General features: G+C 47.2%; 44 protein-coding genes, 3 pseudogenes and 1 riboswitch (2 of these 48 cut by a window edge). Of the genes and pseudogenes, 10 read left to right on the top strand and 37 right to left on the bottom strand.

Features of this window, described 5'->3' with window-relative positions; genetic code table 11:
- Positions 1–219, bottom strand: partial view of a CobW family GTP-binding protein gene (locus tag FHS17_RS28525; RefSeq protein ID WP_167282576.1) — the start only. 759 nt of this gene lie to the left of the window's left edge; the window shows 219 of its 978 coding nt (coding positions 1–219); its start codon is at positions 217–219; its stop codon lies off the left edge, out of view.
- Between the two features lie 194 nt (positions 220–413).
- On the opposite strand from FHS17_RS28525, the gene FHS17_RS28520 reads away from it, so the two are divergent.
- Positions 414–1,403 (top strand): diaminopimelate dehydrogenase, encoded by a 990-nt coding sequence (locus FHS17_RS28520; RefSeq protein WP_167282574.1) that lies wholly within the window; start codon positions 414–416, stop codon positions 1,401–1,403.
- A gap of 89 nt (positions 1,404–1,492) precedes the next feature.
- On the opposite strand, the gene yjcZ is transcribed toward FHS17_RS28520, so the two are convergent.
- Entirely contained in the window at positions 1,493–1,627 is a 135-nt protein-coding gene (yjcZ, locus tag FHS17_RS28515; RefSeq protein ID WP_167282572.1) for a sporulation protein YjcZ, read from the bottom strand.
- Positions 1,628–1,777: 150 nt separating this feature from the next.
- Positions 1,778–2,257 carry a GAF domain-containing protein gene (locus tag FHS17_RS28510; protein ID WP_167282570.1) on the bottom strand — a complete coding sequence of 160 codons (480 nt, stop codon included), beginning with the start codon at positions 2,255–2,257 and terminating at the stop codon, positions 1,778–1,780.
- Between the two features lie 103 nt (positions 2,258–2,360).
- On the opposite strand from FHS17_RS28510, the gene FHS17_RS28505 reads away from it, so the two are divergent.
- Positions 2,361–2,846, top strand: coding sequence for a CAP domain-containing protein (locus FHS17_RS28505; protein ID WP_167282568.1), 486 nt, complete (start codon positions 2,361–2,363; stop codon positions 2,844–2,846).
- 144 nt (positions 2,847–2,990) lie between these two features.
- The gene (locus FHS17_RS28500) at positions 2,991–4,256 is read left to right on the top strand and encodes an alkaline phosphatase (protein WP_167282566.1); all 1,266 of its coding nucleotides are present in this window, start codon (positions 2,991–2,993) and stop codon (positions 4,254–4,256) included.
- A gap of 83 nt (positions 4,257–4,339) precedes the next feature.
- Here FHS17_RS28500 and FHS17_RS28495 read toward each other — a convergent pair whose 3' ends face one another.
- The 6 genes from FHS17_RS28495 to FHS17_RS28470 all read right to left on the bottom strand — a co-directional run bounded on the left by FHS17_RS28495 (position 4,340) and on the right by FHS17_RS28470 (position 10,012).
- A complete protein-coding gene (locus tag FHS17_RS28495; protein ID WP_167282564.1) occupies positions 4,340–5,062 on the bottom strand; it encodes an ATP-binding cassette domain-containing protein in 723 nt (240 codons plus the stop codon).
- Positions 5,055–5,726: an amino acid ABC transporter permease gene (locus FHS17_RS28490; protein WP_167282562.1), complete on the bottom strand. Its 672-nt coding sequence runs from the start codon at positions 5,724–5,726 to the stop codon at positions 5,055–5,057. Before FHS17_RS28490 ends, FHS17_RS28495 begins: the two co-directional genes overlap by 8 nt.
- Before the next feature lie 72 nt (positions 5,727–5,798).
- A complete protein-coding gene (locus FHS17_RS28485; protein WP_167282560.1) occupies positions 5,799–6,671 on the bottom strand; it encodes an ABC transporter substrate-binding protein in 873 nt (290 codons plus the stop codon).
- A gap of 199 nt (positions 6,672–6,870) precedes the next feature.
- Positions 6,871–8,142 carry a nucleobase:cation symporter-2 family protein gene (locus FHS17_RS28480; protein WP_167282558.1) on the bottom strand — a complete coding sequence of 424 codons (1,272 nt, stop codon included), beginning with the start codon at positions 8,140–8,142 and terminating at the stop codon, positions 6,871–6,873.
- Positions 8,143–8,144: 2 nt separating this feature from the next.
- A complete protein-coding gene (locus FHS17_RS28475) occupies positions 8,145–8,747 on the bottom strand; it encodes a xanthine phosphoribosyltransferase (RefSeq protein ID WP_167282556.1) in 603 nt (200 codons plus the stop codon).
- 124 nt (positions 8,748–8,871) lie between these two features.
- A riboswitch (purine riboswitch) is annotated at positions 8,872–8,975 on the bottom strand.
- Between the two features lie 113 nt (positions 8,976–9,088).
- Entirely contained in the window at positions 9,089–10,012 is a 924-nt protein-coding gene (locus FHS17_RS28470; protein WP_167282554.1) for an AraC family transcriptional regulator, read from the bottom strand.
- A gap of 130 nt (positions 10,013–10,142) precedes the next feature.
- Here FHS17_RS28470 and FHS17_RS28465 point away from each other — a divergent pair, with 130 nt between their 5' ends.
- Positions 10,143–12,866, top strand: a complete 2,724-nt coding sequence (locus FHS17_RS28465) for an MGH1-like glycoside hydrolase domain-containing protein (protein WP_341805933.1) — start codon at positions 10,143–10,145, stop codon at positions 12,864–12,866.
- Positions 12,867–12,937: 71 nt separating this feature from the next.
- On the opposite strand, the gene FHS17_RS28460 is transcribed toward FHS17_RS28465, so the two are convergent.
- From FHS17_RS28460 to FHS17_RS28395, 14 genes and pseudogenes are all read right to left on the bottom strand, one after another.
- Positions 12,938–14,599: a sensor histidine kinase gene (locus FHS17_RS28460; RefSeq protein ID WP_243865587.1), complete on the bottom strand. Its 1,662-nt coding sequence runs from the start codon at positions 14,597–14,599 to the stop codon at positions 12,938–12,940.
- Positions 14,600–14,766: 167 nt separating this feature from the next.
- Positions 14,767–16,209, bottom strand: coding sequence for a response regulator (locus tag FHS17_RS28455; RefSeq protein WP_167282550.1), 1,443 nt, complete (start codon positions 16,207–16,209; stop codon positions 14,767–14,769).
- 119 nt (positions 16,210–16,328) lie between these two features.
- Positions 16,329–17,933: an extracellular solute-binding protein gene (locus FHS17_RS28450; RefSeq protein ID WP_167282548.1), complete on the bottom strand. Its 1,605-nt coding sequence runs from the start codon at positions 17,931–17,933 to the stop codon at positions 16,329–16,331.
- A gap of 114 nt (positions 17,934–18,047) precedes the next feature.
- Positions 18,048–18,944 (bottom strand): carbohydrate ABC transporter permease, encoded by an 897-nt coding sequence (locus tag FHS17_RS28445; RefSeq protein ID WP_167282546.1) that lies wholly within the window; start codon positions 18,942–18,944, stop codon positions 18,048–18,050.
- A complete protein-coding gene (locus FHS17_RS28440; RefSeq protein WP_167282544.1) occupies positions 18,938–19,888 on the bottom strand; it encodes an ABC transporter permease in 951 nt (316 codons plus the stop codon). The genes FHS17_RS28445 and FHS17_RS28440 overlap by 7 nt, the downstream gene beginning before the upstream one ends.
- Before the next feature lie 204 nt (positions 19,889–20,092).
- Complete coding sequence (locus FHS17_RS28435; RefSeq protein ID WP_167282543.1) at positions 20,093–25,951, bottom strand: glycosyl hydrolase 115 family protein; 5,859 nt, start codon at positions 25,949–25,951, stop codon at positions 20,093–20,095.
- A 190-nt stretch (positions 25,952–26,141) separates the two neighbouring features.
- Positions 26,142–30,596, bottom strand: coding sequence for a family 43 glycosylhydrolase (locus FHS17_RS28430; protein ID WP_167282541.1), 4,455 nt, complete (start codon positions 30,594–30,596; stop codon positions 26,142–26,144).
- Between the two features lie 326 nt (positions 30,597–30,922).
- Positions 30,923–31,633 (bottom strand): glycerophosphodiester phosphodiesterase, encoded by a 711-nt coding sequence (locus tag FHS17_RS28425; RefSeq protein WP_243865586.1) that lies wholly within the window; start codon positions 31,631–31,633, stop codon positions 30,923–30,925.
- A gap of 293 nt (positions 31,634–31,926) precedes the next feature.
- Positions 31,927–32,064: pseudogene (locus FHS17_RS28420) on the bottom strand (acyl-CoA thioesterase); the annotation flags it as partial.
- Between the two features lie 170 nt (positions 32,065–32,234).
- A complete protein-coding gene (locus tag FHS17_RS28415; RefSeq protein WP_167282539.1) occupies positions 32,235–33,395 on the bottom strand; it encodes a trans-sulfuration enzyme family protein in 1,161 nt (386 codons plus the stop codon).
- Between the two features lie 39 nt (positions 33,396–33,434).
- On the bottom strand, positions 33,435–34,262 hold the full coding sequence (locus FHS17_RS28410; RefSeq protein ID WP_167282537.1) for a carbohydrate ABC transporter permease: 828 nt from the start codon (positions 34,260–34,262) through the stop codon (positions 33,435–33,437).
- Entirely contained in the window at positions 34,263–35,144 is an 882-nt protein-coding gene (locus tag FHS17_RS28405; RefSeq protein ID WP_167282535.1) for a carbohydrate ABC transporter permease, read from the bottom strand. It abuts the gene before it with no gap.
- A 69-nt stretch (positions 35,145–35,213) separates the two neighbouring features.
- Positions 35,214–36,539 (bottom strand): ABC transporter substrate-binding protein, encoded by a 1,326-nt coding sequence (locus FHS17_RS28400; protein ID WP_167282533.1) that lies wholly within the window; start codon positions 36,537–36,539, stop codon positions 35,214–35,216.
- 95 nt (positions 36,540–36,634) lie between these two features.
- Positions 36,635–37,315 carry a FadR/GntR family transcriptional regulator gene (locus FHS17_RS28395; protein WP_167282531.1) on the bottom strand — a complete coding sequence of 227 codons (681 nt, stop codon included), beginning with the start codon at positions 37,313–37,315 and terminating at the stop codon, positions 36,635–36,637.
- Between the two features lie 652 nt (positions 37,316–37,967).
- Between FHS17_RS28395 and FHS17_RS28390 the strand changes: the two are divergent.
- Positions 37,968–38,370: pseudogene (locus FHS17_RS28390) on the top strand (2-oxo acid dehydrogenase subunit E2); the annotation flags it as partial.
- Positions 38,371–38,416: 46 nt separating this feature from the next.
- Here the strand turns inward: FHS17_RS28390 and FHS17_RS28385 are convergent.
- From FHS17_RS28385 to FHS17_RS28355, 7 genes and pseudogenes are all read right to left on the bottom strand, one after another.
- A complete protein-coding gene (locus tag FHS17_RS28385; protein ID WP_167282529.1) occupies positions 38,417–39,151 on the bottom strand; it encodes a hypothetical protein in 735 nt (244 codons plus the stop codon).
- Positions 39,148–40,575, bottom strand: a complete 1,428-nt coding sequence (locus FHS17_RS28380) for a sensor histidine kinase (protein WP_167282527.1) — start codon at positions 40,573–40,575, stop codon at positions 39,148–39,150. The genes FHS17_RS28385 and FHS17_RS28380 overlap by 4 nt, the downstream gene beginning before the upstream one ends.
- A gap of 2 nt (positions 40,576–40,577) precedes the next feature.
- A complete protein-coding gene (locus tag FHS17_RS28375) occupies positions 40,578–41,234 on the bottom strand; it encodes a response regulator transcription factor (protein WP_167282525.1) in 657 nt (218 codons plus the stop codon).
- A gap of 124 nt (positions 41,235–41,358) precedes the next feature.
- The gene (locus tag FHS17_RS28370; RefSeq protein ID WP_167282523.1) at positions 41,359–43,146 is read right to left on the bottom strand and encodes an acyltransferase family protein; all 1,788 of its coding nucleotides are present in this window, start codon (positions 43,144–43,146) and stop codon (positions 41,359–41,361) included.
- Position 43,147: 1 nt separating this feature from the next.
- Positions 43,148–44,185 carry an LCP family protein gene (locus FHS17_RS28365; protein WP_341805932.1) on the bottom strand — a complete coding sequence of 346 codons (1,038 nt, stop codon included), beginning with the start codon at positions 44,183–44,185 and terminating at the stop codon, positions 43,148–43,150.
- Between the two features lie 187 nt (positions 44,186–44,372).
- Complete coding sequence (locus FHS17_RS30775; protein ID WP_243865594.1) at positions 44,373–44,489, bottom strand: hypothetical protein; 117 nt, start codon at positions 44,487–44,489, stop codon at positions 44,373–44,375.
- Between the two features lie 17 nt (positions 44,490–44,506).
- Positions 44,507–44,728 (bottom strand): annotated as a pseudogene (locus tag FHS17_RS28355) (transposase domain-containing protein); the annotation flags it as partial.
- 224 nt (positions 44,729–44,952) lie between these two features.
- On the opposite strand from FHS17_RS28355, the gene FHS17_RS30770 reads away from it, so the two are divergent.
- Both FHS17_RS30770 and FHS17_RS30765 read left to right on the top strand, forming a co-directional pair.
- The gene (locus FHS17_RS30770) at positions 44,953–45,399 is read left to right on the top strand and encodes a site-specific integrase (RefSeq protein WP_341805936.1); all 447 of its coding nucleotides are present in this window, start codon (positions 44,953–44,955) and stop codon (positions 45,397–45,399) included.
- A complete protein-coding gene (locus tag FHS17_RS30765; protein WP_243865585.1) occupies positions 45,282–45,611 on the top strand; it encodes a tyrosine-type recombinase/integrase in 330 nt (109 codons plus the stop codon). Before FHS17_RS30770 ends, FHS17_RS30765 begins: the two co-directional genes overlap by 118 nt.
- A gap of 84 nt (positions 45,612–45,695) precedes the next feature.
- Here the strand turns inward: FHS17_RS30765 and groL are convergent, their stop codons facing one another.
- From groL to FHS17_RS28330, 4 genes are all read right to left on the bottom strand, one after another.
- Positions 45,696–47,324 carry a chaperonin GroEL gene (groL, locus tag FHS17_RS28345; protein WP_167282521.1) on the bottom strand — a complete coding sequence of 543 codons (1,629 nt, stop codon included), beginning with the start codon at positions 47,322–47,324 and terminating at the stop codon, positions 45,696–45,698.
- 66 nt (positions 47,325–47,390) lie between these two features.
- The gene (groES, locus tag FHS17_RS28340; protein ID WP_167282519.1) at positions 47,391–47,672 is read right to left on the bottom strand and encodes a co-chaperone GroES; all 282 of its coding nucleotides are present in this window, start codon (positions 47,670–47,672) and stop codon (positions 47,391–47,393) included.
- A 219-nt stretch (positions 47,673–47,891) separates the two neighbouring features.
- Positions 47,892–48,482 carry a TetR family transcriptional regulator gene (locus FHS17_RS28335; protein WP_167282517.1) on the bottom strand — a complete coding sequence of 197 codons (591 nt, stop codon included), beginning with the start codon at positions 48,480–48,482 and terminating at the stop codon, positions 47,892–47,894.
- A 26-nt stretch (positions 48,483–48,508) separates the two neighbouring features.
- Positions 48,509–49,681 carry a YhgE/Pip domain-containing protein gene (locus FHS17_RS28330; protein ID WP_341805930.1) on the bottom strand — a complete coding sequence of 391 codons (1,173 nt, stop codon included), beginning with the start codon at positions 49,679–49,681 and terminating at the stop codon, positions 48,509–48,511.
- A gap of 152 nt (positions 49,682–49,833) precedes the next feature.
- On the opposite strand from FHS17_RS28330, the gene FHS17_RS28325 reads away from it, so the two are divergent.
- Both FHS17_RS28325 and FHS17_RS28320 read left to right on the top strand, forming a co-directional pair.
- Positions 49,834–50,637, top strand: a complete 804-nt coding sequence (locus FHS17_RS28325; RefSeq protein ID WP_167282513.1) for an SDR family oxidoreductase — start codon at positions 49,834–49,836, stop codon at positions 50,635–50,637.
- A gap of 46 nt (positions 50,638–50,683) precedes the next feature.
- A complete protein-coding gene (locus tag FHS17_RS28320; RefSeq protein ID WP_167282511.1) occupies positions 50,684–52,432 on the top strand; it encodes an alpha amylase N-terminal ig-like domain-containing protein in 1,749 nt (582 codons plus the stop codon).
- Positions 52,433–52,483: 51 nt separating this feature from the next.
- On the opposite strand, the gene glgA is transcribed toward FHS17_RS28320, so the two are convergent.
- Complete coding sequence (glgA, locus tag FHS17_RS28315) at positions 52,484–53,914, bottom strand: glycogen synthase GlgA (protein WP_167282509.1); 1,431 nt, start codon at positions 53,912–53,914, stop codon at positions 52,484–52,486.
- Entirely contained in the window at positions 53,911–55,947 is a 2,037-nt protein-coding gene (glgB, locus tag FHS17_RS28310; protein ID WP_167282507.1) for a 1,4-alpha-glucan branching protein GlgB, read from the bottom strand. Before glgB ends, glgA begins: the two co-directional genes overlap by 4 nt.
- Before the next feature lie 355 nt (positions 55,948–56,302).
- On the opposite strand from glgB, the gene FHS17_RS28305 reads away from it, so the two are divergent.
- A complete protein-coding gene (locus FHS17_RS28305; RefSeq protein WP_167282506.1) occupies positions 56,303–57,544 on the top strand; it encodes a glucose-1-phosphate adenylyltransferase in 1,242 nt (413 codons plus the stop codon).
- Between the two features lie 70 nt (positions 57,545–57,614).
- Here FHS17_RS28305 and tatC read toward each other — a convergent pair whose 3' ends face one another.
- A protein-coding gene (gene tatC, locus FHS17_RS28300; RefSeq protein WP_167282646.1) for a twin-arginine translocase subunit TatC crosses the window boundary here: on the bottom strand, positions 57,615–57,671 show its final stretch. The gene runs 684 nt beyond the window's last position; the window shows 57 of its 741 coding nt (coding positions 685–741); its start codon lies beyond the right edge, outside the window; its stop codon occupies positions 57,615–57,617.

Here is a 57,671-nt window from a genome sequence, read left to right as displayed (position 1 = left end):
TCGAATCGTGCAGCAGATGCAGCCGCTCAGCATTTCCGACATCGGAACATCATCGCCGACCATTTGTCCGTCCAAATTGATATCGCCTAATTCATTCATAATTACGGCTGTCTTAAGCCCTCGCGACTTCCAGTTATCCAACAGCCCGGTAAGCAATGTCGTTTTGCCGCTGCCAAGAAAGCCAGACAGCAAATAAATAGGTACTATAGAGTCATTCATATTTGTGTTCCCTTTCATCTTCCGTTATTCCCTTCATTATAGCGCTCTCGCAGTGTCTGCAACAATGTTTCTTGTAGGAGGATGTATCGTTCCAACGCTGTTTATAATAACGAAGAGCCATAGACATATCTTACATGACATGTTAGGATGTTAAGAGTTATCCGCTAATACAAATCCTAGAAGGGAGCTTCACAATGAGCAATCAAAAGATTCAAATTGGCATCGTAGGTTACGGAAATCTTGGAAAAGGTGTACATAAAGCCATTGCGCAAAACAGCGACATGGAGCTGGTTGCTATCTTCACTCGGAGGGAGCCTTCTGATCTGGCAGCAAGCACGGAAGGTGTTCGTTTTGAATCCATCTCCAATGCCGAGTCCTATAAAGGTAAAATCGACGTTATGATTTTGTGTGGAGGATCGGCAACCGACCTTCCTGAACAAACTCCATTCCTTGCGAGTATGTTCAATACCGTTGACAGCTTCGATACCCATGCGAAAATTCCAGAGTTCTTCGAGGCCGTTAATAAAGCAGCTTCAAGCAATGGCAACCTGAGCGTTATTTCCACTGGCTGGGATCCAGGCCTGTTCTCACTGAACCGTCTGCTTGCTGAAGCGATCCTGCCGGAAGGCAAAGATTATACGTTCTGGGGCAAAGGTGTCAGCCAAGGCCACTCGGATGCGATCCGCCGTGTACCAGGCGTAAAAGGCGGCGTGCAATATACGGTCCCTGTTCAAAACGTGATTGACCGTATCCGTTCGGGTGAAACACCTGAATTTACGACACGTGAGAAACATCTGCGTGAATGTTACGTCGTTGCGGAGGAAGGCGCTGACCAAGAGCAAATCCGCCAAACGATTGTAAATATGCCGAACTATTTCTCCGATTATGATACAACTGTTACTTTCATTACCGAAGAGCAATTGAAATCCGAGCATCAAGGCATGCCTCACGGCGGCTTCGTCATTCGCAGCGGCGTAACGGGTGAAGGTACAAAGCAGCTGATTGAATTCGGACTTAAGCTGGAGAGCAATCCTGAATTTACGGCAAGCGTACTTGTTGCTTACGCAAGAGCGGCACAACGCCTGAGCGCAAGCGGCCAATCCGGTGCCAAAACGGTCTTCGATATTCCGTTTGGCCTCCTGTCTCCCAAATCGGCTGAAGAGCTGCGTCGCGAGCTTCTGTAGGGACAAGCGACAATAAAAAAGGCTGCACGACGCCATTTGGCGAGGTGCAGCCTTTTTTCTATTACCAGCAAGTCTAGATTAGTGCTGGATTATAACCAAACGGATCTGATTATGATAACTAGCAGAATAAAGAGGACGAGAATGAATCCGAATGAAGATTGGCCTCCACCGTGCGGATAACCGCCGCCGTAGCCTCCTGCAACTGGACCTACTCCGTAGCTCATTTGTTCATCTCCTTTAAACTAATGTACAGTATCCTATGTTTAAAAACCCAAAGGGTATAGGCATATACCAAAATTGTGCGTTTGCTCAATTTTCGTATTACATGCACATAATCCAAGGAGCTGAGCTTGGACCTATTCTTTCCTTAACTTTTACAGATATTCGCCTAACCGCTCTGTAAAAATGGTCAAATACTGCAGGTCTGTTTCGTCGAACCGGCTAAACAGCGGGCTGTCGATATCAAGTAACCCAATAAGCTGGCCGCCGCTGTACAGCGGTATAACAATCTCCGAATTAGAGGCGCTGTCGCAGGCGATATGTCCTGGGAATTGATGAACATCATCAACCAGGATCGCTTCCTTACGCGCAATAGAAGTGCCGCATACTCCTCTTCCAACTGCAATCCGCGTACAAGCCGGTTTCCCCTGGAAAGGACCAAGCACCAGCTCGTCCCCTTCAAGCAAATAAAAACCTACCCAATTAATATCTTCAAGAAACTGCTGCAGCAGTGCTGATGCATTCGCCAGATTGGCAATTCTGCTGCGCTCGTCCTCCACTAGTGCCGCTAATTGCTTGATAAGCAGCGTATAATTCTCTTCTCTTGTACCTGTATACAAGCTTCCGTTAAACATTATGATCACTCCTACTCTATCAACCTGACCAACCATCCAAACAAGACTTGATTGTATGAATAGAATATCATATTCCAGCTTGATCGATTAGGGGGATAATTGGGTGACGAAGAAGAAAACGGTGACAAAGCGGAAATCAGCAACAAAAAAGACTTCTACTAATCATAAAACGGAGCTTTTGTTTCCTTTGCAGGAAACTACTTTTGCGGATGAAGTATTTGCTCTTGTAAATGAGGAACGCATACAAGCGGGTTTACTACCTCTTAGCAGACTTGAGATTCTATTTGAGGTAGCTGAAATAAAAGCATTAGATATGCGGGATAACAATTACTTTGATCATGTTTCCCCTACTTATGGAACTCCTGGACAAATGCTAACTCAATATGGCGTAGAGTGGACCGCTTATGGCGAGAATATTGCTGCCGGGCAGCGAACGCCAGCAGCCGTGATGGAAGCTTGGATGAACAGTCCCGGCCACCGCGCTAACATTTTATCACCAAAATTCACTCATCTAGGAGTCGGCTATGCACCAGGAACAGCGGATAGTCGATATCGGTCCTATTGGGTGCAGGAATTCGTAAGGCTCTAGGCCTGTTTTAACACTAAAACCACTACCTCACTCCTATTTATGTAAGCAATTTACAAAACCTACACTTGTCCCATACATTCTCTTAATAGAAGCTCGGTAAGATGCAGTTGTAACAGAGCGATCTAATAGGAGGAGATATTAGCAATGAAAGTCATCACAGGTTGGAAAACGGCATTAATCGGGACAGCGGCAGCCGCTCTTGTCATAACAAGCTACACAGGGATTCAAGGAAATTACAAGGCTGAGGCAGCTACAACTAAAGCAAAAAATGTTGTTCTCTTCGTCGGCGACGGCATGGGGACGGCTCAGCGTGATGCAATTCGTCTTGCAACAGTAGGTGAAACCGGACAACTGGCTATGGATTCGATGCCGTACGTTGGTCTGATCCATACAAGCTCCACAACAGCAATCACAGACTCTGCTGCCTCTGCAACCGCTTATGCAAGCGGTGTGAAAACTTATAATGGCGCAATAGGCGTGGATGCGAATAAGAAAAGCGTTAAAACAATTATGGAATATGCGAAGGATAAAGGCATGTCTACCGGTCTTGTTACAACAAGCCAAATTACAGATGCAACGCCAGCCGCTTTCGCTTCCCATGTTGAAGATCGTTCCAAGCAGAGCGATATCGCCCTGCAATATTTAACGAAATCAAAAGTTGACGTGCTGCTCGGCGGCGGCGAAGACTTCTGGTTCCCAGCTGGGAATACTGGTGCTTTCAAAGACGAGACACCAGCTGATCCTTCCGAGAAAAGTAAAGGGACACAAGGCGACCTTGTCAAAAAGGCGAAGTCGCTTGGATATACTTACGTGACGAACAAAACGGATATGTCGAAAGCCAAAGGCAAGCTGCTTGGCCTGTTCGCAAACGAAGAAATGTTCCAGCAAAAACCTGAAGGCCAAGGCGATGTGTACAATCCAATCGTATCTTTGCCTGACATGACGAAAAAGGCGCTTGATACCCTTTCTACCAACAAAAAAGGCTTCTTCCTTATGGTTGAAGAAGAAGCGACGGATGAAATGGCTCACAACAATAACGCGAAACTGACGATCAAAGCCGGTCAAGAGCTGGACAAATCCGTTAAAGTAGCCAAAGATTTCGCTAAGAAGCATCCAGATACGCTTGTCCTCGTCCTTGCTGACCATGAAACAGGCGGCTTCTCAGTAGAAGAAGTTGATGCTTCGGATGAGTCCACCGATGGTGCAACCATCTCTGGTGAAGACGGACCATTTGCCATTGCCAACTCCAAAATGAGCTTTGTAGTGGACTGGACAACATCCGGACATACAGGTGTAGATGTGCCGGTTACCGTAACAGGTGCAGGGGCTGAGATCTTCTCCGGTATTTATGAGAATACACAAATCTTCAGCAAGCTCGCTCAAGCGATGGGCATTACAGTTAAGAAATAATTCCCCCGACAATAAAATCCGCGCAAAACGAAAGAGACTTCCCATGAGCGTCTACGCTCAAGAGAAGTCTCTTTTTCCGTTACTTACAATACTTTGCTGAGAAACTCCTTCGTCCGCGGATGCTGCGGATTGCTAAACACTTCCCGAGGAGGTCCTTGCTCAACAATCAAACCACCGTCGATAAACAATAAACGGTCTCCTACTTCACGTGCGAAGCCCATCTCATGGGTTACGATGACCATCGTCATCCCCTCTTTCGCAAGGGACTTCATCACATCCAGAACCTCGCCGACCATCTCAGGATCAAGCGCTGATGTAGGCTCGTCAAACAGCATAACGTGAGGGTGCATCGCTAGCGCACGGGCGATGGCTACACGCTGCTTTTGCCCGCCGGACAAACGATTCGGATAGGCATCCTGCTTGCCCTCTAGCCCAACGCGGCGAAGCAGTTCAACACCAATCTTCTCCGCTTCAGCCTTCGACATGTTCTGTACCTTGATTGGGGCAAGAGTCACGTTCTCCAGAACCGTCTTATGCGGGAACAGGTTAAACTGCTGGAATACCATGCCCATGCTTTGACGCAGTTCATTGATATTCACTTTACGGTCCGTCAGCAGCTTGCCTTCATATTCAATCTCTCCGCCAGTAGGCGTCTCGAGCAAATTCAGACATCTGAGGAACGTACTTTTGCCTGAACCACTTGGTCCAATAACAACGACAACTTCGCCTTTGGCGATCTCTGCATCAATACCGTTTAGAATATTGGCTTTGCCAAATGACTTCTTCAGTCCACTAACTTTAATCACTTGTTTTCAACCTCCGCTCGCCAATGCCAAGCAGCTTGGACATCGTAAAGATCAAGACGAAATAGATAAGCGCCGATATAAGCATAGGCTCTATCGAAATAAATGTCGCTCCTCGAATCGCATTCGCCTGATAAGTCAATTCAGCGAAGCCGATAACGGATAGCACCGAGGATTCTTTTACTACAACAACAAACTCGTTGCCAAGCGCAGGAAGGACATTTTTGAAAGCTTGAGGAAGAATAATCTGGCGCATCGCAAGGCTTCTCGACATTCCTAGCGAACGGGCAGCCTCCATTTGACCTTTATCAACCGCTTGGATCCCTGCTCTCATAATCTCAGCGATGTACGCAGCGCTGTTAATGGTAAGAGCCAGGTATGCAGCCGTAAAGATTCCGATATCAAATCCTAGGAAAATCGGTAGTCCGTAGTTAAACAAGAACAGCTGGACGATAAGTGGTGTCCCGCGAATAATTTCAACATATACCGATCCGATCAAACGAAGCGGCCATAGTCCCGATAGACGCAAAAAGGATACCAGCGTCCCTAATATAAGTCCGCTAAGGACAGCAAGCAAGGAAACTTCCAAGGTCATCCTGATACCTGTCCAGTAATAAGAGCCATAGTCGTTTAGAAAAGAAAAATCCCAATTATACGCTAGTTCCATGATGTCAACCCTGCCTTTTGTATTTACGTAAAAAGGGAAATAGCGATTACTCCCCTATTTCCCTGATGGTTTCTATTCTTTCTCCGAAACAGCTGTCATTTCCGATACCCATTGATCAATCTTCTTGTCTGCAGTCAGATGATCAAGCGTTTTTTGAATCTCTGCCAAAAGATCAGCTTCCCCTTTATTAACAGCAACAGCAGATCCGCTGTTCTCGTACTCAGGTGAAATAGCCGATAAGAATAAATCCGAATTTACATTAGCGTAACCTTGAGCTACTGGAAGCTCGGCGATCAGAGCATCCACCTTTTGCGATTTCAGTTCAAGAACCAAATCCGTTGTTTTACCCAAAGATTTCAGCTTAGCGCCTTTGATGCCTTGAGCGATTTTCTCTTGAGTGGAGCCCATTTGAACACCAATGGCTTTGCCTTCAAGATTAGCCATCGTATTGAATTTATCTTTATCCGCAGCACGTACAAGGACACCTTGCTTCGCTTCGTAATAAATTTTCGAGAAGTCTACTGCTTTCGCACGCTCCTCATCTGGTGTCATACCAGCGATAACGAAGTCGATTTTGCCAAGCTTCAGCTCTGCAAGCAGGTTGCCGAAGTCCATATCTTTAATCTCCAGGTCAACACCCAGATCCTTTGCTACTTCTTTCGCGATCTCGATGTCAAAACCAACGATTTGATCTTTACCATCTACATTCTTATGAAACTCATACGGCGCATATTCCGCGCTTGTTCCGAGTACGATTTTGCCAGCCTTCTTAATGTCCGCCAACTTGCCTGTCGCTTCTGCAGCACCATTATCTGCGGAAGCAGCTGGGCTTTCAGATGCATTAGAAGAAGAGTTATTTCCGTTGTTTTTGTTACCGCCGCAAGCCGCCAGCGACAACACGACAACTAATGTTAAAATAAAAACTAAGCTTTTTTTTACTGTCATGTTATTCAACTCCTGATGTCTGTTCATTAAAAACTAGTTGATTATAATTCATAATCACGCATAAAGATACAGGTTTATTCTCCCATTATTTTCAGTTTTTTAAGGCATTAGGCCTAAAAACAATCTTCTAAGGAAGCTTTCCCATTTTCAAGACAATTCTTCCTGCAACTTATTTGTTAATAAATTCATCCTTCTATATTCAAGCCTCTGAGTTATTCTTATTGGATAAAAGCAAGTTCAGCAGAATGGCTGTAACGGATCCGGTTACGATTCCGTTCTGAAGCAGCATCTTAGCAAAATCCGGCAATTGGTCGAAAATTTGTGGGACTGCAGATGACCCGAGACCAACAGCAATGCTGCAGGCTGCGATGAGCAGGTTACGCTCCTTGCGTAAATCCACTTCGGACAAGATCGAGATACCGGATGCCGCAACGGAGCCGAACATAACTATCATCGCTCCGCCAAGCACAGCATTTGGGATAACGGTTGTAATAGCAGCAAGCTTCGGCAGCAGACCGAGTATAACCATAATGCCGCCAGCTGCAAAAATGACGTCACGGGTCTTCACGCGAGTGAGCGTGATCAAGCCAACATTTTGCGAAAAAGCTGTGTATGGAAATGCATTAAATAAGCCGCCTAGCATAATCGCTGCCCCTTCGGAACGCAGTCCGTTAATGATCTGCTTCTGCTCAACCTTCTGATCCGTTGCTCGGCCGACAGCTAAATAGACGCCTGTAGATTCCACCATACTTACAATATTGACGATAATCATGGTGAAAACAGCGGTTAGGTTAAACTGCGGTGTGCCAAAGTAGAATGGCTGAACGATGTTGAACCATGAAGCCTCCGATACAGGAGTAAAGCTAACGATACCCATCGAATAAGCCACAATTGTACCAACGGCAAGCCCGATCAGAACGGAAATCGATTGTAAGAAACCTTTCGCGAACCGATTCACAAGCAATATAACGACAAGTGTACATAGCGCCAAGAGTAAATTACGCGGCATGCCAAAATCGCTGCTTCCTTGACCACCCGCTACATTATTCATTGCTACGGGGATCAAGGAGAGTCCAATAATGGTAACAACCGAACCGGTGACGATAACAGGGAAGAACTTTAACAGCTTCCCGTATAACGGTGCTGCCAATACAACAAATAAGCCAGATAATATAATCGCTCCATAAGCGGTTGCCAAATTCGAGGTCGAAGCAATCGCAATAATGGGACCTACCGCGGTAAACGTACAACCGAGTATAACCGGTAGTCTGCTGCCAAAGTATTTGGTACCCAACACCTGCAAGAGCGTGGCAAGACCACATGTAAACAAATCTGCTGCAATCAAGTATGCCATCTGTGTGTTGTTCAAATGGAGTGCGGCGCCGACTATTAATGGTACAACAACCGCACCTGCGTACATAGCTAAGACATGCTGAAATCCTAATGTAATTGCTCTCTGTTTGCCCAGCATATCTATACGGTCTCCTTTACGAGCTCTTTGGCAGGCTCCTCAAAATAGATTTCCCCTGGAGCCATTCGAGATATAATGGCAAGCGACTCAACGCTCACATTCATCTGCTCCAGCAAGCCTCTTCCCTCTTGAAACCCTTTTTCAATCACACAACCTACGCCGGCCAGTTCAGCTCCAGCTTCATTAACGATTTGGACTAAACCAACAAGCGCTGCACCCGTTGCAAGAAAGTCGTCCACGATGAGCACTTTATCTTCCGGTCCCAAGTAATTTTTCGATATCGTCACCTGATAGGTTTCTTGCTTAGTAAAAGAATGAACAGACGCGGAGTAGACCTGCTCGGATTGGGTAATGGCCTTCTTCTTCTTGGCGTAAACAAAAGGAATATTAAGCGCGATGCCAACAGCCATCGCAAATTGTATGCCGCTTGCTTCAATCGTCAGCACCTTCGTAATAGTCTTGTCCTCAAACCGTCTGGCAAATTCCTTCCCAATCTCTAATGCAAGCGCCGTGTCCACTTGATGATTCAAGAAGGAGTCGACCTTAAGTACCGTATTGGACAATATCAATCCTTCTTTGCGTATTCGATCTTGTAGCAACTTCATTCTCTTCCGCTCCTCTAGTTGAATAAAAAAGGGACAAGCCACTTAAGCTAAAACTTAAGTGTGGCCTGTCCCTACAAAAACCATTTTCGTGTACGCTGAACTACATAGAACATTGAGGTAAAATGTAAAAAAGCGAATCACTCATAGTCGGATAGTTACAATGGTTATCCGGTAGAAACTTATGGGCCATATTCCCATGATTATATGAGATGAAAAAATGAGTATTTTAAAAAAAAGCATTTCTAATATTACTAGAGATATTTAATAGATAACAACAAGAAATTTTTCCCAAAAGAAATCACAGAGTTCGTTAGACCGTGAGAAGTACTGTCTAGTACTGTCTAGTCAGCATAGGAACCAGCGGTAGAGGTAAGTTGTTTATCCCGCCTGTAGCGGTTCACATATTGTCTCGGAGTGCAGCCGAAATATCTTCTGAATAAATGATAAAACTGAGCAGGACTTGTAAAGCCTACCTTACCGCTAATTTCGGTTACTGACCATCCTTCTGTCAGCAAGAGTTGCTCAGCCCGCTTCATTCTGCGCATCTGAACATAAGAATTAAAGGTTATTCCCATCCCTTTCTTAAACAGCTTGGCAAAATAACTGCTATTGTAATTCATCTGACTGCTAATATCCGCGATTTGGCATGCTGATTCCAATTGCTGCTCGATACAATTTAACGCTGGTCGCAATTTCAAGGCTATTTGCGGATCCATAGGTGTAATCACGTGTGCATCGTCTATTTGGATCAGCGTATACAAAATGTTTTTAAAGCATGCATTTACGGCAAGCTCGTAGCCCCTAGGCTTAAAGGTCATGTCATGATGCATCTGATTGAGGAGATTATACATCGCCTGTCTTTCGGACGGGGCTTTAATAATCGATTCATTTAATAAGGTTAAATGGGCTGATCTGCCTGTCCATGCAGCATGATAGGTTAGTAGTGACGGATCCATAAAAGCGGTCATATCGACATGGCAAACCATATAGACTAGATCAGATTGTCCATATTTATGAGCGCGGTGAAGCTCATTAGAGCCTAACATCACCACATCGCCGCCTTTCAGCTGATAATGATGAGCTGTTGTCTCTATTGTCATTGTCCCCTCTAGAACAGCAATCCACTCCACCTCTTCATGGTAGTGCCAAGGACCATACTGACTATTGATTTGACTCGGATGAGTGATTGTCCATATTTTCATCCGAAAATTTGGATCAACATAATCGACTTGTTCCTTATCATAAGCAGTCAAACTTACTGTCATAAGGCTGCATCTCCCCTCATCGCAACTTGCTCCTATCCTGACACGGATGTCCGTTTTCAAGATAAAGGAGACTGCTTTCAAGAAGCTTTATTTGAACCTGCTACTTTATAATAAAGAGAAATCTCTACAAGTGAAGGAGCAAAAAGATATGTATGACGACTTCGAGAGACTTCCTGCTAATCATGACCTTTCATTGCCCGCCTGGGGGCCATATACCAAAAAATATATTGGCCTCTCTCATATCAGTGACCAGTCGAAGGGAGTACGATTTGATCTAAGCTTATTTCCAGGATTCTATCGTAGAAAAATAGATATCCCTAATGTTCTGTGGGAATCTGGCTATCATCCGTGGGAAGCGGCCCCAGATTTCAGCTGCTATTCCCACCGTCACGAGCTGGAATGGAAGGATCGTGTCTATGCCGACATTTCATTCAGTCAGCTTAACGATCAGAGCCGACTCATCCGGGCGCATTTAGTCAATCAAACGGACAAGCCGCAAAATCTAGTGCTGCATTGGTTAGCTTCGCTCCAGCCGCCCCGGCTTCCAGGCCATGGGGAAATACAAATTATTACGGAAGTACAGCTTCCTGATGATGCGAAGTGGATAGATGCGCTGGACTATAAGGAACTGATCTTCGATAAGCCGCGGCCTTCAGATGGATTAGTCTATGATGGATTTATACGTGGAGAGGTCCGCGGGCAGTATTTTACCAACGGTTCAGCAATAGGATGCCAGTTCGGAGTCGATACCGAAGACACACTACTCTACGAGATCAACCTCGATCACTCCTATCAGGACGCCGTGTTTCTGCTTCGCTGTCAGGCTATGCAAGACGGGGAGCTGGAGCTCCGGCTTGGAGAACGGGAGTTTCGCTTTGATCTGGAATCGTCCGACACCTTAATCTTAGCTGAGCTGCCTATAGGGATACTGTCTGCCGGCAAACTCACTGTTCGCCTCCATACTTTGAGTTCAAATGGTTTAATCATTGATGGATTTACCATTACTGAGCAATGTACTGCTAAAGAAGTCATGTTTGTAGATCGTCCATGGTCTATTGAGCCTGAATTGCTGGCTGGTCCTGTTCCAGGCACTCTAATCCTTCATTATCCGGAAGGTCCCTATTATTACGGCCTGATGTGGAATTACTCCGATGTTGAGATTAGACAATTCAGAAGTGATGAACTGGATCAATTTGCCCGCCACACTGTACATAATCATGTTGATGCCATACTGCATGGGAATGGAAGAGGACACTATACTAATGTGTTTATGCGTCCTATTCCTATCTCTCCGGAATCATCCACCCTGCTTCACGGCATGGTATGCTCTGGAACCTTTGAAGAGGTGTATTCCTATCTCTCAAATTTTACACTGGACTATGAAAAATGTGAGTCTAGCTATCAAGCTGAACGCACGAAGCTTGAAACGCCTCCTTATTATCCTACTGGGGATCGCTATGGATTTAGCCAACAGCTCATGCAGGCTACCTTGCTGACGAATACCGTATTCCCTGTCTATACGAAACGTACATTTATTCGGCACAATACACCAGGGCGATGGTGGGATTCCCTCTATACGTGGGACTCCGGTTTTATCGGACTCGGCTTCGCCCACCTCGATGAGAGACGGGCGATTGACTGCCTGAACGCCTATATGACGGAACCTGGAGATTCTGGGGCTGCTTTTATTCACCACGGAAGCCCTGTGCCTGTGCAGCATTATCTGTTTCATGAGCTGTGGAATGGCGGACAATCGCCTGCTTTTCTGAACCACTTCTACCCGCGGCTGCGGCAATACTACTTATTCTTAGCAGGTAAAATCAACGGATCGACGACAAACACGTTGCGTACAGGCCTGCTTAAAACATGGGATTACTTCTATAACTCAGGGGGCTGGGATGATTATCCACCGCAGAAATATGTGCATGAGCAGAGATTGGAAGCAACAGCTGCCCCCATTATTACAACCAGTCAGGTTATTCGGATTGCCAAGATTCTTCGAATGGCAGCGGCAATGAACGAAGACTGGCACATGGATATCCAAGAATACGATTGCGATATTAAGCTGTGGAGCAAAGCATTGGAAACATACGCATGGGATGAACAAGCTGGCTATTACGGTTATGTAATCCATGATGAGAAAGGAGAAGCCATAGATCTTCTTCGACATGACTCTGGTGCTAATTACAATATGGGGATGGACGGTCTGTATCCACTAGTTGCAGGCATCTGCACGAAAGATCGTGCAGAACGGCTGATCGCCGCATTGTTTGATAAAAAACGCTTATGGACACCAATTGGCCTATCAACGGTTGACCAAAGCGCCCCCTATTATCGAGCTGACGGCTATTGGAATGGCGCAGTCTGGATGCCGCATCAGTGGTTCTATTGGAAGACGATGTTCGACCTCGGTCGTCCTGAGCTTGCTTTCCGTATAGCCTATACAGCACTTGAATTATGGAAGGCAGAGACAGAGACTACCTACAACTGTTATGAGCATTTTATCGTTCAGTCCGGACGTGGTGCAGGCTGGCATCATTTCGGCGGATTATCTGCACCTGTAATCAATTGGTTTGCTGCTTATTATAAGCTGGGCAAGGTTACAACCGGCTTCAACGTGTGGATGCTGCAGCAGTCCCTCAATGAAGATTACACGGAATACAAGGCAGAATTTCATTATGCGGGAGCTCGCAGCGATGCATTTACCATACTGATTAATCTGGCTGATCACATGCAGTTCGTGGCAACAGGTACAGGATGCAAGGTGGAATGCTCAAAACATCCAGGCGGAGGTCTGGAATTGCTGGTCACTGACTGTTTGTCACAAGCATCTATTTCAATTCAACCAGCTTAAATCCAGCACTAAAATTTACGTTTTTGACCACTACTTCCGGCCGTCCTGGGACGGCCCACTCTGTTTACTTCCTAGTCCAATGACGGGATCTTCACTGTTACTGTTGTTCCCTGGCCAATCTGACTTTCTACAGTGATCCCATACCGCTCTCCGAACAATAACCGTAGTCTGTTGTGAATATTGGATAAGCCGATGCTTTTCTCTGATTGCCCGTCTGGCACAAGCTCAGGATACTCATTACCCAGCTTAGCCTTAAGGGCGGCCAGCTCCTCCGGCTCCATTCCCTTCCCGGTATCCATAATACAGAAGCACATATCCCCATCCACATCCATGCTTCCGGTAACTTGGAGTTTCCCCCCTTGGTCCATCCGCTCCAGTCCGTGATACACGGAATTCTCCACAATAGGCTGGAGAATCATCTTCGGAGTCATCATCTCCAGCAGCCTCTCTTCGACATCAATGCTCATGGAGAATTTATTTTCGTACCGTATAGAGATAATCTTCATATATGCCTGAATACAGTCCAGTTCTTCCCGGATCCGTACTAGTTCATTTTTTTTAATACTATACCGGAAAATTTTGGACATGCATGACGTCATTTGCGCGATCTCCCTGCTTCCGTATTCTAATCCGATGCTGCTAATACAATTTAATGTATTATAGAGAAAATGCGGGTTGATCTGGCTCTGCAGGGCAGAAAACTCCGCCTGCTTCTGGCTTAGCTCAGATTTGTATAATCTGGCCTGGGTATTGAACATGTCCCTTGTCATTTCATCCATTTCATCCATCATTCGATTGATGTCGCGAGCCAGCGAGCCTACCTCATTGGTAGACCGGACTTTAATACGGAAGCCTCTGTCCCTTCTTCCGACCCTCTTCATATCCATAATAAGTCCCATGACCGGACCCATCAGATTATTCATAAAGAAAATACCCATTATGATCATAATTAGAATAATCCCAATTCCAACGATAATACTGACCTTCCGCATAGGATTCATGTCCGCAGTTAATTCATGAACTGGAATCATACTAATAATCCGCCACCCATCAGCCTGCTCCAAGCCCTTGCTCTGAACAAGAATGGATTCCCTGTCGATCGTTGTTTTCACACCGTTAAGCAAGGTGTCCTTATCCATAGACAGAACGTCCCTTAACAATGTGCCTTGGTCATTAGAATTGGTCGATGCAATAACCTCATCCCGATTATTGAGAATGTACAAGATAGAGTTAGGCGTTAATTCCGTATTTTCCACAAGCCCCTGCAGCTTCTCCATATTGACCATCACTGTGCAGTAACCCGTAATCTGGGAGAAGTTAACTCCCCCAAGGGATTCCACAATTGGCGCTATATAAAAGAACTGTTCCGCTTCTGTACTCTCGTCTTTTAAGATGGTGGTGAACATCCCCTTATCCCGAAGCGAAGAATCATTCTTATATGCTCGGATAAAGCTTTCATAACGATTGAGAAAAAAAACATCTCCGCCTGAGGAATCCAGACTGTAAAGCTGTTTCCCCCGAATATCATCAATGACCATTCCGCTCACATACGAATTAAAGGATCTCATATAATCCATGAGATCCAGTGCGTAGTTACCGCTATCAAATGCCCTTTTGTAATCATCATCCTCTACGGAATATTCCTGTATCAGTTTGCTATTGACCGCAATGCTGGTGCTGACCCTAATATCGTTAAATACGGAATCAATCTTACCTCGAGTTTGCTCAATCATTTGGTTTCCGAAATTGGCAGCTCTATTCTGGGTTAGATTAGAGAAACTATTAAAAAAATAAAATACGAAGACTGTGAAAATAACGATAGCGAAAAAAAAGATAAGCCATATCTGATGTTTCAATTTCAACTTACTCATTTTCATAGCCCGCCGCCGCTCCGTTCCTATTAACTCTTTCTAAATTTGGTGGGCGTGATCCCGCAATGCTTCTTGAATACTTTATTGAAATAGTAATATTCCACATAACCGGTCTTAATGGCAATTTCCTCTATGGACAGGTCCGTTTGCTTTAGGAGTACGCGGGCTTTCTTGATCCTGAGCTCCGATACATATTCGGAAAAGGTTTTACCCAGATTCTTCTTAAATAATTGGCAGCAATACACCTGATTAATGAAGAATTGCGAGGATAAATCCTTCAAATACAATTTCTGTTCATAGTGACCATCGATATAAGCTACCATCCGGTTAAAGCAGGACAAGATGTCCCCCTCATGCAAGGAGCGACTGTTTCCTTGTAGGATAGAGGCAAGGACGTCTTGCAAAAAGCTGCACAGAGACTCAAAGTTTTCAAATCGTTCCTTGATCTCGGAATAATTAAGAAATTCCAGTTCCATATCCTTTAATTCCTCAGAATATGTATTTATAAGTATCCCGACTGCCTGATTCCACAAGTAGACAACCTCACTCATGCCAAGATGCTGATCCTTGAAGTATTCCTGCAGCCCATTAACGTATCCATCCATGTCATCAAATTGATTTTCCTGAAGGATACGATTAATCTCATCAATACATGGCTTCACCAGATGAAGCTTCGGCTCGAAATGAACGGCGCATACAGCTTCGTTTAGAAAAGCTTGGGAGGCTGACAGGTCTGCTTCTTTAATCAGCCTGCTCATATGTTGCAGCTGGCTGGAAATGCTGCTGATGCCCACAGTATTAATACCAGTATTATTCACGACTAATTGTTCCCAATGCCCTTCCAAACAAGCTCTCTGCTCCGTCATCAGGACAATCAGCTTTTGCCTGGCCCCCGCCTCAACTTCCAGAGCATAAACGTGCTTTCCTTCCAAAGAAAGCAGCTGTCTAAAATCCTTGTTCTCACCTTCGAAATAGATGGAAAGTACCTGGTAATAGAATATAGCTTCACAATCGGGAATCGGTAAATACCGCTTTATCTCGTCCTGATCCGATGAGGTCAGTGCATCCAGAAGAAGGTGATTGCGTGATACGCTTCTCTGGGAGAAGTGCATGGCCAGCTCCTCAATCAACGGATCAGCCATATCAATATCCAAGGGCTTCAGGAAGTAATTAAGCGCGCCGTAACGCATCGCTTCCTGAGCATATTCAAATTCTGCATATCCGCTTACGACAACAAACTGGGTGTCCAAATCATGTGTTTTAGCCCTCTTCATTAAATCCAATCCCGAGATTTCCGGCATACGAATATCCGTAAACACCAAATCTGGTTTCTTCGATATAATAGCTTCCCACGCGTTGTAAGCGCTTGTAAATTGTCCTATGATTTCAAAACCATACTTATCCCAGTCAAAGGCGTTGCGGATTCCTCTAATCGCCCACGACTCATCATCTACAATTATGACCTTGTACATGGGTAGCCTCCTGAACACATGAATTCTCCGAATGATAGCAAAGCTTTCCGGGAATAGCAATTGAAATACGGATAAGCCACGATGAAGAACAATCGATGGTTTATCCGTATACTAAACTATTACTTGCTGCTGCTCTCTTTAATTTCTCTGTAGTGTTTCACATTCTCATCTTGAATAGCCTTACCGCCAGCGTCCATATATTCTTTCACCAGCTTGTCATACAAAGCATCGAATTCTGCCGGCTTGGCAACAATTAGCCTATCCATCATTTGCTTGTTCATATCACCAAGCGTCTTGCCGAATTTAATACTAGCTTCGTTCGTAACGCCATAGTAGAAGCCGGTATAGCCGTCTGTCGTATTGATTTTGTAGGAATCAACAGCCAGCTTCTCATAGCTCTGATCTCCGGTTGCCAAGGCTGCAGCGTACGTTTTGACATTCTTTTCGGTATCGCCCAGCTCTGCACCGTTTACAACCAGCGTATAATCCAGATTCAGATTGCTCATCTGCATATTTTCGCCGGTTTGCGCAATCCCTTGCGGGATGCCATCCACCATCGTGTGGTTGACACCTTCTTCACCAAACTGCAGGAAGAACAGTACCTCCGGATCAGCCATCCAGTTCAGATACTTCATAGCCAGTTCTGCATGTTTGCTGCTTTTTGGAATGAAGGAGAAAAGTCCGTTCTCATTATACGTCTCTTTTATATATTTCCCGTCGGCGTTCTTGAAGGTATCAATAGCAACAAAGTTAGCATCCGGCGCATTTTGCTTCAGCGGTTCACGAATTTTTGCAGTAAGCGGATAATCCCAGTTAGCCCCATAGAAGCCTACCTTGCCGTTGGTTACATCAGCATCCGCTTGTTTAGCCGTTTTGTCCAGTGCAAAGTCGGGGCTGATCAGCTTTTCAGAGTACAGCTTGTTCAGCCATTTATACGCATCCTTGTTGCCCGGCTTCAGCCAATTGGTAGTTGTAACAAATTCCTCTTCTGACATCGGACCCCAGAAGGATGGAACCAGGTTGCCAAACGTGTAGTTCATCCCGGCAGCTGCTGTTGCCCACGGAATGACACCGTTTACATTACCAGGGTTCTTGTCGCGGAAGGCAACGAGTGTATCGTACAATTCATCCTTAGTCGTCGGAACAGGCAGTCCCAGCTTATCCAGCCAATCCTTGCGGATAAACATACCGTTCCAGGCAAGTAGGGTCCGCTTCGCCGGGATGGAGACTTGTTTCCCTTCATATTGCCCGTAGGAAAGAACGGTGTCGCCCAAGTAAGATTTCAATTGCTGACCATACTTCTCGAGCAATTCGTCCAGTGTATAGAGGCCATTGTTTTTGGCAAAGCGGGTTACTGTAGTGCCGTCGTAGGTGAAGGAAATATCAGGAGCTTCGTTCGCTGCCATCAATACATTCAGCTTGTCGACTTCCTGGGAGCGGGGTACCGTTACAAATTTTACAATGGCGTTATTAGGTTTGCCGAATTTTTCATTCACATATTTGGTCCATGTGTTGTTGTTTAAGTCCGGCTGTCCCTGAATACCTCTGTCGAACACTTCCACAGTCAAGGTTTCAGCAGGGCCGGTAGAGGCTGCTGCTGATCCATCGTTAGATGCCGCCGGTGCTGGTTCATTATTGCTGTTATTTCCACAGCCTGCCATAACACTTGTTAGAAGCGCTGTACCTAACAGAATTGCTGCTTTCTTTTTCATGCCTGTATTCACTTTAAACCACCCTTTCAAATGATATGTATTGAAATTATTCGCACTGTAAAACGTTTTTACATCCACCATCCACCAGCCCGGGAATCACCCCTTTCATCCTTGTCTGTATCCCTATCAGCCCTTGATAGCTCCCGTCATCACACCATCTACGAAATACTTCTGCAGTTTGGGATAGATGAGCAGAATCGGGATGGTTGTAAACATAACGCTGGCCGCTTTCAGAGACTCCGGTACAATGAAGGCGCCGACACTTCCTTCTCCTCCTTGTTGGCTGTCCAGCTGCTGATTGGCCGAAATGATCTGATACAGCTTCAATTGCAAAGGATACAGATTTTTATCTGTTATATAGAACAAAGCATCCTGGAATCCGTTCCATCTATCCACCGCATAGAAGAGGCTTAATGTGGCGATCGAAGGCAGCGACAGAGGAAGTACAATCTTGATGAGAATACCCAGATCCGAACACCCGTCAATGGCAGCCGATTCCTCCAGACTCTCCGGAAGGTTGGTGAAGAAGGTCTTCAGAATGATTAAGTTAAACACGCTCATAGCGCCTGGCAAAACCAAGCTCCACACCGTATTCATCATGCCTAGATTTTTAACCAGCATATAAGAGGGAATCAAACCGCCGCTGAAATACATAGTGAAGACCAAAGCTGACAATATAAAGCTTCTTCCCATCAGCCGTTTCTTTGTTAACGGATACGCTCCGCAAATGGTCAGAAACATACATACCGCAGTGTACATAATTGTAAGTACAATACTGTATCCAAGCGAATAAAGCATCTCTACATCACTTAAGATGGTTTTGTATGTTTCTAATGTGAAGCCTACCGGCCACAGTCCTACTTTTTGGGAAATAATCGCTTCGTTGGAGCTTAGGGAAAGCGCAATCATATATAGGAACGGCACGATACATGTAAAGGACAATGCTACAATAAATACGATAATCAAGATATCTGCTAAACTCATTTTTTTCCTTTTGCCCATACTGCCCGCCATACTCACCATATCCCATCCTCACCCAATTTTTTCGCGATATAGTTAGCAGCAAGCAGCAGGATCAAGCCAATAACGGATTGGAACAACCCTACCGCTGTTGCCTGGGAGAAATCCCCCGAACTAATACCCACTCTGTATACGAAAGTACTAATAACATCCGAATATTCGCTAACCAGTGAATTCCCCATAACAAAGGGACGATCGAACCCGATGGAAACCATTCTGCCAATTTGGAGAATCAGCAAAATATTGATCGTTGATTTAATGCCTGGCAGTGTAATATGCCATATTTGGCGAAACCTGCTGCAGCCATCAATATCGGAAGCCTCATACAATTCCTTATTGATTCCGGTCATAGCCGCCAAATAGATGATCGTGCCCCAACCGATATGCTGCCATACGCCAACGGAGATATAAGTGACTAACCAAGGTATTTTCTGCGATAGAAACTCTATCTTGTCTAAACCTAGACTAGCCAAGAACGTGTTGACCATGCCGCTGTTAGAGAACATCAGATAGACCATACCGCCTATAATAACCCAGGATAAAAAGTGAGGCAGATATAACACGGTCTGTGTGATTTTCTTGAATTTTGCCATTCTTACTTCATTGAGCAAAATCGCAAGAATAATAGGTGCCGGGAATCCAGCGATTAAGTCATAAACATTCAGGGCCAGCGTATTCTTGAGCGCACGGTAGAAGCTGTCCTGCTGGAAAATAAACTGGAACACATCTAGTCCTACCCATTCGCTCCCCTTAATTCCTGCAAAGATGTTATAATCCTGGAATGCCATAATCACGCCATAGATCGGGGCATACTTGAAGATCAGGATATATGCAAAGGGCATCAGCAAGAGGAGGTATAACCATGCGTCTCTTTTGATGTTGTGCAGAAATTTGTTTTTCTTCTTGGTTGCAGCGTACTCTCGAGATTGGTCTAAAACCGCTTTCATTTCTCTCATCCCTCCGGCTGTATTAAGGAGCTCTCATGTTTTCATTATATCTTCCGGGGAAATTTAGAAAATGTACTCATTTAAATGAATTTGGTAATAACTTAAAATGGTGGCTGATATATACCAGTCAGAACTGAGCATAGAAAAACCAAGGAGCCGGGCGGTAACAACCCGCCCCCTGACTCCTTGGTTTTTTTCATTTCACTAGTTTCGCCAAGCTATAAAACGTGCAAGTATGGTGGACACTTCAGCCCGAGTGACAACATTGCCAGGCTCCAGAAGGTTTCCTGGCTTGCCGTTCAGGATACCCGTCTCCACAGCCCAATCCATGGCTTCCTTTGCCCAAGCGGAAATTGCACTAATGTCCGCAAAGTTCTTGCTGTTATCACTCACAGCTGGTTGTCCGGCATACCGGTACAGGAGAGTGATCAGCTGCTCCCGAGTAATGCCAGCCTCCGGGGTGCTGCCGTCGCTGATCCCGGCAGTCATAGCCCACTCTTGCGCCTTGCTGTACCAATTTACGCCGCCTTCGGTCTCAACGCCGTTCAGCCGGGCTAGCACGGTGAAGAGCATGGCGCGACTCATGGATGCATTGGGAGTAAACACATTTTTCCCTGTTCCAAGGAACAGTTCTCGACTGGCGGTAAAGGCAATGGCTTCAGCCGCCCAGTAGCTATCAGGCACATCCGTGAAGCTGATCTTGTTGTCTATCAGTTTGACCTTCGTATCGCCTCTGGCTGTGAAACTTATTCCGTCTTCCGTTAGAACAGAGTCCCCTATGATTTTCCTGGATCCGTCTGCTCTGACCATATAGGCTACAGTGGAAGTAGATGCATTCTTAGCGGGAATTGTAATCCGTGCTTTTGCCACTCCTTCGGGCAGATCGACGCTCGCTGTTACTTCCCCAAGGGAAGTCGTAATGGTCTCCACCCTAACTCCATTAGGCCAAGTGGTCAGCTCGGTCACCGTTTCGGTTGTATTATTCGTGACGATAATAGTGGTACTGCCGTCCTCGTTCTTAACGGTAGTGGTATGTTCGTTATTAGAGCTGCTAGATTCTCCGCCGCCAGTGGTATATACAGTCGAAATCACCGTGCAGGACGCTGTGTAACTGCCATCTGCAGTCGTAACCATAATCACAGCTGTGCCGGGGGTATGGACACTCACAAGACCGTTTTCGTCAACAGTAGCTACAGCCGGATTTGATGTAGTCCATGTCACCGTCTTATTAGCTGCATCAGCAGGCTCCACATTTGCAGTGAGCTGGACGGTAGTGCTTCCATAGTTGGTATACAGCTGGACGCTGGTCTTGTCTAGACTCACGCCGGTGACAGAATTCGGCTGGCTGTAAGGTGTAAGGGTCAGCTCCACATGGGGACTCGCTTTATAAGTATCGGTCTCACGGTATCGAATCCAATAGATTCCCGGAGACAGATTCGATAGGACATCCCCCTCTACGTTTGACCATGTACCTCCGTTATTGGAGGACCATTCCATGGATGCATTCACGCCGGTGATGCGTCCATCATTCGCTCCTGCCTCTGTTTCATTCATTGTCCCAAGTCCCTCGGGAGCAGCCTTCGCTCCTCCAGTAACCATCACTTTGAAGTCGTCAAAGTCAATTGACGCGTTGGCGTAGCCGTCGATGCCAAACCGCTGTCCGGTCAGTTTGCTGCCGCCTGTATGGCGGAAAATGAAATCAGTAGCTACGGGAACAGGATCATCGTTGATATAGACGGTATACGTCTTGGCATCCCAGTTTGCCACCATTTTAATGCTGTACCAGGTATTTAGTGCGTAGTTTAGGACGGACTTCTTGGAGGCTCCATTTTGCACCATTATTTTACTTGTATCAAAAGCCGTGACCATTGAATAGTTGCTAGTACCGCTGTCATTCCTCGTCATGGCACCATTGGCGTACTGGAAGTTGGTGTTTAATCTGGCGCGATATTCAATGACGATCCGCTGATCCCCCGTAGCCGTCACCTCATCCATATAGGGCAGAAATAAATTAGCTTTGCCCGAAGTAGCGGTGGTGGTCAGTCGAAGGAATTTATTCTCGTCTTCTTCCTGTACAGTAGTGGCAGCGCCATTGGTCAGGTCTTCGGCATTAAAGCCGTAAGGAACTTCTCCCGCTTCATCGCCAGAAAAATCCCGGTAAGCATTATAGCTCACGCCATCCTGTGTAAGGACGAGAGAGTCGGACAGAGCTGACTCAGCGACAGTAATGGCATTCAGGGCATCGTCTGCTTGCTTCTCCGTAGTCGTAACTTTCTTGGCCAACGCATCCGCTGCGTTCAGCGCACTGAGTAAGGAGTCATAAGCAGCCTGGCTGTATTGACCAAGAGCATCGCCTAATGGATAAGAGATTCCGGACATCCCGGCGCGTTTTGCATCCACAGTTGCTTGAAGCCTCTGTCCCACAGTACTTTCCGTCCGGAGGGAGGGGTTCCAGAGGGCATCAGTTGGGGTTTCGCCGCTCATCGTCAGGTAGATGCGATCGATATACAGACCGTCCTCGCGCATCCACAGACTGAAAGCATGCTCGTCCGCTGTGGCGACGTTAACTTTGCCTACGTTTTTCCAGTGCCATTTCTCATCCAGATCATTGCTGAAAAAGACTGCTGTCGAGAAATTACCGTTACTTCCGTCCAAACCGCCGCGAATGGAGTCGGATGCATTGTCCACATAACGCCAGCGCACCCAAACATTGTAGTCGCCGATATTTGTAAAATCGATCTTATACGTCAATTCCGGACTCGATACGGGGAAGTCGGCATCGTCTGTCCACTGCCCGCCCAGGTCGGGAAGGCGCATCGCCATGCCTGTGTCTGATTGGGTGAGACGCCACGCATTAGCAATCTTTCCTGCTGCGGTTGCCTGTTCTTCCTTAGAAACGGTATACGCCTTCATGTCATCCGTAATCTGACTTGCGGATTCAAGCACGTGTTCCATGGCATACTCGGCCTCAAGGCCTACTGTTCCACCCGCTTCAACAAAAGCGCCAGCTCCCCAGCCAGCCGGGATGTTTTTTGGTTCAGATACTGTTGAAGTCCATGGCAAAAGATCAGTGCCCGGGCTGAACGTCGTATTGTATTCATTGTGATAACTCTCGTCAGGTCCAAGCTCCGTAGGAATGACGCCTTCTGGATCGGTGTACAGCACCATCTTGTCAATCATAATAAAGCTGTCTACCATCCATAACTTAATAGTATGTTTGCCTGCTGTCAGTGCAGGCAAAGCGACCACATGCTTCTCGATCATATGGAAAAGGTTATTTACCCAGACCGTGCCTTGTCCCTCATCGGCTGCGGCCGATTCCACGATAATCGGGGAATCGTCATCCACCGATACAGCAAAGCGTACTTGCCCCTTTGAATTGAGCGTGGGAATCCGGTAGATCTCAAGCGGAAACTGACCCGAAGAGGTTAGGTTGATATCATACTCCAGGCTTGGAGCACTCGAGGTTATCGCAGCTTCATCTACAGCGTCTAGATCAGGGTCGTATGCACGTACGACATCGCCGCCAGCACGACCTAGGTCATGCATAACTTCCCAATTCTTATTGCCGCTCGTGTTCGAGTGGCTGTAATGCTCAGCTTCAATCGAAACATAGCCATCGGCCTCTGCGTACCCCTGGATTTCAGACAGGGCTAATGCCGGATTTTCAATCGCCACTTGAATGGTCTTGACCGTGTGTGCTGCAGTATCGGTAATCGTAATCGTTGCTGTTTCTCCTTTGTGGGCTTCCATCTCATCAATCATGACGTAGAGGCGAGTCTCATCGCTTATGGTACCGGCTGCAGAGGAGAGTTGTACCCAAGGCTGATCGGCCGAGGTAGTCCAATTGATGCTGCCTGCTCCCTTATTGAAGATGTCGATGAATTTAGCGTCTTGATTATAAGGGGAGAAGACTAGCTTGGAGTTCTCCTGCGGTATATTCTCTCCTTGTACAACCACACCCAAGGACGGTTCCCCCAGCACCAGCGCCGGCGTTCCGGGAGGAAGCTGGTTAATGACCGGAGGTGCCGCATTCTCTGGATCTATGAACCCCTTCCACTTGCCGTCTGCCATCGTGCTATATCGCTCAATTTCCTCTTTCTTTGCCAGATCGGCCTCTTTTGAAAGCTTGAGAAACGCATCGGCGGAAGCCATCCTGCCTTGATCGTAAGCCAGATTGCTTCTATCCGCGTAATAGTAGGCTTTATTGACATAATAGGCCCAATTAATTTTGGATTGCACCATTTCATAGTAGCTCAGCTTTTGCTCTTCTGGCAGCGCATTATAGATAGCCGCGGTGCGGTTGAATAAATCCTGGTATACCGCCATGCGCTTCGCACTCTCATCCCCGTATTGTGTCTGGTTGAATACGCCAACCTGCATGTGCTCAAGCTTGCGAACGTTGGTTTGCTGATAGAAAGTTGTAAGAATGTCAGCTGTCTCGTCACTATACGAACTGCCGAAATGTTCACCTATCCAATCTTTCAAAAATTGCTCGGAATTGTTCTTGTACTTCTCAACGTCCCATCCGTAACGGATAAAGAAAGTCATCTCGGCTTCCTGCGGCTTGATATCGCCTATATTCAGTATCCAGGACTTTCGAATATTATGATCCCAGGACTTACTAAGCTCCTCCCCCATTAAGGAAAGAGGGATCGAATTGAGCCACGTATAGCTTTGGTCAGCAGGAGCCCAGTAGGAAACGTGATCGTATAATCCATGTCCGCCTTCGCGTGAACGTTCTGTTGCATCCGGCATTCTCCGCATTATTCCGTGATTATCGTCGCACCAGATCACGGTCACATTCTCGGGCAAATCAAATTTGGGATGATTATAGATCGGAAGAACTTCCTTGTAAGGGATAAACGCCTGGAACGAATTATCGTATTTTTCCTGGCCTAATATCTCTTTAAGCATCTTCTGCTGCTCCCGGATGATCTCATTCATCAGTCCAGCCTTCCGCTCATCAAGATCAGCACCCAGGTGACCATAGGCAGGCTCCATCAGATTTTTCACACTGAAAGCTTCGTCATGTATGCCCCGCATCCCCAGTGTCCATTGCGCATCGATGTCTTTATGGCTTTCAATGCTTTCCCGCCAGTACTGGAGCACAGCATCCTTGCTTACCGTGTAGTCATATTCGATCGAGTCCGGATTAACACCCTTCTTCTTGGCATAGTCCTGTTTCCAAGCATCCCACTCGTGCGTGTTCGTCCGCAGGAGCATATCGGGGTGACTGGAACCAAGCACGATGCCGTATTCCTTCACCAGATCAATATTACCCGGTACATTGTTAATGGAATTGACATGCATGGCTGCCCAGATGTAGTTACCCTTTAATCGTAAAATAAGCTCAAAAATCTTGGCATATGTTTTGGGCCCCATATTATCCGGGTCTTTGAATACTTCCTTAGCCCAGCGGCCAAGCTTCTCTTCATCATTGAGGAAAACACCGCGGTACTTCACATCAGGCATATCTGTAACGGAAGTATCAGCAGCTACATATACGGCACTCTTGGTTTTGATGGCTGTGTCAGCAAAAAAATACCAGGGGCTAACCCCCATACGCTCCGAAAGCTCATATACGCCAAAAATGGCTCCTCGAGAATCTGATCCTGCTATGACCAGGGTATTCTCATCCACCACCTTGATTAAGTAGGCTTCCCATTTATCTTTGATAGCGCTTACTTCATTTGCGGTGATTTTCCCTTCGCTCACCAGCGCCTTAATTTGTGTACTGTCAGCTAATGTGCCCACGATCACGACGGGACCTTGGGGCAAGGTGGCCTCGCTGCTCACATTGGCATCCAGATTGGTGACTCGCTTGATGTCATCCTTCAAGTCGTTCACCACTCGTGTGACCGGGGTTTCCTCCGCAGCATCCACCCAGATGCTCGCTGACGTTCCGTTAACTGCAACAGGGAAATCTCCAATGTCTCCCGTTTCCTGAACCATTCCTTCGCTCTCAGATGGTGGAATATTGGCTGCATAGGCGGGCATCATCCCGACAAAAAGCGAAATCATGATCATTACAGCAATCACACGTCTTGTATATCTGATCACTATACTCACCTCATTTTTGGTTTGTTTCAGTTTATATTTTGTTTTGCTAGAGTTGTCCTATATTCTCCTTTCTTCTTAGATGAAGGCTCCATTGATTCAATTCAATCGGCCCGCGCAAAAAACGGATCTTGAGCAGCTATTCAAGCTGTGATTGCTCAAGATCCGCATGCCGCATCTTTCAAAAGCTGTACTAGATTCGCGAAGCTATAAAGCGCGCAAGTATGGCAGACACTTCAGCCCGAGAGACAATACTGCCCGGCTCCAGAAGGTTCCCTGGCTTGCCGTTCAAGATACCCGTCTCCACAGCCCAATCCATGGCTTCCTTTGCCCAAGTGGAAATTTTACTAATGTCCACAAAACTCTTGCTGCTATCACTCACAGCTGGTTGTCCAGCATACCGGTACAGGAGAGTGATCAATTGCTCCCGGGTAATACCAGCCTCCGGGGCACTGCCGTCGCTGATCCCGGCCGTCATAGCCCACTCTTGCGCCTTACTGTACCAATTTATGCCGCCTTCGGTCTCAACGCCGTTCAGCCGGGCCAATACGGTGAAGAGCATGGCGCGGCTCATAGATGCATTGGGAGTAAACACATTTTTCCCTGTTCCAAGGAACAGTTCTCGGCTGGCGGTAAAGGCAATCGCTTCAGCCGCCCAGTAGCTATCAGGCACATCCTTGAAGGTGATCTTGTTATCCATCAGTTTGACCTTCATATCGCCTCTAGCTACGAAACTTATTCCGTCTTCCGTTAGAACAGAGTCCCCTATGATTTTCTTAGAGCCGTCTGCTCTTACCGTATAGGCTACCGTGGAGACAGATGCATTCTTAACAGGAATCGTAATCCGCGCTTCTGCCACTCCTTCTGGCAGATCAACGCTTGCTGTTACTTCCCCAAGGGAAGTCGTAATGGTCTCCACCTTAACTCCATTAGGCCAAGTGGTCAGCTCGGTCACCGTTCCGGTTGTTTTATTCGTGACGATAATAGTGGTACTGCCGTCCTCGTTCTTAACGGTAGTGGTATGTTCATTATTAGAGCTGCTAGATTCTCCGCCGCCAGTCGTATATACAGTCGAAGTCACCGTGCAGGACGCTGTGTAACTGCCATCTGCCGTCGTTGCCGTAATCACAGCTGTGCCGGAGGTGTGGACGCTCACAAGACCGTTTTCGTCAACAGTAGCTACTGCTGGATTTGATGTGCTCCATATCACCGTCTTATTAGCTGCATCAGCAGGCTCCACATTTGCGGTGAGCTGGACGGTGGAGCTTCCATGGTTGGTATACAGCTGGACGCTGGTCTTGTCTAGACTCACGCCCGTGACAGAATTCGGCTGGCTGTAAGGTGTAAGGGTCAGATCCACATGGGGACTCGCTTTATAGGTATCGGTCTCACTATATCGAACCCAATAAGTCCCTGGAGCCAGATTGTGCAGGGTATCCCCCTCTACATTGGACCAGGTGCTTCCATTATCCGAAGACCATTCCATAGATGCGTTCACGCCGGTGATGGTGCCATCCTTAGCGCCTGCCGCTGTTTCATTGCTGGTTCCAAGTCCCACAGGCGCAGCCTTTGCTCCTCCGGTCACCATCACTTTGAAATCGTCAAAATCTATAGAGGCGTTGGCATAACCGTCAATGCCAAAACGCTGACCAGTTAGCATATTGCCGCCTGTATGGCGGAAAATGAAGTCAGTAGCCACAGGAACAGGATCATCGTTGATATAGACGGTATAAGTCTTGGCATCCCAGTTTGCCACCATTTTAATGTCATACCAGGTATTAAGGGTGTAGTTTAGGACGGACTTCTTGGAGGCTCCATTTTGCACCATTATTTTACCTGTATCAAAAGCCGTGACCATCGAATAGTTGCTAGTACCGCTGTCATTCCTCGTCATGGCACCATTGGCGTACTGGAAGTTGGTGTTTAATCTGGCGCGATATTCGATAACGATGCGCTGATCCGCTGCAGCTGTCACTTCATCCAGATAGGGCAGGAACAGGTTAGCTTTGCCCGCAGTAGCGGTAGTCGTCAGCCGAAGAAATTTATTCCCGTCTTCTTCCTGCACAGTAGCGGTAGCGCCATTGGTCATGTCTTCGATGTTAAAGCCGAATGGGTACTTGCCCGTCTGATCGCTGGAGAAGTCCCGATAAGCGTTATAGAACACGCCATCCTGTGTACTATTAAGCGAACCTAACAGATCGGCTTCCAGCTCGGCAAGGGAAGTCCGTTCCTCATTAAACTGCTCTTCCGTCAGACTAGCGTCTGTGGATATTTCCTCTGCATGGTCCAGCTTAGCCAGAAGAGCATCATACGCAGACCGACTATAGCTGCCCAAACCCTCGCCTAGAGGGTACGAGAAATTGTCTATTCTGCTGCGAACTTGATTCACAATTTCATCAAGGCCCCATCCCGGGATAACCTCCACAGAAACAGCGGATGGAATCTCCTCACCATTCAGGGTCAATAGAACTGGCACATGAACAATGCCCAAGGAATTGAAGTCAATTCCTTCAAGCTTCCAGCTGACTTCGGCAGTGCTTTTCTCCCCTTTATAGTCGACGTCAACAACGCTAGGCAGCCTAGGTGTTACACCAGAAGGAGTTTTTACTTGAGAAAGAACCTGAGGAAGCTGCGATGGATCCAGAGTTACTGTCAAGTTAAACGTTACTTCCTTGCCGTCGTATGCGGCTGTAATCACCGTCTCTCCCGGCTGAGCGTCATAGACCTGACCGGCATCTGTGACCTTAGCCACGTCGGGGCTGCTGCTGGAATATGTTGCGCCAGCTGTCACCTCCTGAACTTCATAGGTGTTGTAGTTTGCAGTTAACTGCAGTTGCTTGGTCATCCCGCTGGTCAGAATGCTGACCAATCCGCTGATGGCAATGGACTGTACTGACTTAGGTTCAGCAGCAACGATAACCGTGGCCGTAGCAGCTTTCCCGTTATATGCGGCGGTGATCGTGGCGCTGCCCGCCTTAAGCCCCTTGATCTGAGCCCCATTAATCTCAACAACCTCATTGTTGGAGGAACTGAAAGAAACCCCGCTATCAATAAGAGAATTGGTAGTGCCCGTTACCATATACACGGGCAAACCTTGACTTTCACCTAGACCCAGCGTATACCCCGGAGAATCGAATACCAACTCTGACGAATCAAGCTTGAAGACATCCATACTGTCAATTTCGGCAGTGTTGTTCCCCTTCGAGAAGCGGATGATATTGTCGCCTTGCTGTAAATAGACTTTCGCTGTGGAGGCACCCCAACGATTCGAGCTGGAATAGACGATGTTCAAGTTGGCTCCGGATTTTCCGTTTACCGATAAGATATGGGAAGCATCCGCTCCATTCGATGAGCCGTTGGCATTTCGCACGGATAGCACATACATTCCGGCCTCTGGCACGTTGACTGTAAACTGGACATTATCATTTGCGTTCTTAATATTAGTAATTTTTTTCCCATCGGAAGCCGTATTTTCCCTTAAGACACTGGGACCTGTTTCTCCGCTCGGATCTTTCACTAATAGGGCCGCCTCCGCCTCATAACGCTGACGTACCGGCTCCCCTGAAGGTATAGCAATCGGTTTGTTAGGGTCGACGGGCTCTCCCAGGTTCGGCGTTCCGTCTGCATTCCAGGTGAATTTCTGTGCATGGACATTACGAGTCCACCCTGATCCTGACCAGCGGGCGGAATGGTAAATAATCCAGTCTTCACTGCCATCGGGAGAGGTGGTAAGACTATGATGGCCGGGGCCGTAGACGCCGTTGGCGCTGGAGAAAATCGGCTTGTCCTGTTTTACCCAGGAGCTGGGGTTCATCAAATCGTCGCTAATCTTGGCAGTGATTAGACCAAGGCAGTAACTATCTGTCCAGCTTCCGTTTGCGGAATAGACCAGGTTGATCGTGTTACCATGTATAGTTATTTCGGGGCCTTCATTAATTCGACCCGGGGATGTTTCCCAATCATGGTCAGGCGTCGAAAGCAATACCCGTTCCGAGCTGATGGTCCGTGGATCACTCATTTCCGCAATATATAAGTTTTGAAAACTACCGTCTGTATCTTCCCAGCCGGACCAGATGAAATATTGTTTATCATTTACAGTCATCACTGTTCCATCGATCGCCCAGCGGTCTGTGGAATCGGTAATTTTCCCTTTGAACTCCCAGGTTCCAGTCAGCGGATTATCACTGGCGTTCTCCAGCACGTACATGCGGTGGTTTGCATTGGTTCCATTGTCAGCCGCGAAATAGATATACCATTTGTAATTGCCATCTGTATCTTTGAGATAGTGCATTTCTGGCGCCCAAACATCGGAACTGTACATGGTATCCTTAACCGGTGTCCAGGCTAGGCTTCTCTCGCCCGTATCAATGCCGGTGATAGTCTTCGATCTACGGATATTGATGCCGCTGCCGTTGACAAAGACGTTGTAGTAATAGCCATCCGTGTGCTTGTAAACCCATGGGTCGGCTCCTGTCTGCATAATAACATTATAGAAATTTGACACTTCAGCCCCCCCTGTTGTCGACGCCGGCAATGAATCTATTGTATCTGACGTCGGCTCTGCTGCTGCAGCTGCTCCGCTCCATTGCGGCAGCATTAGCAGCACTGCGAGACAAAGCGGCAGATACCTGAATCTTTTCCTTTGCATTTGCAATCCTCCCTAGTCTATTATCATGTTTTCTTGGAAAACCTAATGGCTTCTCACCTGCTTCTCGGACCGAACGTCACCCCCTCAGCCCTACGGCCCAAATAAACCGCTTTCATTTTTTTCATCTCCTGTTGTGCTTGATTTTTCTGGCTAGTGTTCTCATTCTACCTCCCGAAGAAAACTTACAAAATGTACTATCTTAAGTTGTTTTTGTAACCGTTTTAGAAAAATCGATAACTAAATGATGCATGTAATCACAAGACATAGAAAAAAGCCTCGCACAAGTTACATAACTCATGTGAGGCCTCAAAAGGCGGTTTCTTCAATTATTGCCTCAGGAGGCTAAGCAACGTCTCCGGCTTACGTGTCGTAATGGCATCTACGCCCATCCGGATGAATCTCTCCATCTGCGTTGGCTCGTTAACCGTATAGACCCACAGGGTTAACCCGTGCTTGTGAGCCGTCTCCACGATCGGCTCGAAGCACGTCCGATAATTCATATTTAGGCCAGTATACCCTTCTCGCCTCGCCGCCTCGCAGATGCGCTGCGCGATCTTGTCGTACTGCTCCAGTTGCTTCGGATCGATCTCGAGCTTCGTGTTGATCATGACTGGAATATCAGGGAAGCGAGCCGTCATTGTCTCCGAATAGCCGGTAATATGGACCCGATCCCATGCACCGTACTGCCGAATGAGCTTGACGGCCGGTTCGATGCTATCCGCCGATTTCAAATCGATATTCAGCTTCGTTCCAAGCCGATCCGATATCTGAAATATTTGCTCCAGCGTTGCGATTTCATGCTCTGCGTAAGTCGGGCTCAGCCGCCGCCGCATCTCAGGCTGGTTCAACTGCTCGAACGTGCAGGTCAGCAGATAAGGAGAATCGTCATGCAGCAGTACCGCCGTACCGTCCATCGCGGCATGCACGTCCACCTCCACGATATCTGCCCCACTTTGGACACCCTCCATAAACGAAGCAAGCGTGTTATCAGGACTTGCGCCGCTGCCCGTATGAGCGCCTATCATTGGCCGCTTCAATCAAACCACTCTCCTTTTATCGTAGAACAGAAAGCTACCATTTTAATCACGTTTTTTTGAGACGAGTTCTTTATTCAAGCGATCCGCCAGCTCTACGAGCGTAAGCGGTTCTTCAATCGTGTAATCCGGCCGCTCCGCGCGGTCCGAACTGTTCTCGACGATCGATAAATCGTTTGAGGTAAATATATAAGTAATTTTATACTGCTAATGTAAATCTTTTCAACAGGTTAATGATTTGGCCTTGGATCAAGACGTCCAGCGGGTTGCTGTTTAGCCCAGGTAAATAGAAAGAAGGTTTCATAGGGAAGCGCGCATTGTTCATACCATTCTTCACGCCCCCATTCGAAATACTCCAAATATTTTGCGTTGTTTACGTGTCCATTGACGTCAATTTCTGTTGAGCGAACAATAATTGGCAGTGATGATTTCATTTCATTGATTCTCCTTAAATAGACTAAATAACCATTAAAAATAACACATGTTCCAAAGCTCCACTACTTCCCCGGCAGCAGCTTGTATTATTTCCTGAAAATCGATTAGTAACAGTAAAAAACCCGCCTACGGCGGGACTGATTTTCTGCAATCATTTGAACGCCAGGCGCTATGCCTCGATCACTTGCCGCCATGCCTGCTCGATATCCTCGATCAGCGTTCGCGGATCCTCCAAACCGATGTACAATCGGGCTACCGAAGGGTTATTCCCCGCCATGTTGCGACTTGTCGGCGTGTGACCAACCGTCACTAAGCTCTCGAAGCCGCCCCAGCTGACACCAATCCGAAAGTAACGCAAGGCGCCCGCCCATTTCTTCAATGACTCTACTGACACCTGCGTCTCGAAAGAAAATAGGCTGCCGAATCCGTCCAATTGCTTGCGAGCAAGAGCATGCTGCGGATGGGAAGGCAAGCCGGGATGATTCACCCGGTTCACGAGCGGATGATTCTCCAAATATTCCGCAACAATCAAGCCGTTCCGCTGATGTCTCTCCATCCTAAGCGGCAGCGTTCGCAGCCCCCGTATCATAAGTGAGGCTGTGTGCGGGGTCATAACGCCGCCAAACAGCATATACCCTTTGCTTGCAATTTCGTTAATCAAATCAGCACGCCCTGCCACGACGCCTCCCAAGCAATCGCTATGGCCGGAGAAATACTTTGACATGGAGTGAAGCACAAGATCAATTCCTAATGTTATAGGACGCTGGAAGCATGGCGTCGCCCAGCTGCTGTCTATCATCGTAAAAACACCCGTCCGTCTTGCAAGCGCCGCGACACCTTCCAGATCCTGCAGTTGGAACAATCCCGATGTCGGGCTCTCCAGATAGATCAGGCGGGTATTCGGCCGCAAAGCGTCTTCGAAATCGGATAACAGACATCCGTCGACATAGGTGACTTCAACCCGATACCGTTCGGACAATTCGTCCAGGAACTGTCTCGTTGGACCATAGGCCTGATTGACGCTGATTACATGGTCGCCCGAACGCAATAACGCGTGCAAAGAACCGGTGATGGCAGCCATCCCCGATGCGAAGCAGCGCGCCCGCTCGGCTGCTTCCAAATCGGCGATTTTGCTCTCCAAATATTGTACCGTCGGGTTGTTTCCTCTGGAATAAACGTTGGCGGACAATACGTCCTGCATCGCTTGATCGAACGATTCATGATTTTCAAACGCGAACAGGCTATTTTGATAAATTGGGATGTTGACGGCGCCTTGGTGCTTCGTGTCCACCTCGTCATGCGATACTTTCGTGTGTAACCCTTCATCCATTTGTTTTCTCTCCATTTACTTTGTTGTATCTTTCTTCTGCTAACCTTTCTCGGCGCCTTGCGTCAGCCCTTCCACGATATAACGCTGAGCGAAAGCGAAGAGAACGACGGTCGGAATGACCGACAATACGGTACCGGCGGACATCGAACCCCAATCCACGTCGAACTTCATGACGAAGGAGTTCATCGCCACGGGCAACGTCTTCAGGCTTTCGTCGTCAATGAACATAACCGCCATAAACAGCTCGTTCCAATTTTGTACGAATGCAAAAATAAAAGTCGATGCAATACCCGGCAGCATCACGGGAATGATGACCCGGATCAGTGCCGTCAAGCGGGAGCAGCCATCAATCATCGCTGCTTCTTCCAGACTGCTTGGAATGCGCTGGAAGAAACCACGCAGCATAATGGTTGAGAAAGGGATAAGCATGACCGTATACGTAAGGACCAAAGAAAGGCGATTGTTGATCAGGTTCATATCAGACATCAGCAGATAAAGCGGTGCCAGCGAAATAAAGCCGGGCAGCATTTGCGTCATGAAGAAAGCCATCATTATTTGTTTATGACCCCGGAACTGGAACCGGGCCATGACATAGCCGCTCAACGTGGCAATACAAATAACGATAAGGGCGGCAATCACTGAAATTAGCAGACTATTGCCGATATAGACATGAAACTTTGAAACTTTAAAAATGTTAGCGTAATTTTCGAGCGTCAACTTCTCCGGCCAATATTGAATCGGCAGAGAGAAAATCTCCTTCTTCGGCTTGAGCGAAGTGATCACGATCCAATATAGCGGGAATACCATGATCAGAAAATAAGCAGCGAGATAAAGTGACTTCAGACCCGTGAGCAAACGCAGCTTCATCTAGAAATCACCAGCCTTTTCCGATCTTGTAGAGAATAAATAAAACACGGTATACAGCATAAGAATGATAATCATGATAACTCCAATCGCTGCCGCCATCCCGTAATCCCCGCCATAGATAATCTTCTCCAGCATAAGCGAGGAGAGAATATGGGTCGTTCCGGCAGGCCCTCCGTTCGTAAGACCATAAATGATGGACGGATCATTGAATATCCAGATAGCCCGCAGCAGAGTGGTTGCAATAACGGTCGGCAGAATATACGGAAACGTCACGCTAAAAAACTTGCGCAGCCCGCCGGCTCCATCCATTTCCGCCGCTTCGTACAAATCCGCGGGCACCGATTGCAGCGCTGCTAGCAGCATAATCGCAAAAAAAGCGATACCGTACCATACGTTTGCAATGATAACCGACGTCATCGCCCATTTCGGGTCGGAGAGGAATCCGATCCGGGTATCGATGAGACCCGTCCGCATTAACAGATCGTTAATGACGCCGATCTGCGAGTTGAACATCCACTTCCAGATCAGACCGATCAAAAACCCGGACAAGGCCCAGGAATAGAAAACAAAGCCTTGATAAACGCCTCTTCCTCTGAAGTTTTTGCGCAACGTAAGCGCAAGCGACAAGCCTACCAGGAACTGCAATACAAGAGAAAAGAACACCCAATACGCGCTGTTCTCCAGTGCCGAAAGAAACTTGGCATCCCGAAACGCGGTTTCAAAATTTTGAAATCCAATGAACTTCACGTTCGTCAGATCAAACAGTACATAATTCTGAAACGCCATCACGACACCTTGCAAAAAAGGATAGAACGTAAACACCAGCAGCAATGCCAATGCAGGAAGCAAACTGAGTAATATGTACCTTCGCTCTTTGCTCATGCCCTCTCACCTTCCCCGCTAGTAAAATGCGGTGAACGGTTGTCATGCCGCCCACCGCGTATATACCGGTTACTTGTTCAATTCGGCTTTTGCTTTCACCCAATAATCGTCCCATTTCTTCAACGTATCTTCTATGCTCGTTTGTCCGAGCAGCATGCTTTGTCCGGATTCCATGGCTACCGTACCCCATTGTCCGTTCGCAGGATATTGGAATGGCGGCTTGAAGTTAATGAACGTATCCGGCTGATTCGTCATATCAAGCAGCGTCTTGTACGGTCCGCTTTGGAAGAAAGCGTCCTCCGTAGCAGAAGAATGAATCGGAACGGTGCCGTGGCTTTTCGACAGCTTCGTGTTCTCTTCCGGCGACGACAGGAAGCTGATCAGCTTCCAGGCTGCTTCTTTGTTTTTGGAATAAGAAGTGATCCCCCATCCCGCTCCGCCGGCGGAGATCAGCGATTTGCCCTGCGGTCCCTTCGGCATCGAAGCAGTTGCCCAAGTGCCTTCCTCCATGCTGCCTGTCAATGTCTGAATGACATCCGGATCCTGCAGCAGGAATGCCGTTACGCCGGACGAGAATGCCTGCACTTGTTCCTGAAAACCCCAGTTAATGGAATCCGGCGGGGAACCTTCTTTATACAACTTCACGTACTGTTCAACCGCTTCCTTCGCTTGGGGAGACGAGTAAATGGTGCCGCCGTCCTTCAGGAACATCGCGTCATCGATGTTGATCTTCTCCGAACTGTAAGCCTGAATCATCGTATCCGGAACAGCATTTGCACCGGCACCTCCGCGGAACGAGAAGCCAAATCGGTTCTTGGAAGGATCGGTCAGCTTCACGGAAGCGTCTACCAGCTCCTGGTATGTAGTCGGAACGGCGATGCCCGCTTCTTTCAGCCAATCCGCTCGATAAAACAACTGCCGTTGATATAGTCCATTTGCAATAAAATACAGCTTATCGTCAACCGTAGCGACGGACTGGGCGACGGAAGTGACGGTGCCGAAGTTATCCCAGTTTTTTGCATATTCGTTCAGCGGTTCCACGTAGCCATTGTTCACGAATTCCGCCACATTGAGATCGCGAACCTCCAGCACGTCAAGATCTTGCTTCGCGTTCAGCATGGTTCTGATTTTGTTGTCGGCCTGATCGAACGGAGGCGAAATTAATTCGACCTTAATGTTCGGGTTCTGATCCATAAATGCCTTTATGCCTTCTTGAATGATTGCTGTGCGGTTAGGACTGGTCAAGCTTTCGATCATGCGCAGCGTAACAACCTTGCCTTCTCCTCCATTTCCGTTATCGGAACCGGAAGAACTGCAAGCCGTTACAGTCAAACTAAGTGTCAAACCAATCATAGATACGGATAACAGTGATTTCTTCCAAAACATTTGTTGCATTGGAATCCCCCTTCAATGAGTATCATACTGTATACCTGTCTGATAGGTTTAATATAAGTTAGCCCTTTACGAATTGTCAATATCTAAATTTTCTGTCAATATTCCCGTATGGTCTCTTCGATAATATCCATCATTTTATTAAATTCTGTTAGCGCATGCTCCCAATCATGGTTTGCAATGCCGTCGAATAAGGTGCGGTGGAACAGGTACGTATTATCGAACAGTTCTTTCACCCCGAACGGACCCGAGAAAAACTTTTTGATCAGCTCCGAAATGGAATCATACACGCTGTGAAGCAGCGGATTAGCTGCGGCGTCGTAAATATGCTGATGGAATTCGTAATCAATCGCCGACGTATCCAGGCCTTTCTGTTTTTGCTCGTCGTATTCTGCCAAACACGCCTTCATCTCCTTGATCTTGCCGTCCGTGATCCGTTTCGCGGCCAGCTCGACGGCTTTGCCCTCCAGCGCCCTCCGAACATCCAAAATATTAAGCAAAAACGATTTTTCGTCGTCAATTTTTACTTTTCCGCTGTATCGGTAAGAACCGGAATCGCTTACATAAATGCCTTTACCGTTAATAACCTTAACGATTTCAATCGCTTCCAAATATCGCAGCGCTTCGCGCAAGGAAGAACGGCCAACTCCGAACATCGAAACGAGCTCGTCGACGGACGGAAGCTTGTCCCCTTCCTCCAGCTCCTTGTCGGCAATATATTTGATGATTTCTTCCGACACGAGTTCATGCATATGCTGCTTCTTGATTTTACGATTCATAGTTCAACCACCCTTTGTACCTGTCAGATAGGTGAATTTTATGTAAATATTTTGAGAATGTCAACTGTACTCGCGTTGCAGCGGAATGCCTACTTCTGTCCCAAATCCACTGCTGCGAATATTTGAGTGGGACTTATTTGGAAAAATACAAATTTAACCGTTTTTGACCTTGCGGGATGCCGTCTTTGTATGCGTTAATATAGATGTCGGGCCGACGAAATGACCGGAAAGGAGGCTGAACGAAATGATTCAGATCCACGAGGTGGTATTCGCGTAAGCGAATGCCCATATAGGGGGAGCCTTTATCGGTTCCCCCTTCCATTTGATCATAATTGCATCGCAAAATATGACAGGAGGAGGGTTAGCCATGTTTAACGCTAAACAAGCCAACGAAAGCCAAATTAATCAAATTTTAGAGGAGTGCCTCGATGGGGCGTTACAAAAGCGGGAAAGATGTGCTTCCCCAGACTCTGCTTAGGCAAATCCAGCAATATATTGAAGAGAGAATCCTCCGTTTAATCCGAAGGATTCTCTCTTTTTTTCCGTGTGTCACGCCAGGCACCGGTACACAGTGTAGATACGGACTCGGTTATACTTACGATTTCCGGGATCCATACCACCGGAAGAATGATCTTCTCAAAAGCTGTTGAGATCGGCTAAAGAAGGTCTGGTTGTTCCAGTCGTACGTGACGCAGACCGCCTGAGCTTCGCTGAAATTGAGAAATCGATCGTATCCTTGGCTAAAAAAGCTCGTGACAACTCGTTGTCGCTGGATGAGCTGCAAGGTGGTACGTTCACCATCACTAACGGTGGTACTTTCGGTTCCTTGCTGTCGACTCCAATCCTGAATGCTCCGCAAGTTGGTATTCTGGGTATGCACAAAATCCAGCTTCGTCCGGTAGCGATCGATGCTGAGCGTTCGGAGAACCGTCCAATGATGTACATTGCCCTCACTTACGATCACCGTATCGTTTGACGGCGCAGAAGCCGTACGCTTCCTTGTAAAAGTAAAAGAAATGCTTGAAGATCCAGAAACTCTTCTTCTCGAGGGTTAATGGGAAAGGCCGTACCTAGTCGTTATGACTTGGGTACGGCCTTTTTTTATTGATGCAGGGTTGGAACCTTGGCAGAGATCTTAGCACTCCAGGTAAGCAGCGCCATTATGTCTTTACTAAATCCCGTTACCTTATTTTGCGGTATATCCACCTCGATTACGTATCTGAGACGGTTATCCTTCAGATTTCTGTATACATAGGTATCTTCATTTTCTGAAAACATTTTTTCAACTTGCTTGATATCCTCCGATTTTAACCCCTGCTTCTCTTGAAGAAACTTATCTATCCTATTTGAATAATCAAGATCGAACTCTTTCAGACCAGAATTACTATTGTTTTGATTAGAGATTTTTAGCACATCACCGGTTCCCGCATTCAATACAAGCTCGTATCTCTCCTTGCTTGGGGAGGTAATGGTCAGATAAAATAAACCCTCAGGCACCTCTTTAAGCATCGCTTCGGCATCTTTTCTTTCATCCGGATGTATATTCTGCTCGACTAGCCCCTTAAGCGCGTTAATATCCACCACTGTCACTTCGAATTGAACCTGATCAGGAGAAAGCTGAATATCGAAATACTTCCCAAGCGCATTTAGCCCAAGTGACTTTGTTGTTTCCACGGAAAGGACTCCTCCAGGCATGGAAACTTCATTATTTTTATCGTTTTCCTTGATTTTCTTAACCATGACGACGTTCTTTGGGACAGGATTAAAAAGAGAGCCACAGCCGGTCATCAGAAGCAGGAGTGTAAATGTTAAGAGAATGAAGGCTAACCTGTTCATAGCACTGCTCCTCCCCGTCTGAAGGTGATGCTGAACGTTGTTCCACGGTCCGGCACGCTTCTCACGCTTATGACGGCATTGTGCAGCGTCGCTATGCTCTGGCAAATGGAAAGTCCAAGTCCGGTACCGTTATTTCTCCTCGATCGGGCTTTATCCGTCATATAGAACGGTTCGAAAATACGATCCAGATGCTCACTTTCAATCCCCATCCCTTCATCTTCAATTTCCAAGATATAATCCGAGCCCTGACGGAAAGTCCGGATCGCGATGCATTGACTCTCCGACGAAGCCTTGATCGCGTTGTCAACGAGATTAAAAATCAGAATCTTCATCAAATCTTTCTCCAGAGGCAGTCGGGCGGTCTCGCAGCTAGTCTTTATCGCTATTCGTTTTACCCTTGCTTTCATTTCCAAAGCAGGCTTAATCTCGGCAAGGATCGAGCAGAATTCCATATCTTCCATCGGATACTCGGTTCCTTCAAGCATGATCAAATTCATTAACTTAAACGAAAGGGATTCGAGCCGCTTTCCCTCGGACAAAATCACGTTTAACCCATCCAGCAGCTGGGAAGCATCTGTTTTGGCCGTTCTAAGGTAGTCCGCATAACCGATAATAGAGGTTAACGGCGTTTTTAGCTCATGCGTGAAATTATCGATAAACAATTGTTTTTCCCGATTAAGCCTTTCCAAATCTTTGATTTTTTCCTCTATAACCGATGCCATAATATTAAAATTGTTTGCTAATACACCGATTTCATCCTTCGATCTCGATTCCGCGCGCTCGGAGAAAGCTCCTGCAGCGATAAATTGTGCAGTACGAATAAGGCGGTGTATAGGTATGGTCAGTCTTCTGCTCACGATAAACATGATCAGCATATAAGCAGAACAAGCGATAATATCGACCTTTAGATAAAATCGATACTGATCCATGCGCTCCCGGTAAACGGATGTAATGTCCTTCATATAAGTAAACGTATATATTTTCCGATTGATTTCCGTTAGGTTTGAGGTAAACAAGATGGTTCGCTTACCGACATCCCTCACAATATACCTAATTTCATCCGATTTCAGCTTTTCCGTTTCTGCCCGGTTCAAGGATATTTCAAAATCAGTATTGTTATAGATGCTCTTTCCTTTATCATTCGTAATCGTCATATACACGCCTTCGTCACCAACCTTGCCAACAAATGCTTTAGCAATATTCGCAAGCACATTCTTCTCGTACTGCTCGGAATCGTAGATAAGGACGATCGGCAATATGGCGTCTACACTCGAGTGAATATTCATATTCTGACTTAACGCATTATTGATTTCGCGAGTGAGCATTTTGCCATGATTTCGTTCAATGACGATGACTGAGGTTGCATTGAAGATAAGGATAAAAACCAGTATCGAATACGTAAAAATTTTATGCCAAAACTTCATGGCTAATCCTCCAGCCGGTAACCGATTTTGAAGATGGTCTTGATCCGGTCGTGAAGTCCAAGCTTTTTGCGCAGCGACTTGATATGCACGTCAACCGTTCTCGTATCACCGTAATAGTCAATGCCCCATACTTTATCAAGAAACTGCTCCCTGGAAAGCGCGAGGTTTTTGTTATTAATCAGAACGACAAGCAGATCAAATTCCTTGGGTGTCAGCTCCACCGGTTCATCTTTTAATGTCGCTATTCTTTTGTTAGGATACACGCGAACGTCATCGATTATAATCTCCGCTTCTTCCTTGCCATATCGGCGCAGCACGGTTTCAATCCGGGCAAGCAGTTCTATCCCCTCAAATGGTTTGACCATATAATCGTCGGCCCCAAGTTTGAGACCGGTTACTTTATCGAATACGGTATTTTTTGCAGTCAAGAAAATAACAGGTATCCCTTTAGGTCTGATTTTTTCCATCAGGGCATAGCCATCAAGCTTCGGGATCATAACATCCAAGAGAACAAGATCAAACTTCTCGCGCTCAAGCGCCTCAAGCGCCGAGATTCCATCATAGACCTGTTCAGTTTCATAATGGATAAGAGCGAGATTCATCTTAATAATATTTGATATGTTAGGATCGTCTTCGACGATCAGTATCTTTTTGTCCATGGCCAGCTTCCCCACTTTTTCCTATTATCCGTTACTCCGGGCATTACTCATTGTAGCCGTCAATTCTTAAATAAAACGAAATATCCGGAAAACAAAATAATCCAAAAGGGGAACGGTCAGTACCTTATCGAATCGCTTCCGCAATAAGTCCAGCGTAAGCTTCTGCTCCATTCGGCTGCAAATGAACACCGTCTTTCGTGAACCATTCCTTCTTACCTTTGCTGAAGGCATGCCAATCTATCAATTTCACATTGGAATGCTCATCGGCCGCTTCAGCCAGCGTCTTGTTCACCGTATCCTGCCAATCTCTTGGAACGCGAGAATTAACTACATAAATTTGCTTGTCGTCTCCGATTGCATCCAATAGCTCATTCAGCTTTTTGGAACCAAACGGTCCATTCGTTCCAAGCTCGATGATAACGGTATCTCCTAGTTGATGATCAGACTTTAATGCATTCACTACATCAATCGCGTCTGATAATTGCCGGCTTACTTTGCCATCGACAATAATGTTTGGAATGAGCTTTTTCAAAGCCGGTTTTACACCAACGATTACGGAATCTCCAATCGCCGTTACTCCCCCCGTTTGTCCCCCACGCGTTTCCGGTGAATGGCTTGGTGTATCTGTCGGTGTCGGTGTCGCCGTATCGGGAATATTCGCAGTTGTCTCTGCATTCGTTTCGCTCAGAGGGGTTGGTTTATTGCTTCCAGCACCTTCGCATGCTGTGCTGAGAAGCACAATCATAATAGCCAAGCCCAACGTGATTGTTCGAAAAACATTTTTCATTTTTTTAGACTTCATAGATACTCTCTCCTTTTTCTTGTTTTTAAACAGTGTGCCGGTACGAATCGGATTCTCAATATAGTGGTAAGATAAGCTGGAAATGATAAGGATTATAGCTAATTGAATAAGCTGGTACAGCAGGCTCGAATCTTCACCGGGATCCTTAGGGCCAGTCAGCACTTGCACCGGATAATGCCATAAATAGATACCGTAGGAACGAACTCCGAGCCAGCGAAGCGGCTTCCAGGATAATAGCTTGCCTATCTTGCTGAACGGGCTCGCTGAAGCGAGAATGACAAGTCCGGAAGCCACTGACAAGACAAGCATGCCGCCCCTGTACAGCGAATCGTCATATTTGTCTACGCTCACAATCATACAAAGCGAGATACAAAGTCCAATTGCCCCGATTGCATCCAGCAAAACGCTTCCCCTCTGGAGGGGCTCGGCTAGCTTGCGGCTGGGAATAAAAAAGGCGAATGCTGCACCAATCAAGAGCCCAAATGCACGTGTATCCGTACCATAGTAGACCCTGCTCGGATCAGTCCCCGGCACGTACAAGAACGCCATGGCTAAGAGAGAAACGGCTGCAACAGCCAAAGTCACTGCTGCCAGCTTACCCCTCGTCGGGAATGGAATGAAGCGGAACATCCCCCATAGGAATAAAGGCCATAACAGGTAAAACTGCTCTTCCACCGCCAGCGACCACAAATGGCCAATTGGCGATATCGGGCCAAAGCTTTCGAAATAAGAAACTTGCCGGTAGATAAGATACCAGTTGCTTGTGTAGGTGAGAGCGGACAGAAGCTCCCCACGAATATTGAATAATCTTCCGGGGTCGGTAAACGCCAGATAGACAGTTACGGCAATAAGCATCAGCAGCATGGCCGGAAGCAGTCTTAAGGACCGCCTGATCCAGAACCGTCGAAGATTAAATCTTCCGGTGCTTCTTCTTTCCTCCAGAAGCAAATCGGTAATGAGGTAGCCGGATAAAACGAAGAATACGGCAACTCCCAGCAAGCCCCCAGAGGCAATAGGCCAACCGAAATGATAGGCGATGACAGCGAGTACGGCGATAGCCCGCAAACCGTCCAAGCCGGGCATATATCGTTTTTTTACAGCTAGCGGCATATTATTTCCCTCCACCAACAACACCCGCACCGGAATCAGGAGCTGTACCAGCATCGCTATCGTTCGCGTTGTTGTTGTTTTCCAGCAGCTCTTTCACATACTCGTGTACTTCCTCTTCGTTTTTGACGGCTAATACTGAGGCTCCATGAACCTTCCTGCCTTCGAGCAAATCCATTGGCGGCACTTGCGCAGAACCCGCCATTTGGCTTTTGAAACCTAGGGCAGCCAGTTCCATCATGTCGGAAACATCCAAATTCGATTGAACGTAAGGGGCGACGCTTTCCACGATTGGTTTCATTTTGGTCAAATTCCAGCCGGACTTCAGCTTGTCCGCAACAGCGGCCAGCAGCTTGCGCTGCCTTTCGGTTCGGGCGAAATCGCTCATTGCGTCGTGTCGAAAACGGACATATCCCAGCGCGTTGGTCCCGTCGAGTTTTTGAAGACCTTTTTTCAAATGAATATCATAACGATTGCCGTCCGCGTTATCCGTATAATTCATAGCTTTCTCTACATCTAACTCTACACCGCCGATTGCATCGATCAGCGATTTAAAGCCTTCAAAATCGGTATATACATAATATTGGATATCCAAGCCAAGCAAGTCGCCTACCGTCTTCATCGCCAGATTTGGACCGCCTAGTGCAAGCGCCGTATTAATCCGCCCTTCATCATGACCTGCAATAGAAACATAAGTATCACGCAGCACGGAAAACAGGCGTGCTTGCTTAGTTACCGGGTTCATCGAGACTACCAGCAAGGAATCGGACCGAGCCGATTCATTCTTATTCAGCCCTCTATTGTCACCTCCCATCAGCAGGATGTTGACGGGCTCCGTTCCCGTCCATTCTTCGGGCTTCATGGTTTCATCCTCCTGATGTGCACCGATTTGAAGTTCGTCTTTAGACTGGTCCAGACCATCCAAAGCATGATAGACTCCGAAGCCTTGATAGCCGAAGTAACCGAAGAGCATTAGAATCAAAGCAGTAATGCTGACTCCTATGATCCATTTCTTTCGAGATCTAGCTGTTTTTTTTCTCACGGAAGTTCCTCCTAGTCTTTCTTGGTGCAAAATTGAGTATAGGATCGGAATGTATTCACAATAAGGAAGAGTTGTAATGAAGTTGTAAAGTCGGAAAAGAAAATAAAAAACCGTCCCTTACGTCGTATGACGAAAGAGACGGTTTGCACTTAAGGTAAGCGTCATATAACCTCCAACTAGATCACGCCTACTCCATAACACGACAAGTAATCGGAAGCGAAGATGACCATGGCAAATAAGGCTCGAATGCCTCTGGATTTTGTGGATCCGGAAGCTGTGGAAGCTGCTCGAACAGGTACTTCAGATATTGGAACGGAAGAAGCCCGTTTTCCTTCGCCGTCTCGATGACGCTGTAGATCGTCGCTCGGCTTCATTGAACAATGAGAGTTCTAATTGATCCGGATGCGTCTGCTCACTGGAAGCACCAAACCGCTTTTTCTGCGCTAAGCGGAACTGCTCTTCGTACCATTTGAGCTTGGCCGATAGTTCAATAATTTGTTGTTGTAGAGTTTCAATGGTTGGTGTATCTGCATGTTTTTCCATACTTTACTCATTAGATAACAAACACCTAATCCCTGTAAGCACCTATGGCGAAATGATTACAAAGTTCAAGATGCTCTTTTTCACCTTAAATCGCAAGACTACGCCGATAATACTATTGTCGGTATCCATCGTACGGGGCGTATGATTTTCAAGCGAGCCGTTGAGCTTGAGATAATCAAGAGCGACCCTAGACCCAGAAGACGGTAGAAGAGCTTGAACAGGAGATAGAGGTTCCAAAATATCTAGAGAAGGAAGAACTTAAGCTCTTTCTGGATACTGCCAAGGAATATGGTTTAGAAGGTGACTATGTCATTTTCTTGATTTTAGCATACACAGGCATTCGCGCTGGAGAGCTATGTGCACTGAAATGGCGGGATATCAACTTTACAGAACATACAATAAGCTTCACGAAGACGTATTACAACCCGACGAACAATACGAAAGAATATCATATCCTACCACCAAAAACGAAAACCTCGAAACGTGTCATCGACGTTGAGGATATTGTTATTAATGAGCTTGAGCGCCTGCGGGTAAACAGAACGCCATTAAGATGCGATACCGTAAGAGCTACCATGATCATGATTTTATATTCGCTAAATCCGATGAAAAGAATGCAGGCTACCCGGAGTACCTCAAGCAAATTCAACACCGAATGGCTAGGCTGCTGAAACAAGCTAAACTCAACCCTGAGCTAACGCCCCATTCCCTGCGCCATACACACACTTCATTGCTGGCTGAAGCAGGAGTAAGCTTAGAAACGATTATGGCGCGACTTGGCCATAAAGACGATGATACGACTAAGAACGTGTATTTGCACGTCACCAAACCAAAGAAAAAAGAGGCTTCCCATAAGTTCGGTGAACTCATGAAAAGCCTCTAATTTTCCGCCGATGTTACCCTTTAGTTACCCTCAGGATACCCCGACACCTTAAATCCCTTATAAATCAAGGGCTAAAGGCATTTATTACATCATGCCGCCCATACCGCCCATGCCGCCCATATCAGGCATAGCTGGAGCATTTTTCTCAGGTTTGTCAGCAACAACTGCTTCAGTTGTCAGGAACATAGCTGCTACGGAAGCTGCGTTTTGCAGAGCGGAACGAGTTACTTTAGCAGGGTCAACGATACCCGCTTCGAACATGTTCACCCATTCGCCAGTAGCGGCATTGTAACCAATACCAACTTTTTCGTTTTTCAGACGCTCAACGATTACGGAACCTTCTTGACCTGCGTTCGCAGCGATTGTGCGAAGCGGCTCTTCAAGGGAGCGTAATACGATGTTAACGCCAGTTTGCTCGTCGCCATTTGTTTGAACAGCTGCAACAGCTTTGTATACGTTGATCAGAGCAGTACCGCCACCAGATACGATACCTTCTTCAACCGCAGCGCGAGTCGAGTTCAGGGCATCTTCAATGCGGAGCTTACGCTCTTTCAGTTCTGTTTCAGTAGCCGCGCCGACTTTGATAACCGCTACGCCGCCAGCCAGTTTAGCCAGACGCTCTTGCAGTTTCTCACGGTCGAACTCGGAAGTTGTTTCTTCCAGTTGTACGCGGATTTGGTTAACACGAGCTTGGATGTCAGCAGGGTTGCCACTGCCATCAACAATGATCGTGTTTTCTTTTGTAATACGAACTTGGCGAGCGGAACCGAGTTGGTCCACAGATGCCGATTTCAGCTCAAGGCCGAGCTCTTCTGTAACAACTTGAGCGCCAGTCAGAGCAGCGATGTCAGCCAGCATTGCTTTGCGGCGGTCGCCGAAGCCTGGAGCTTTAACGCCTACGCAAGTGAATGTGCCGCGCAGTTTGTTCAGTACGAGCGTAGCTTGCGCTTCGCCTTCGATGTCTTCTGCGATGATCAGGAGCTGCTTGCCGGATTGAACAACTTTCTCCAGAACCGGAAGGATCTCTTGAATGTTCGAGATTTTTTTATCTGTGATCAGAATGTATGGATTGTCGAGGACAGCTTCCATTTTATCTGTGTCAGTGATCATGTATGGAGATACATAACCGCGGTCGAATTGCATACCTTCAACCACTTCAAGCTCCGTTACGAAGCCTTTCGATTCTTCAACGGTAATAACGCCGTCATTTCCAACTTTCTCCATTGCTTCTGCAATCAGTTGGCCAACTTCGTCGTCAGCAGACGAGATCGATGCAACTTGTGCGATCGATTGTTTGCCTTCGATTGGTTTAGCGATTGCTTTCAGTTCTTCAACTGCAGCTTTAACCGCTTTTTCGATACCTTTGCGGATAACCATAGGGTTAGCACCTGCAGTAACGTTTTTCAGACCTTCGCGAATCATCGCTTGAGCCAGAACTGTTGCTGTTGTAGTACCGTCGCCGGCAACATCGTTCGTTTTTGTAGCTACTTCTTTAACAAGTTGAGCACCCATGTTCTCGAATGCATCTTCCAGCTCGATTTCTTTCGCTATGGAAACACCGTCATTCGTGATGAGCGGGCTGCCGAATTTCTTCTCCAGTACCACGTTACGGCCTTTAGGACCAAGCGTTACTTTAACCGCATTTGCAAGTTGATCAACACCACGCAGCATTGCGCGGCGAGCTTCTTCGCTAAATTTAATTTCCTTTGCCATTACCAGTTACCTCCCAAAAAATATAATAAGTATCTTGCTTCTTGCCCTCTATGTTAAGAAACGGGCTTATCCAAAGATCGCGTGAATGTCGCTTTCCTTCATAATCAAATACTCTTTGCCTTCGTATTTGATTTCTGTTCCCGCATATTTAGAGAAAAGAACGCGGTCGCCGACTTGAACTTCAAGCGCAAGACGTTCGCCGTTTTTCACTGTACCGCTGCCTACTGCCACCACTTTACCTTCTTGCGGTTTTTCTTTAGCCGTATCCGGCAGAACGATGCCGCTGGCAGTCGTTTCTTCTTTTGCGATCGGTTCGATCAATACGCGTTCACCCAAAGGTCTGATCATTGAAAATAGCCTCCTTAAAAAATTTGTCGCTTATTGTTTTTTATTAGCACTCGTAACCTTGAAGTGCTAACAACCATTTTTATCATACTCATTTTCGGGCCTAATTTCAAGTGTCTGCAGTCATTTTTGCAGTTATTTAACAACCTCTCAATCATGCCTTCACCATTATAGCCCTAGCCAAAAGACGGCATACGCACAAATCGCGTATACCGTCTTCAATTACTGCTTTGCCATGATGCCGTTCATAATAAAAAATGTCAGTTCTTCGATTGTCGTCTCCAGACTATATGGCTCATCGCTTATTACGAACTGCCAATAGTCCGAGTTGCGATTAAATAACAACACACCTGCAATCGAGAATAAAGCGAAGTCAAGCGATCTAATCTCGAAGAGGCCTTGATCGCGGCCAACTTCCAGCCAGTGCCGCAGCGACTGCCAAATAGGCATGACATAATATTGAATTTTCTCAATGCGGGAAGTGTTCAGTAATATTTCATGCTGGATAATGTGAATAAGCTCTGGATCAGAATAGCGAAACCTGGTTACTTCCCTAATGACCAGCTTGACGCCTTCCATAGGCGGCAAGTTTTTGTCTACTTCGGCAAACTGATTGAATGGAAAAAAATGATCAAACAATGCAGCGAACATATTCTCTTTACCGCCAAAATGATACGAGATAAGAGCGACATTCGCCCCGCCCGCCGCCTCGCAAATTTGCCTTACTGTTGTCCCCTCGAAGCCTTGACTGGCAAACAGCTTTTTCGCCGCAAGCAATAGACGTGTTTTCACATCACTCTCATTCGTATTCATTCCGTGAAATCCCCCAGCTATACTATTTATTTTGATGCAATCGTTGCCTCAGACTGTCTGCTACTGCTTCTGCTTCCCTTCACTGCTACAGCAGCGGCACTAATTAGTACAGCAACCGCCGTAATTAAGAACAGGACTGCTGCTTCCTGGCCAACTCCAGGACCACCAAAGAGCAGATTCATATTCCCTTCCACCGCATAGGTTGCGGGCAGAACAGCACCTAAACCAACATAGAAATCTGACAACAGCTCACGCGGTACAATCGTTCCAGAGGACACCAATTGAGCCGACAGCAGCATAATATTGAACAGCATACCTGCCATTCCGAACAAGTACAGGAACATTTGCGAGACGAACATAAAGGTGAGCAAGAACAGCATTTCGAATAACCAAAGATGGATAAAGCCCTGCTCAATTTGCCCGCCTAGTGAATACAACAGCGTCGAGCCTACTAAAGATACAACAACTGCAGCAGCTATGTTAATGACACTTCTTGCAGCGAATCGTCTCCAACGGCTAACGCTTCCCTGGATCGCCATAGCCGATTGCTCCAGGTTCATCCCCATAATCATAGCTCCCACGTACGAAGCAAGCACCATCATCATCGGTACCATTTGATTATTCATGCCGTGAATGGCATTTGTCGATTGAATATCCGCAGTCACTCTTTCAGCCAGGCTTTGTGCTGTTGAAGCGGCCTGCTCCTCCGGCATCTGGGTTGCCTCTCCAAGCGTTGCTGTGACACCCGCTGCAACAGCTTGCTTGTTAACCTCAGCCGTAACCTGTTCCGCAACCCCACTCATCATACTTTTAATTAAAGCAGGGTTCGACTCATTAATCCAATATTGAATATTGGCGTGTCCGTCCGGAGATGCCGTTTTCTGTGAGAAATCCTCCGGCATATAAATAACCATCTGCAGCTTTCGCGCATCTAGCTGATTCTTCGCCTCTTCGAGATTATCGATCTGTGACATCTTGAATGGTAGTTCCTTCATAAGATTAGATGCAACCTGTTCTCCAAGCTGCCCATCCTTGTTAACAATTGCGATATGCAGTTGAGTTGTACGATCTGTAACCCCGTCATACCCTGTCATCCAAATCAGAGAAAATACAATTTGGAACGTTAAAGCTGTAATGATCCCAACCCATGTCGTCGGACGCTTCATAAAAGCCTGTAGTGCCTGTTTCAAATTCTCCACTCCTCTATCTCTCTTGTCTGTTAAACATTTGTTTAAAACATCTGTTTAAACAATAGCAGGACCTTTGCCCCCTGTCAACCGACACTACATATATGTTTAAGAATAGATAAAACGAGTGTACTAACTAGAAAAGCATAAAAGGAGAGATGTTTATGTCTAGTCATCCATCTACAAAACGTATTGAAGGAAAAGTCGCGTTCATTACAGGCGCGGGTTCTGGAATCGGACGAGCTGCCGCAATCCGGTTTGCCCAGGAAGGAGCCCATCTTGTGCTGATCGACAGAGACCAACAAACGCTCAATGTCATCGGGCAAGAGGCCAAGTCCTTTGGGGCTAAGCACATAACTGTTGAAGCGGATATTTCCGACGAACAGTCGATAGCCGATGCATACCGCAAGACAATCTCCGAGTTTGGACAGCTTGATATTGTTTTTGCCAATGCAGGCATTAACGGCACACTATCTCCCATCGAGTACATGGGCAAGGAAGAATGGGAAGCGACGATTGGTGTGAACCTGACCGGCTCGTTCCTGACAGTGAAACATGCTATTCCGCACATGAAAGAGAAAGGCGGAAGCATTATCATTACCAGCTCCATCAACGGTAATCGTGTCTTCTCCAACATTGGGTTCAGTGCATACAGCAGCTCCAAGGCTGGAGAGACAGCCTTTTCTCGCATGGCTGCACTGGAATTGGCGGAATACGGTATTCGCGTGAATACCATATGCCCAGGCGCCATCTCCACTAATATCGACAAGTCCAGCAAGCCCCAGCCTGAGCTGGAGGAGGTGCTCATACCTGTTGAGTTCCCGGAAGGGGATCATCCGCTTGAGAACGGGCCGGGAAAACCCGAGCAGGTCGCCAGCCTTGTACTGTTTCTAGCATCGGACGAAGCCAGCCATATTACAGGAACTTCGGTTTATATCGATGGAGCGGAGTCACTCCTCCGCGGCTAGAAGTACTTTTACAAACGCGTATAGAGAAAAAAGGAGCTGAACCCGTGTGCAATTAGAGAGCATCTACCATACCCCTAACCATAGATGGGCCTACGCCTATAATTCGGAAACCTTCCATCTGCGACTCAAAACCAAACGTGACGATGTTGAGCGGGTTTACGCCATTGCAGGAGATAAATATGATTGGGATCATCATTGCCAAGAGGTCGAAATGGAAAAGATCGCGGCAGACCGCCTGCATGACTATTGGGAAGCTGTTATACGGCCGGAATTCAAGCGTTTCAGCTACGGCTTTCGGCTGCAAAGCGGCGATGAAACGATATGGCTGACGGAAGACGGCTTCTCGTCAGAGCAGCCGGTACCAGCTGGCGGTTATTTTGAAGCACCTTATATTCACGCTATCGACCTGTTTGAAGCGCCAGAGTGGGCAAAGGCAGCCATTTTCTATCAGATCTTTCCTGACCGCTTCGAGAACGGAGATCGGTCGAACGATCCTGAAGGCACGTCGCCTTGGGGAGAACAACCAGAGGGAGAGTCTTTTTTCGGAGGCGATCTTCAGGGGATTATTAATCGCATTGGCCACTTGAATGAGCTGGGCGTAAACGCCGTCTATTTGACTCCAATCTTCCGCTCTCCCTCCAACCATAAATATGACACTATTGAATACCGCGAGGTCGATCCACAGTTTGGAGATAAGGAGCTGCTGAAGAAGCTGGTACAAACCTGTCATGACAACGGCATCCGTGTCATCCTTGACGCTGTCTTCAACCATTCGAGTGAGCAGTTCCCGCCGTTTCAAGACGTGCTGAAGAATGGAGAGAAATCGGAATATAAGGACTGGTTCCATTTAAATGGCTTTCCAGTTGAGGTGCAGGATGGTGTAGCCAACTATGACACCTTTGGCTTTTATGGCAATATGCCAAAGCTGAATACTGCCAATCCGGATGTAAAACAGTACCTAATCGACACTGCGATAGACTGGATGAAAGAAACCGGTATCGATGGCTGGAGGCTTGATGTTGCTAACGAAGTCGACCATCACTTCTGGCGTGATTACCGTAAAGCGGTCAAGGAATGTAATAAGGATGCTTTTATCGTGGGGGAAGTATGGAGCGATTCCCTTCCCTGGCTGCTAGGCGACCAATTCGATTCGGTCATGAACTATCCGTTTACGCAGATTGTACTCAGCTTTTTCGCCGACAGGACAATCTCGTCAGCCCGCTTCGCAGAGGAAATGAACCGGCTGCTGATGCGCTATCCGCAGCAGACGAACGAAACATTATTCAATCTGCTGTCGAGCCATGACATTCCAAGAGTCATGACCCGCTGCAATGGAGATACGGGAAGGCTGAAGCAGGCGGTTGTCTATATGATGACGTCGATGGGATTACCCTGCGTTTATTACGGCGATGAATTTGGTTTGGAAGGTGGAGAAGATCCAGACTGCCGCAAATGTATGGTCTGGAATGAGGAAGATCAGAACAGGGAGCTCTTTGATTTCTATAAGCTGCTTATCGCACTCAGGAAGGAACGAGCCGCCCTCCGCAGCGGCCGGTACCGCGTATTGTCAGCAGAAGAAGATGGCGGCTCGCTTATTTATGAACGGCTGGATGGCAAAGAGCATTTTACAATATGGATGAATCGATCAGATGAGTCTGCCGAGTTGTCTCACCCGATGAACGACGGCGGCTGGCGCGATGCGCTGAGTGAAGAACAAGTGGACATCCAGGATGGCAAGCTGGTTATTCAGCTGGAGCCAAACGGCTACCGGATTCTATGGCGTAAGATCGAGTAGTGAAGAAACAGCAAAAGGCGGTGCCGGATTTGTCCGGTACCGCCTTAGTCATTACTTAAGCTCTTCATACAATCCCTGGTACTGCTGCGCTGATCGGCTCCAGCTATAATCGCCTTGCAAAGCATTTGCCACAAGCTTATGACGTACTTCCTGGTTCCTCCATAAGGATAAAGCCCTTCGAACTGTATACAGCATGTCCCAGCTATTGTAAGGTGCAAAGGAGAAGCCGTTGCCCTCCCCTGTCCATTCATTGTAGCTTTGTACAGTATCCCGCAGACCTCCCGTCTCCCGGACAATGGGCAGGCAGCCATAGCGCAGCGCCAGCAATTGACTGATACCGCATGGCTCGAATTGTGAGGGCATAAGAAACAGGTCTGAGCCAGCATAAATCCGCCGAGCCAAGCCATCATTAAAACCAATATAAGAAACGACCCTTCCTTTATAACGGTGCTCCGCCTCGCGGAACAGATGCTCGAGATGTGGATCACCTGTTCCAAGCAGCGCCAGTTGAACATTCTCGGTATACATCAGTTCGTCCAGCCGCTCCAGCACAAGGGGAAGCCCTTTTTGCCCAGTCAGCCGGCCAACCATCCCGATCAGCGGAACTTCTACGTCTTCACGCAGACCCAGCTCCCACTGCAGTGTTGTTTTACAGACGATTTTGGTTTCGAACGCAGTGGCTGAATATCGAGCGGGAAGATGTGAATCGGCTGCTGGATCATATAAGACATCATAGATGCCGTTAACGATACCAATCAAGCTGCTGCCCCGGCTGCGGAGTGTATTTTCCATTCCACATCCGTATTCTGGCGTCCCTATCTCCGTAGCATAAGACGGACTGACCGTCGTGACACGATCAGACAGCTGAATACCGGCTTTCATAAAACTGACCGATCCGTGAAACTCAACATGATCATAGGTCATATAATGAGGCGGCAGTCCAAACCAATCTCCAAGTACATGCGGAGGATAATTGCCTTGATATTGCAAATTATGAATGGTAAACACCGTCTTGATGCCCGCATATTCCTGCCGCCAGCTGTAATAATGGCGCAGCAGCGCCGGGATCATACCGGTATGCCAATCATGTCCGTGGATGATATCCGGCCAAAACCCTATTGCCGAGAGGGACTCAAGCGCAGCTCGGCACAAGAAGGCGAAACGCTCCCCGTCATCATCGTGCCCGTAGGCAGAGCCCCTTTTGAAATACTGCTCATTGTCCAAAAAATAATAAGTAACTCCGTCATACTCGAGCTCCTTAATTCCGCAATAGGCGTTACGCCAGCCGACCGGAACACGGATACTCGCAATCTCCTTCATTCCGGAACGGTAACGATCTGGAATAGAGTCGTACAGCGGCAGCATAACCCGCGCGTCAATTCCCAACGGCTTAAGCGCGGCAGGTAAGGCGCCCATTACATCGCCTAATCCCCCTGTCTTCAGAAACGGGACACATTCTGCCCCTACGAACAATACCTTCAACGCAATTCCCTCCTGTTAGCGATCCTCTCTCGACGGTTTCCATGCTTGCCGGGAAGCATCAGGCCAACCTCATCGCGCAAGTTTTGCGGTTCCTTTTTCTTACGGACAGCAGCTCGTGCCTCCTTCTCCCGTTTCAAAATAACGATGGACAGCGGGGGCAGAGGGAGCACTATACTATTTTTTCGGCCATGCCAGACGACTGGCTCTGATCGCAGAACCGTCCCTTCCGAGGCAGATGACTCCATATAATCAAAGCCGCCGTATCTGGTGCTGTCACTGTTCAGCAAAATTTTGTATCCGCCTTGGCTCGGAACCCCAATCCTATAGTGGGCATGGGCATGCGTTTGGAAGTTGCAGATGGCAATTAGCGATTCGCCTTTCGCCTTGCCTTTTCTCCTATACACGATAACGCTTTGCTCTTCATCCTGGAGGTCAATCCACTCAAAGCCCCCCGGATGAGAATCCAGCTGCCATAATGAACGTTGTTCCAAATATAGGTGGTTCATGGTGCGCACAAAGCTGTGCAGCCTCCGATGCTGCTCATATTCAAGCAGCAGCCAGTCCAGTCCTGCCTCGTCACGCCATTCAATAAACTGACCAAATTCGCCGCCCATAAACAGCAGCTTTTTGCCCGGATGTGTCATCATGTAGCCCAGCAGCAGCCGAAGTCCCGCAAACTTCTCTTCGTAGCTCCCAGGCATTTTATCAAGCAATGACTTTTTCCCGTGTACAACCTCATCATGGGACAGCGGCAGAGTATACCGTTCATCAAAGGCATACCAGATCGGAAACGTCAGCAGGCTATGCCCGGCGCTTCTATCCTCCGGCAATTGGGAAATGTATTTGAGCGTATCATTCATCCAGCCCATATTCCATTTGTGGGTAAAGCCCAGCCCACCCTGTTCCACCGGAGCAGTAACACCGGGAAATGCATGAGATTCCTCCGCCATCATAAGCGCATGTGGAAACCGCGTCAGCACCGCTGTATTTAACTGTCTCAAAAAGGCTGATGCCTCCAGATTCTCTCTCCCGCCGTGCCGATTCGGCCGCCATTTTCCGCCTGGTCTGTCGAAGTCCCGGAAAAGCATACTTGATACCGCATCCACCCTTATTCCATCAATATGGTACATTTCCATCCAGAATAAGGCATTAGAAATAAGAAAACCGCGTACCTCCGGTTTCTCATAGTCGAAGGAGAGGGTGCCCCACTGCTCCTTCTCCGCAATTAACGGATCGGCGGGCTCATAAAGTGGGCTTCCGTCAAAGAGACGAAGTCCATGCGCATCCTTGGCAAAATGACCGGGAACCCAGTCTAAAATAACGCCAAGCCCGTGACTGTGACATCGATCTACAAAAGCCATCAGCTGATGCGGCTCGCCGTATCGGCTTGTTGCAGCAAAATACCCAGTCCCTTGATACCCCCAGGAACGATCATAAGGATGCTCCACAAGGGGCATCAGCTCGATATGGGTATAACCCATCTCAGCCACATAAGCGGGCAGCTCTTCTGCTAACTCCTCATACGTATACAGCCTTCCATCCTGATGCTGTCTCCAGGTACCGGCGTGAACTTCATAAATATTAAGAGGCCTGTCATGCGGCGGCTTACGGCTGCGAAGCCAGCTCTTATCCTGCCATTCATAACCTTCCAAAGAGCAGATTATCGAAGCTGTATGAGGCCGTACCTCCGCTGCAAAAGCATAGGGGTCAGCCTTCAGCTGTCTCTCCCCACCTTGCGTCTCTATATCGTATTTGTACAAATCACCTTCACTATAGCCTGCCAGAAAGACGCTCCATAGACCAGACAATTCGATCTTTTGCAGTTCATAGCCAACTTCGCGAAAGCCGTCCCAACCGTTGTGATCGGAGGCAACAGCAATTCGGCGGGCATTAGGCGCCCACACTGTAAAACGGGTTCCTATCTGTCCCGCCTCTTTAGTCGGATGAGCCCCCATCTTGCGATAGCTATCCATCCATGTGCCTTCATGAAAATGATAAATGTCCTGAGAGCTGAGCTCAGTGCTTCGTTTCAATGTGTCCAACCTCCTAAAAAGAATTACCACGTGTTCTTTGTGATAATTCTTAACTTCGTAAGCATTCGCTTAAAGAATTGCCACGTGCCTTTGGAGGCAATTCTTACTTCGTAAGCATTCGCTTAAAGAATGATCACGTGTTCTTCGTGATAATTCTTACTTCGTGAGCATTCGCTAAAGAATTGCCTCGTAAGCATTTGCCTTTGAACCAAAACACAACTAAGAGTGTTTATTACCCGCAGAAAGCTATATTGAAACAGCTGTTTCAGACGAGGGGCTTTACGTGTAAGCAATTGTTACCAAGGCATCGGATGACGCCAACAAACCTATATGAGAAAGTTTGGAGGAATATAAAATGACACAAATGGATTGCATGGCCATGCTGCTTGCTGGCGGCGAGGGCAAAAGACTAGCACCGCTCACTAGTGCGTTAGCTAAACCGGTTGTACCGTTCGGCGATCGGTATCGTATGATCGACTTCCCGCTTAGCAACTGTATGAATTCGGGCATTCGCCGGATCGGTGTTCTGACCCAGTATTGCGAGAACACGGTTCATAGTTATATAGGCAACGGGAATGCCTGGCTGAACGCTATACCTACCAAGCATCTTGGGGAAATTGCGCTGCTGCCAGCCTCCGAAGCCTCGCCAGGAGGCGTCTATGAAGGGACTGCAGATGCGATTTTTCGCAATATTTCCTATATCCAGCAACACAATCCGGAACATGTCCTTATCTTATCCGGCGATCATATTTACAAGATGGATTATCGCCCGATGCTTGAGACGCATATCCAAAGCGGCGCAGCTGCTACAATTGCGGTCAAGCGGGTACCTTGGCATGAAGCAAGCCGCTTCGGTATTTTGAATACAAATGAGGATTACAGCGTAGTTGAATTTGAGGAAAAACCGGCTAATCCGAGCAGTAACCTGGCGTCCATGGGCATTTATATTTTCCGTACAGATAAGCTGATAGAAGCGCTCATGAAAGACGCTGCCATTCAGGCTTCAAGCCATGATTTCGGCAAGGACATTATTCCGATGCTGCTGCAGGAACAAGAGCAACTAACCGCATATCCATACGAAGGTTATTGGCGTGATGTTGGCACAGTCGACAGCTTGTGGGAAGCTCAGATGGAGCTGATTAACGGCACACTCCAGCTCTCTGAGCCTGATTGGCCGCTATATTCCAACTATGCACGAAACTCAATTCGACCCTATATTCGCAATGAAGCAGCACAACGTGACTGCATCATCCATGGCAATTGCCGGATGGAAGGCAGTGCACAACGCTCGATTATAAGCGCCGGCACAGATATCGGTAAGGGCAGCCTCGTGTATGAGAGTATCATTATGCCCGGCGCACGGATTGGACGCCAGGTCCGCATTCATAAAGCGATTATTGGGGAAAACGCCGTTATTGAGGACGGGGCTGTCATTGGCGCTCCCCAAGCAGAGCAAATAACCGTAGTTGGTCCCGGCGAACGTGTCACCGCTGAACGCAAGACAGCGTCTGCAAGCCGCGACACACTAGCTGCGCTTCTGGCCGGAACCGGCCGTCGCGACCGCGAGCTGTACAAAGGCAAGGTATTTGGGTATTAAGCTTAATCATCAAACAAAAAAACCTTGGATCATAATCCAAGGTTTTTTATGCGTATCTCTACCTGCTATATTATTGCCCCGCCCACTCGGCTTCACGCTTTGCGGCAGCAGCAAGCTGTTTCCTATA

Source organism: Paenibacillus lupini (assembly GCF_011761355.1).
Classification (GTDB): Bacteria; Bacillota; Bacilli; order Paenibacillales; family Paenibacillaceae; genus Pristimantibacillus; species Pristimantibacillus lupini.
The sequence above is the reverse complement of the archived record's forward strand: the minus strand, read 5'-3'. Positions and strand labels throughout refer to the sequence as shown.

Bases quoted from the DNA above. Each gene is read 5' to 3' on its own strand.
- yjcZ (WP_167282572.1), bottom strand. From the start codon at position 1,627: ATGAGCTACGGAGTAGGTCCAGTTGCAGGAGGCTACGGCGGCGGTTAT.
- FHS17_RS28305 (WP_167282506.1), top strand. From the start codon at position 56,303: ATGACACAAATGGATTGCATGGCCATGCTGCTTGCTGGCGGCGAGGGC.
- FHS17_RS30765 (WP_243865585.1), top strand. From the start codon at position 45,282: ATGCGATACCGTAAGAGCTACCATGATCATGATTTTATATTCGCTAAA.
- FHS17_RS28405 (WP_167282535.1), bottom strand. From the start codon at position 35,144: ATGAGCAAAGAGCGAAGGTACATATTACTCAGTTTGCTTCCTGCATTG.
- FHS17_RS28415 (WP_167282539.1), bottom strand. From the start codon at position 33,395: ATGGATGAAGGGTTACACACGAAAGTATCGCATGACGAGGTGGACACG.
- FHS17_RS28485 (WP_167282560.1), bottom strand. From the start codon at position 6,671: ATGACAGTAAAAAAAAGCTTAGTTTTTATTTTAACATTAGTTGTCGTG.
- groL (WP_167282521.1), bottom strand. From the start codon at position 47,324: ATGGCAAAGGAAATTAAATTTAGCGAAGAAGCTCGCCGCGCAATGCTG.
- FHS17_RS28460 (WP_243865587.1), bottom strand. From the start codon at position 14,599: ATGATTGAGCAAACTCGAGGTAAGATTGATTCCGTATTTAACGATATT.
- FHS17_RS28500 (WP_167282566.1), top strand. From the start codon at position 2,991: ATGAAAGTCATCACAGGTTGGAAAACGGCATTAATCGGGACAGCGGCA.
- FHS17_RS28380 (WP_167282527.1), bottom strand. From the start codon at position 40,575: ATGAAGTTTTGGCATAAAATTTTTACGTATTCGATACTGGTTTTTATC.
- FHS17_RS28325 (WP_167282513.1), top strand. From the start codon at position 49,834: ATGTCTAGTCATCCATCTACAAAACGTATTGAAGGAAAAGTCGCGTTC.
- FHS17_RS28470 (WP_167282554.1), bottom strand. From the start codon at position 10,012: ATGACAGTAAGTTTGACTGCTTATGATAAGGAACAAGTCGATTATGTT.
- FHS17_RS28475 (WP_167282556.1), bottom strand. From the start codon at position 8,747: ATGAAGTTGCTACAAGATCGAATACGCAAAGAAGGATTGATATTGTCC.
- FHS17_RS28480 (WP_167282558.1), bottom strand. From the start codon at position 8,142: ATGCTGGGCAAACAGAGAGCAATTACATTAGGATTTCAGCATGTCTTA.
- FHS17_RS28445 (WP_167282546.1), bottom strand. From the start codon at position 18,944: ATGGTGAGTATGGCGGGCAGTATGGGCAAAAGGAAAAAAATGAGTTTA.
- FHS17_RS28400 (WP_167282533.1), bottom strand. From the start codon at position 36,539: ATGCAACAAATGTTTTGGAAGAAATCACTGTTATCCGTATCTATGATT.
- FHS17_RS28335 (WP_167282517.1), bottom strand. From the start codon at position 48,482: ATGAATACGAATGAGAGTGATGTGAAAACACGTCTATTGCTTGCGGCG.
- groES (WP_167282519.1), bottom strand. From the start codon at position 47,672: ATGATCAGACCTTTGGGTGAACGCGTATTGATCGAACCGATCGCAAAA.
- FHS17_RS28370 (WP_167282523.1), bottom strand. From the start codon at position 43,146: ATGCCGCTAGCTGTAAAAAAACGATATATGCCCGGCTTGGACGGTTTG.
- FHS17_RS28455 (WP_167282550.1), bottom strand. From the start codon at position 16,209: ATGTACAAGGTCATAATTGTAGATGATGAGTCGTGGGCGATTAGAGGA.
- FHS17_RS28490 (WP_167282562.1), bottom strand. From the start codon at position 5,726: ATGGAACTAGCGTATAATTGGGATTTTTCTTTTCTAAACGACTATGGC.
- FHS17_RS28440 (WP_167282544.1), bottom strand. From the start codon at position 19,888: ATGAAAGCGGTTTTAGACCAATCTCGAGAGTACGCTGCAACCAAGAAG.
- FHS17_RS28395 (WP_167282531.1), bottom strand. From the start codon at position 37,315: ATGAATCGTAAAATCAAGAAGCAGCATATGCATGAACTCGTGTCGGAA.
- FHS17_RS28375 (WP_167282525.1), bottom strand. From the start codon at position 41,234: ATGGACAAAAAGATACTGATCGTCGAAGACGATCCTAACATATCAAAT.
- FHS17_RS28385 (WP_167282529.1), bottom strand. From the start codon at position 39,151: ATGAACAGGTTAGCCTTCATTCTCTTAACATTTACACTCCTGCTTCTG.
- FHS17_RS28430 (WP_167282541.1), bottom strand. From the start codon at position 30,596: ATGCAAAGGAAAAGATTCAGGTATCTGCCGCTTTGTCTCGCAGTGCTG.
- FHS17_RS28410 (WP_167282537.1), bottom strand. From the start codon at position 34,262: ATGAAGCTGCGTTTGCTCACGGGTCTGAAGTCACTTTATCTCGCTGCT.
- FHS17_RS28510 (WP_167282570.1), bottom strand. From the start codon at position 2,257: ATGTTTAACGGAAGCTTGTATACAGGTACAAGAGAAGAGAATTATACG.
- FHS17_RS28520 (WP_167282574.1), top strand. From the start codon at position 414: ATGAGCAATCAAAAGATTCAAATTGGCATCGTAGGTTACGGAAATCTT.